57 protein-coding genes, 1 tRNA gene, 1 pseudogene and 1 riboswitch (2 of these 60 cut by a window edge) are annotated in these 57,671 nt (G+C 42.9%); of the genes and pseudogenes, 18 read left to right on the forward strand and 41 right to left on the reverse strand.

The window, feature by feature from the left end; translation table 11 throughout:
* Positions 1-1,367, forward strand: partial view of a phospholipase D family protein gene (locus AC503W_RS20030; protein WP_494915561.1) — the 3' portion only. Its footprint begins 67 nt before the window's first position; the window shows 1,367 of its 1,434 coding nt (coding positions 68-1,434); its start codon lies beyond the left edge, outside the window; it ends in the stop codon at positions 1,365-1,367.
* A 135-nt stretch (positions 1,368-1,502) separates the two neighbouring features.
* A complete protein-coding gene (locus AC503W_RS20035; protein ID WP_402870203.1) occupies positions 1,503-1,850 on the forward strand; it encodes a YflT domain-containing protein in 348 nt (115 codons plus the stop codon).
* A gap of 81 nt (positions 1,851-1,931) precedes the next feature.
* Here the strand turns inward: AC503W_RS20035 and AC503W_RS20040 are convergent, their stop codons facing one another.
* Genes AC503W_RS20040 through mobA form a run of 4 tightly spaced genes read right to left on the reverse strand, consistent with a single transcriptional unit; the run spans position 1,932 to position 4,288 of the window.
* Positions 1,932-2,951, reverse strand: coding sequence for a MoeB/ThiF family adenylyltransferase (locus AC503W_RS20040; RefSeq protein ID WP_402870201.1), 1,020 nt, complete (start codon positions 2,949-2,951; stop codon positions 1,932-1,934).
* A 20-nt stretch (positions 2,952-2,971) separates the two neighbouring features.
* Positions 2,972-3,205, reverse strand: coding sequence for a molybdopterin converting factor subunit 1 (moaD, locus tag AC503W_RS20045; protein WP_402870199.1), 234 nt, complete (start codon positions 3,203-3,205; stop codon positions 2,972-2,974).
* Positions 3,198-3,662 carry a molybdenum cofactor biosynthesis protein MoaE gene (locus AC503W_RS20050; RefSeq protein WP_402870194.1) on the reverse strand — a complete coding sequence of 155 codons (465 nt, stop codon included), beginning with the start codon at positions 3,660-3,662 and terminating at the stop codon, positions 3,198-3,200. The genes moaD and AC503W_RS20050 overlap by 8 nt, the downstream gene beginning before the upstream one ends.
* Positions 3,659-4,288 (reverse strand): molybdenum cofactor guanylyltransferase, encoded by a 630-nt coding sequence (gene mobA, locus AC503W_RS20055; RefSeq protein ID WP_494915567.1) that lies wholly within the window; start codon positions 4,286-4,288, stop codon positions 3,659-3,661. The genes AC503W_RS20050 and mobA overlap by 4 nt, the downstream gene beginning before the upstream one ends.
* 436 nt (positions 4,289-4,724) lie before the next feature.
* Between mobA and pdxK the strand changes: the two genes are divergently transcribed.
* The 3 genes from pdxK (at position 4,725) to bshB2 (ending at position 6,785) form a co-directional block, all read left to right on the forward strand.
* On the forward strand, positions 4,725-5,543 hold the full coding sequence (pdxK, locus tag AC503W_RS20060; RefSeq protein WP_402870188.1) for a pyridoxine/pyridoxal/pyridoxamine kinase: 819 nt from the start codon (positions 4,725-4,727) through the stop codon (positions 5,541-5,543).
* Positions 5,544-5,669: 126 nt separating this feature from the next.
* Entirely contained in the window at positions 5,670-6,017 is a 348-nt protein-coding gene (locus AC503W_RS20065; protein WP_402870186.1) for a YojF family protein, read from the forward strand.
* A 102-nt stretch (positions 6,018-6,119) separates the two neighbouring features.
* Positions 6,120-6,785 carry a bacillithiol biosynthesis deacetylase BshB2 gene (gene bshB2 / locus AC503W_RS20070; RefSeq protein ID WP_494915569.1) on the forward strand — a complete coding sequence of 222 codons (666 nt, stop codon included), beginning with the start codon at positions 6,120-6,122 and terminating at the stop codon, positions 6,783-6,785.
* A gap of 144 nt (positions 6,786-6,929) precedes the next feature.
* Here bshB2 and AC503W_RS20075 read toward each other — a convergent pair whose 3' ends face one another.
* The 24 genes from AC503W_RS20075 to AC503W_RS20190 form a co-directional block, all read right to left on the reverse strand.
* A complete protein-coding gene (locus AC503W_RS20075; RefSeq protein WP_402870180.1) occupies positions 6,930-8,138 on the reverse strand; it encodes an MFS transporter in 1,209 nt (402 codons plus the stop codon).
* Positions 8,139-8,153: 15 nt separating this feature from the next.
* Entirely contained in the window at positions 8,154-8,579 is a 426-nt protein-coding gene (locus AC503W_RS20080; RefSeq protein ID WP_402870177.1) for a MarR family winged helix-turn-helix transcriptional regulator, read from the reverse strand.
* A gap of 160 nt (positions 8,580-8,739) precedes the next feature.
* On the reverse strand, positions 8,740-9,816 hold the full coding sequence (locus AC503W_RS20085; protein ID WP_427685967.1) for a PQQ-dependent sugar dehydrogenase: 1,077 nt from the start codon (positions 9,814-9,816) through the stop codon (positions 8,740-8,742).
* A gap of 27 nt (positions 9,817-9,843) precedes the next feature.
* A complete protein-coding gene (locus tag AC503W_RS20090; RefSeq protein ID WP_427685969.1) occupies positions 9,844-10,713 on the reverse strand; it encodes a Cof-type HAD-IIB family hydrolase in 870 nt (289 codons plus the stop codon).
* A gap of 139 nt (positions 10,714-10,852) precedes the next feature.
* Entirely contained in the window at positions 10,853-11,971 is a 1,119-nt protein-coding gene (locus AC503W_RS20095) for a PRK06851 family protein (protein WP_427650486.1), read from the reverse strand.
* 120 nt (positions 11,972-12,091) lie between these two features.
* Entirely contained in the window at positions 12,092-12,568 is a 477-nt protein-coding gene (ybaK, locus tag AC503W_RS20100) for a Cys-tRNA(Pro) deacylase (protein ID WP_403124191.1), read from the reverse strand.
* A 95-nt stretch (positions 12,569-12,663) separates the two neighbouring features.
* Positions 12,664-14,208, reverse strand: a complete 1,545-nt coding sequence (gene gntK, locus AC503W_RS20105) for a gluconokinase (RefSeq protein WP_402990554.1) — start codon at positions 14,206-14,208, stop codon at positions 12,664-12,666.
* Positions 14,209-14,695: 487 nt separating this feature from the next.
* On the reverse strand, positions 14,696-15,388 hold the full coding sequence (locus AC503W_RS20110; protein WP_427685972.1) for an AIR synthase related protein: 693 nt from the start codon (positions 15,386-15,388) through the stop codon (positions 14,696-14,698).
* Entirely contained in the window at positions 15,385-15,879 is a 495-nt protein-coding gene (locus tag AC503W_RS20115; protein ID WP_402954969.1) for an ECF transporter S component, read from the reverse strand. Before AC503W_RS20115 ends, AC503W_RS20110 begins: the two co-directional genes overlap by 4 nt.
* 2 nt (positions 15,880-15,881) lie before the next feature.
* The gene (locus AC503W_RS20120; RefSeq protein ID WP_402954972.1) at positions 15,882-16,466 is read right to left on the reverse strand and encodes a cob(I)yrinic acid a,c-diamide adenosyltransferase; all 585 of its coding nucleotides are present in this window, start codon (positions 16,464-16,466) and stop codon (positions 15,882-15,884) included.
* Between the two features lie 13 nt (positions 16,467-16,479).
* The gene (locus AC503W_RS20125) at positions 16,480-16,908 is read right to left on the reverse strand and encodes a bifunctional adenosylcobinamide kinase/adenosylcobinamide-phosphate guanylyltransferase (protein ID WP_427685974.1); all 429 of its coding nucleotides are present in this window, start codon (positions 16,906-16,908) and stop codon (positions 16,480-16,482) included.
* Entirely contained in the window at positions 16,842-17,480 is a 639-nt protein-coding gene (locus AC503W_RS20130) for a histidine phosphatase family protein (protein WP_427685976.1), read from the reverse strand. Before AC503W_RS20130 ends, AC503W_RS20125 begins: the two co-directional genes overlap by 67 nt.
* Positions 17,438-18,229, reverse strand: coding sequence for an adenosylcobinamide-GDP ribazoletransferase (gene cobS / locus AC503W_RS20135; protein ID WP_427685978.1), 792 nt, complete (start codon positions 18,227-18,229; stop codon positions 17,438-17,440). Before cobS ends, AC503W_RS20130 begins: the two co-directional genes overlap by 43 nt.
* A complete protein-coding gene (locus AC503W_RS20140) occupies positions 18,226-18,801 on the reverse strand; it encodes a bifunctional adenosylcobinamide kinase/adenosylcobinamide-phosphate guanylyltransferase (RefSeq protein WP_427685979.1) in 576 nt (191 codons plus the stop codon). The genes cobS and AC503W_RS20140 overlap by 4 nt, the downstream gene beginning before the upstream one ends.
* Complete coding sequence (gene cobD, locus AC503W_RS20145) at positions 18,774-19,847, reverse strand: threonine-phosphate decarboxylase CobD (RefSeq protein WP_494915573.1); 1,074 nt, start codon at positions 19,845-19,847, stop codon at positions 18,774-18,776. The genes AC503W_RS20140 and cobD overlap by 28 nt, the downstream gene beginning before the upstream one ends.
* Positions 19,822-20,787 (reverse strand): adenosylcobinamide-phosphate synthase CbiB, encoded by a 966-nt coding sequence (gene cbiB / locus AC503W_RS20150; protein ID WP_402870140.1) that lies wholly within the window; start codon positions 20,785-20,787, stop codon positions 19,822-19,824. The genes cobD and cbiB overlap by 26 nt, the downstream gene beginning before the upstream one ends.
* Entirely contained in the window at positions 20,784-22,256 is a 1,473-nt protein-coding gene (locus AC503W_RS20155) for a heme ABC transporter ATP-binding protein (protein ID WP_494915575.1), read from the reverse strand. The genes cbiB and AC503W_RS20155 overlap by 4 nt, the downstream gene beginning before the upstream one ends.
* Positions 22,257-22,262: 6 nt before the next feature.
* Positions 22,263-23,318: a FecCD family ABC transporter permease gene (locus AC503W_RS20160; protein ID WP_494915577.1), complete on the reverse strand. Its 1,056-nt coding sequence runs from the start codon at positions 23,316-23,318 to the stop codon at positions 22,263-22,265.
* Complete coding sequence (locus AC503W_RS20165; RefSeq protein WP_494915579.1) at positions 23,281-24,246, reverse strand: helical backbone metal receptor; 966 nt, start codon at positions 24,244-24,246, stop codon at positions 23,281-23,283. The genes AC503W_RS20160 and AC503W_RS20165 overlap by 38 nt, the downstream gene beginning before the upstream one ends.
* Before the next feature lie 166 nt (positions 24,247-24,412).
* A riboswitch (cobalamin riboswitch) is annotated at positions 24,413-24,590 on the reverse strand.
* Positions 24,591-24,711: 121 nt separating this feature from the next.
* On the reverse strand, positions 24,712-25,560 hold the full coding sequence (locus AC503W_RS20170; protein ID WP_402955000.1) for an ABC transporter ATP-binding protein: 849 nt from the start codon (positions 25,558-25,560) through the stop codon (positions 24,712-24,714).
* On the reverse strand, positions 25,557-26,555 hold the full coding sequence (locus AC503W_RS20175; protein ID WP_402955003.1) for a FecCD family ABC transporter permease: 999 nt from the start codon (positions 26,553-26,555) through the stop codon (positions 25,557-25,559). Before AC503W_RS20175 ends, AC503W_RS20170 begins: the two co-directional genes overlap by 4 nt.
* Before the next feature lie 14 nt (positions 26,556-26,569).
* Positions 26,570-27,700 carry an ABC transporter substrate-binding protein gene (locus tag AC503W_RS20180; RefSeq protein WP_407407571.1) on the reverse strand — a complete coding sequence of 377 codons (1,131 nt, stop codon included), beginning with the start codon at positions 27,698-27,700 and terminating at the stop codon, positions 26,570-26,572.
* 12 nt (positions 27,701-27,712) lie between these two features.
* Positions 27,713-28,309, reverse strand: a complete 597-nt coding sequence (locus tag AC503W_RS20185) for a hypothetical protein (protein ID WP_402870120.1) — start codon at positions 28,307-28,309, stop codon at positions 27,713-27,715.
* Positions 28,306-28,926 carry a hypothetical protein gene (locus AC503W_RS20190; protein ID WP_402990581.1) on the reverse strand — a complete coding sequence of 207 codons (621 nt, stop codon included), beginning with the start codon at positions 28,924-28,926 and terminating at the stop codon, positions 28,306-28,308. The genes AC503W_RS20185 and AC503W_RS20190 overlap by 4 nt, the downstream gene beginning before the upstream one ends.
* A gap of 406 nt (positions 28,927-29,332) precedes the next feature.
* Here AC503W_RS20190 and AC503W_RS20195 point away from each other — a divergent pair.
* Positions 29,333-29,406, forward strand: a tRNA-Arg gene (locus tag AC503W_RS20195).
* A gap of 143 nt (positions 29,407-29,549) precedes the next feature.
* Here AC503W_RS20195 and AC503W_RS20200 read toward each other — a convergent pair.
* On the reverse strand, positions 29,550-30,239 hold the full coding sequence (locus tag AC503W_RS20200; RefSeq protein ID WP_494917417.1) for a DUF421 domain-containing protein: 690 nt from the start codon (positions 30,237-30,239) through the stop codon (positions 29,550-29,552).
* A 513-nt stretch (positions 30,240-30,752) separates the two neighbouring features.
* On the opposite strand from AC503W_RS20200, the gene AC503W_RS20205 reads away from it, so the two are divergent.
* Positions 30,753-30,899 carry a hypothetical protein gene (locus tag AC503W_RS20205; RefSeq protein ID WP_494915581.1) on the forward strand — a complete coding sequence of 49 codons (147 nt, stop codon included), beginning with the start codon at positions 30,753-30,755 and terminating at the stop codon, positions 30,897-30,899.
* A gap of 59 nt (positions 30,900-30,958) precedes the next feature.
* On the opposite strand, the gene AC503W_RS20210 is transcribed toward AC503W_RS20205, so the two are convergent.
* Together AC503W_RS20210 and AC503W_RS20215 are read right to left on the reverse strand one after the other, a co-directional pair.
* A complete protein-coding gene (locus AC503W_RS20210; protein WP_494917419.1) occupies positions 30,959-31,240 on the reverse strand; it encodes a nitroreductase family protein in 282 nt (93 codons plus the stop codon).
* A complete protein-coding gene (locus tag AC503W_RS20215; protein ID WP_494915583.1) occupies positions 31,237-33,429 on the reverse strand; it encodes a DNA topoisomerase III in 2,193 nt (730 codons plus the stop codon). Before AC503W_RS20215 ends, AC503W_RS20210 begins: the two co-directional genes overlap by 4 nt.
* 257 nt (positions 33,430-33,686) lie before the next feature.
* Between AC503W_RS20215 and abc-f the strand changes: the two genes are divergently transcribed.
* Positions 33,687-35,237, forward strand: coding sequence for a ribosomal protection-like ABC-F family protein (gene abc-f, locus AC503W_RS20220; RefSeq protein ID WP_402870105.1), 1,551 nt, complete (start codon positions 33,687-33,689; stop codon positions 35,235-35,237).
* Between the two features lie 77 nt (positions 35,238-35,314).
* On the opposite strand, the gene AC503W_RS20225 is transcribed toward abc-f, so the two are convergent.
* The 3 genes from AC503W_RS20225 to AC503W_RS20235 are packed head-to-tail and all read right to left on the reverse strand — an operon-like array spanning position 35,315 to position 38,982.
* Positions 35,315-36,514, reverse strand: coding sequence for a class I SAM-dependent methyltransferase (locus tag AC503W_RS20225; RefSeq protein WP_494915585.1), 1,200 nt, complete (start codon positions 36,512-36,514; stop codon positions 35,315-35,317).
* A gap of 33 nt (positions 36,515-36,547) precedes the next feature.
* Complete coding sequence (locus AC503W_RS20230; RefSeq protein ID WP_494915587.1) at positions 36,548-37,456, reverse strand: phosphotransferase; 909 nt, start codon at positions 37,454-37,456, stop codon at positions 36,548-36,550.
* Between the two features lie 14 nt (positions 37,457-37,470).
* Positions 37,471-38,982 carry a DEAD/DEAH box helicase gene (locus AC503W_RS20235; RefSeq protein WP_494915589.1) on the reverse strand — a complete coding sequence of 504 codons (1,512 nt, stop codon included), beginning with the start codon at positions 38,980-38,982 and terminating at the stop codon, positions 37,471-37,473.
* 306 nt (positions 38,983-39,288) lie between these two features.
* Between AC503W_RS20235 and AC503W_RS20240 the strand changes: the two genes are divergently transcribed.
* On the forward strand, positions 39,289-40,581 hold the full coding sequence (locus AC503W_RS20240) for an NCS2 family permease (protein ID WP_402870094.1): 1,293 nt from the start codon (positions 39,289-39,291) through the stop codon (positions 40,579-40,581).
* A gap of 117 nt (positions 40,582-40,698) precedes the next feature.
* On the opposite strand, the gene AC503W_RS20245 is transcribed toward AC503W_RS20240, so the two are convergent.
* Complete coding sequence (locus AC503W_RS20245) at positions 40,699-41,247, reverse strand: hypothetical protein (RefSeq protein ID WP_402870092.1); 549 nt, start codon at positions 41,245-41,247, stop codon at positions 40,699-40,701.
* 8 nt (positions 41,248-41,255) lie between these two features.
* Positions 41,256-42,449, reverse strand: coding sequence for an Alp7A family actin-like protein (locus AC503W_RS20250; protein WP_402870090.1), 1,194 nt, complete (start codon positions 42,447-42,449; stop codon positions 41,256-41,258).
* A gap of 359 nt (positions 42,450-42,808) precedes the next feature.
* Here AC503W_RS20250 and AC503W_RS20255 point away from each other — a divergent pair, with 359 nt between their 5' ends.
* From AC503W_RS20255 to AC503W_RS20265, 3 genes are all read left to right on the forward strand, one after another.
* Complete coding sequence (locus AC503W_RS20255; protein WP_402991171.1) at positions 42,809-44,329, forward strand: FAD-dependent oxidoreductase; 1,521 nt, start codon at positions 42,809-42,811, stop codon at positions 44,327-44,329.
* 112 nt (positions 44,330-44,441) lie between these two features.
* Positions 44,442-44,636 (forward strand): YwbE family protein, encoded by a 195-nt coding sequence (locus tag AC503W_RS20260; RefSeq protein WP_057914066.1) that lies wholly within the window; start codon positions 44,442-44,444, stop codon positions 44,634-44,636.
* 135 nt (positions 44,637-44,771) lie between these two features.
* Positions 44,772-45,428 carry an SIMPL domain-containing protein gene (locus AC503W_RS20265; RefSeq protein ID WP_402991168.1) on the forward strand — a complete coding sequence of 219 codons (657 nt, stop codon included), beginning with the start codon at positions 44,772-44,774 and terminating at the stop codon, positions 45,426-45,428.
* A gap of 65 nt (positions 45,429-45,493) precedes the next feature.
* Here the strand turns inward: AC503W_RS20265 and purU are convergent, their stop codons facing one another.
* A complete protein-coding gene (gene purU, locus AC503W_RS20270) occupies positions 45,494-46,396 on the reverse strand; it encodes a formyltetrahydrofolate deformylase (RefSeq protein WP_402870082.1) in 903 nt (300 codons plus the stop codon).
* A 499-nt stretch (positions 46,397-46,895) separates the two neighbouring features.
* Between purU and AC503W_RS20275 the strand changes: the two genes are divergently transcribed.
* The 4 genes and pseudogenes from AC503W_RS20275 to AC503W_RS20290 all read left to right on the forward strand — a co-directional run bounded on the left by AC503W_RS20275 (position 46,896) and on the right by AC503W_RS20290 (position 51,031).
* Positions 46,896-47,675: a transporter substrate-binding domain-containing protein gene (locus tag AC503W_RS20275; protein WP_402870080.1), complete on the forward strand. Its 780-nt coding sequence runs from the start codon at positions 46,896-46,898 to the stop codon at positions 47,673-47,675.
* A 26-nt stretch (positions 47,676-47,701) separates the two neighbouring features.
* Positions 47,702-48,367, forward strand: a pseudogene (locus AC503W_RS20280) (amino acid ABC transporter permease).
* A 12-nt stretch (positions 48,368-48,379) separates the two neighbouring features.
* On the forward strand, positions 48,380-49,120 hold the full coding sequence (locus AC503W_RS20285) for an amino acid ABC transporter ATP-binding protein (protein ID WP_402870075.1): 741 nt from the start codon (positions 48,380-48,382) through the stop codon (positions 49,118-49,120).
* A 258-nt stretch (positions 49,121-49,378) separates the two neighbouring features.
* Complete coding sequence (locus AC503W_RS20290; protein ID WP_402870072.1) at positions 49,379-51,031, forward strand: glutamine--tRNA ligase/YqeY domain fusion protein; 1,653 nt, start codon at positions 49,379-49,381, stop codon at positions 51,029-51,031.
* Positions 51,032-51,121: 90 nt separating this feature from the next.
* Here AC503W_RS20290 and msrB read toward each other — a convergent pair whose 3' ends face one another.
* From msrB to AC503W_RS20310, 4 genes are all read right to left on the reverse strand, one after another.
* Positions 51,122-52,081, reverse strand: a complete 960-nt coding sequence (gene msrB, locus AC503W_RS20295) for a peptide-methionine (R)-S-oxide reductase MsrB (protein WP_494915594.1) — start codon at positions 52,079-52,081, stop codon at positions 51,122-51,124.
* A 156-nt stretch (positions 52,082-52,237) separates the two neighbouring features.
* Entirely contained in the window at positions 52,238-53,416 is a 1,179-nt protein-coding gene (locus AC503W_RS20300; protein ID WP_402870067.1) for a NupC/NupG family nucleoside CNT transporter, read from the reverse strand.
* Positions 53,417-53,746: 330 nt separating this feature from the next.
* Positions 53,747-54,973: a sensor histidine kinase gene (locus AC503W_RS20305; protein ID WP_402955027.1), complete on the reverse strand. Its 1,227-nt coding sequence runs from the start codon at positions 54,971-54,973 to the stop codon at positions 53,747-53,749.
* A gap of 11 nt (positions 54,974-54,984) precedes the next feature.
* A complete protein-coding gene (locus AC503W_RS20310) occupies positions 54,985-55,656 on the reverse strand; it encodes a response regulator transcription factor (RefSeq protein ID WP_494917421.1) in 672 nt (223 codons plus the stop codon).
* Between the two features lie 355 nt (positions 55,657-56,011).
* Between AC503W_RS20310 and AC503W_RS20315 the strand changes: the two genes are divergently transcribed.
* Together AC503W_RS20315 and AC503W_RS20320 are read left to right on the forward strand one after the other, a co-directional pair.
* A complete protein-coding gene (locus AC503W_RS20315) occupies positions 56,012-56,338 on the forward strand; it encodes a DUF485 domain-containing protein (protein WP_407408680.1) in 327 nt (108 codons plus the stop codon).
* A gap of 7 nt (positions 56,339-56,345) precedes the next feature.
* Positions 56,346-57,671, forward strand: partial view of a solute symporter family protein gene (locus AC503W_RS20320; protein WP_402870058.1) — the 5' portion only. 210 nt of this gene lie beyond the right edge of the window; the window shows 1,326 of its 1,536 coding nt (coding positions 1-1,326); its start codon is at positions 56,346-56,348; its stop codon lies beyond the right edge, outside the window.

A 57,671-nucleotide genomic window follows, 5' to 3' on the forward strand; every position in this document is an offset into this window, starting at 1 on the left:
TCATTGTCTATAACAGCTATAAACCCCTGCCCAAAGGAATATCCTACGAGGGGGAGATACATCATGTCGAGGATATCGATTTCATTTATGATCTCTCTTATCATGATGAACAAGGAAAGGTACAGCATGAACAGCGAATCTTCCAGACCATCTATCATGCAATTGAAGAGGCCGATTCTTTTATCGTAATTGATATGTTCTTGTTTAATAGTTTCTATGATGAGAAAGTAGACTTCCCTAAATTAAGCAAGACTTTAACAGATAAACTGATAGCCCAAAAGAAGAAGAAACCTGAACTTGAGGTTATGTTCATTACCGATGAAGTGAACACCTCCTATAATGCATACGAATTAGACGAGTTAGAAAAGCTGAAACAAAATGACATCGAAGTGGTCGTAACCAACTTGGACCGACTCCGGGATCCCAATCCACTCTATTCCGGACTATATCGAACATTTTTCCAATGGTTTGGGGAAAGCGGGAAAGGCTGGATTGTCAATCCCATGGCTAATAATGCCCCAAAGGTCACGGCACGGTCTTATCTTCGATTAATGAATATCAAAGCCAATCACAGAAAAGTGGTAGCTACTGAAAAGACAGCCATCATCTCATCCGCAAATCCTCACGATGCAAGTGGGTTCCATTCCAATATTGCTTTCCAGATGGATGGCAACATCATCAGTGATTTCGTCAAAGCGGAAGAAGCCGCATCGAGGTTCTCTGACGGTCCGAAGGCATTTCCTGAAGTTAAAGGAACAGCGGAAGAAAATGGCCCCATTTCCGTTCAATTATTGACGGAAGGAAAAATCAACAAACATGTCCTAAAAGCCATTAGGGAAACAAAGAAAGGCGATCGAATCCAGCTCGCCATGTTCTATATCGCTGACCGACACGTCGTCGAGGCATTGACCGATGCGGCCAGGAGAGGTGTCCGGATCCACATGATATTGGACCCGAATCAAAATGCATTTGGCAGTCAAAAAATGGGGCTTCCCAATCTGCCGGTTGCAGCCGAATTCGAAAAGCTAGATGAAGGGAATATCAACATACGTTGGTACAAAACCGATAAAGAACAGTTCCATACGAAACTGATGACGATTCAAAAAGAAGAGGAAACCGTCATAATTGGAGGATCAGCCAATTACACAGCCCGAAACCTAGACGATTATAATCTAGAAGCCAATGTTGAAATCCATGCCCCTAAAGACACCGAAGTCGCACAGGAAGTGGATGCCTATTTCCAGCGGCTTTGGAAAAATGAAAAGGGCGAATATACTTCAGACTATAGCGAATACCAGGATAAATTACCGTTCTTAAAATATGTTACCTATCGATTGCAAAAGCTGTTCCGTTTCACCACCTATTAATAATTAATAAGGTAAATGTTTAGCAATGGCTAAATAAGGTTATATACTACTATAGCTAATAACAAGCTGAGATATGCAAGATTCCATTTACCCAATTTAAGAAAGTCTTACACTAAAATTGAAGGAGGAGTTTATATGTATCAAGTACATGTTGTAGAAAACGGTTTACAAGCTAAGGAAAAAATCGATGAGTTAGTTACAACCGGCTATACGAAGGATGATGTATATTTATTTGCTCACGATAAGGATCGCTCTAAGCACCTTACCGAAAATACAAATACTGAAGATGTCGGCATGAAGGAACAAGGTTTCCTCGATACAGTTGGAAACCTCTTCAAATCACGTGGGGACGAACTACGTAACCGAATGAGCAATCTTGGACTTACCAAAACAGAAGCGGAACGTTATGAAGAAGTGTTAGATGAAGGAAAAGTCGTCATCATTGCATCCAAACAAGACAACAAAGACGGAGTTACTCATTAATTCCCGTTAACTCATTACCCATTTACCCTATATCACATCCTATATAAAATGAGGCCCCATTCGGGAGCCTCATTTTTTGTGTTATCCAAGAATTCTTTGATACAACGCCTTTGCATGGACCATATCCTTCGTGCCATGAATTAACGCTCGGCCATCCTGAAAAATGACCATACGCTCCCCGTCTTTTTCACAAGAAAGAAGGAAAGGATTAACCTTGACTAAATAGTCACTTCCCTTTAAATCTTTGGCCAGCTTCTCTAGTTGGAGTTTCAATGGCTTTGATGGCCTGACCTGTACCGTATCCCTTCCACAAAGGACAGCGGTTTTGGTCATATTATCCGCATTTAAAAACGGATACGTCCGTTGCTCCCCACATGAAAGACAGTCCGTTCTCTTTGCTTTCGTTAATTTAATCGTTTGATATTGGTTTCGCCATAAATCGAATGTAACAAGCGTTGGTCGAACTGCTTCCCAATCTTCGACTAAAATCTTCAAGGCTTCAGCCGTTTGATGAGCCACTACCATGGTTACGGCTGGAGAGATGATTCCACCGGTATCACAGGTCATCCCTTGTACCGGAATGGTTTTCATCAGGCAGTTCATACACGGTGTTTTATCTGGAAGAATCGTCATGGTCATGCCAACACTGCCTACGCATGCCCCATATATCCAAGGTATTTGAAGCTTTTGTGATAAATCATTGATTATCATCCGAGTCTCGAAGTTATCTGTAGCATCTATTATCAAATCCACATGACCCAATAATGGTTCAAGCGTGCGTGCAGTGGCATCCATGATGACCGCCGCTACATCTACTTCGTGATTAATAGCATGCAAGTGCCGCTTTGCCGCTTCGGCCTTTGGCAGTTTATCCTCGACATCCTGTTCCGTATATAACTGTTGACGTTGTAAATTACTGGACTCGACGTAATCCCGGTCCACAATGGTCAACTTTCCCACACCTGCACGAGTCAAGGCTTCTGCATTAGCGGAACCAAGCGCTCCAGCTCCCAGAAGCAAGACATGCTTTTGACGAATGTGGGCCTGTCCTCCTTCACCGATCGGAGAAAACAAGGTTTGTCTTGAATATCGCTCATTCACTATGATTCCCCCCTATCTAATTAGCCTCCGCTGACAGGTGGTATGAAGGCGATGGTATCTCCATCAGCCACTATCACTTCGTCTCCGGCAAACTCTTCATTGACCGCTGTCATTACCGTATCCAGACCTTCCAAATGGAACTCGGCCCTAATCTTTTCCTTTAGCTGAGCCACGCTCAACCCATTTCCTTCTATAGAAATAGTCTCTTTTCCCATTTCATCTTTTAGTTGAGCAAACAAAAGTACTTTAATCATCGAGATCCCCCTCTTCTGGCTTTCCATTAGGATAAGGTACGGTTTCTAGTTGATTGCCAACCCATGTCTCCCCATCTTCCCAATGTTCCTTTTTCCAAATCGGAACGATTTCCTTTATTCTTTCTATGGCATATCGATTAGCTTCATACGCGTCGTTACGATGTGGTGTACTTACAGCAATGACCACCGCAATATCCGTGATTTCCAATTGACCGACCCGGTGAGTGATCGCCGTTTCTGCGTCAGGCCAGCGCTCCTTAATCTCCATCCCGATTTGTTCTAACTTCTTGACCGCCATCGGTTCATAAGCCTCATAGATTAAGAATAGAGTCTTCTTCCCCTTCGTCATTTCCCTAACTGTACCAATGAAGGTCGTGACTGCACCTGCATCCCGCTTAACTACTTTATCTACCACTTCTTGAATGACGATCGGTTCCTTCGAAATTTCAAAATTCATGGGGTACCTTCCTTTCTGACAATTTCAGTTTGGTATATATGTTTTGCTTCTTCATAATCTTCCATTGTATTCATATTAAAAAAGAGAAGACGGAAACGCTCAGGGTCTTCATGATATAACGAAAAGTCGGTTTCCTTGATGACTTTCACCCTGATCTTTTCTAGAAAAAGCTTCATTTTCAATTCCTTCTTCTCCAGACATTCCGTTAACACGGGTAGGCACCTCTTGTGATAGACCGCAAAGAGCGGCTGAAGCCTGCCATTGATTTCCGGAATGATGGCATCATAATCCGATTCATAACATGAAAGCATTTCATTGACCGCCTGATCATTTACAAAAGGCATATCACAGGCACTAAGGACCTGCAGCTCTGTTTCGGAAGAGGACATTCCAGCATGGAGTCCTCCAAGCGGACCTTGACCTATATATATATCAGGAATGAAAGGTAATTCAAGAAAGTGATATTCTTCAGGTGAATTCGTAACAACCAGAATGTTTACCGTAACCTTTTTAAAGACGTTCGCCACTCTTTGGATGTTCACCACCTCGCCTATTTTCAGCAAGGCTTTATTCATACCCATTCGGCTTGATTGGCCACCGGCTAAAAGCAAGATCGTACAATTCAACTGAAACACCTCCTATTATTTGATTGAACCCTTTACCATTTGGAAACGTTATAATGAATAAGTCCTTTTTAAACGAATTCGGTCGTACCTCAATAGTTTAAATCAACTTTTAAAATATTAACACTTTCACACCCTTATCAAAAGATTGAATATAGCATATTTCTCCGGTGTTTTACATTTTCAAATGGATTTTACGCATTATATCCCTTTTTCATTGAATAATTCACCATTTCAATACAAAATTTGGCTGTACTCCCATAAAAATTACCAGATGAGATTTGTTCATCCTATGTCATGTCCCGCCCCATTTTAAAGCCTGTATTTCCAGATATCTTCTTAGTTTTACATAATATAAATTTTGGTATATTCTAAAAATAAGATATTACGGTACACTGATAATATCCATATCATTCAATACTCCTGAGGAGGTCACATAATGACCATGAATAGAGCTATGACTGTTGCTGGTTCAGATTCCAGCGGCGGTGCAGGTCTTCAAGCTGATTTAAAGACATTTCAAGAATTCGGGATTTACGGAATGTCCGCTTTAACGACAATTGTCACCATGGATCCTAAAAACGGTTGGTCTCACAATGTTTTCCCTACACCGGTCGAAATTTTAGAAGCCCAATTAGAAACGATTCTTTCTATCGGGATAGATGCCATGAAAACAGGCATGCTTGGTTCTGTTGAAATCATTGAGCTTGTTGCTCGTAAAATAGACGAATTGAAACTGGATAAGGTCGTAATCGACCCGGTTATGGTATGTAAAGGGGAAGATGAAGTTTTACATCCGGAAACTGCTGTCGCACTTCGTGAGTTGCTTGTTCCACGTGCAACAGTCGTTACTCCAAACCTTTTCGAGGCTGCACAATTGGCTGGGACTGCCCCGATCAAAACGATTGATGATATGAAAAAGGCTGCCGAGAAAATCCATGCCCTTGGTGCCAAATATGTTCTGATCAAAGGTGGTAATAAGCTGGATCATGACAAAGCCATCGACCTTTTATACGATGGAAAAGAGTTTGAAATCCTGGAATCCGAAAAAATCGAAACGACCAATACACACGGGGCCGGCTGCTCATCTTCAGCTGCAATTACGGCACAGTTAGCTGAAGGAAAGAGCCCTCGTGAAGCCATTTATGTCGCAAAAGACTTCATTACCGAAGCCGTCCGTCATTCTTGGAAAATGAATGATTATGTAGGTCCGGTCAATCATGGTGCATACCATAAATATGGGACGCCTAAAAAATAAAAAATACTATTAATTAAGAGGGTTGCTCAAATACTCGAGCGGCCCTCTTCGCTTTTTCCGCTTAACTTTAGTAAAATAGAAAGATGGAAAATGCTTATAGTTACCCAGTAAAGGAGGAATTGTCGAATGAAACCTATAGACCGTTCAGAGGTGCAGAAAGCCATCGATTCATTTGCAGGAAAAGATGTATACCTTCACCTTGAAACGACTAACGGTGCCTATGCCACCCATGTGGATGAAGCTTTTTTTTCTGCAGGCGCTTATATTCGTAATGCACAAATTCAATATGAACACGGTAAGATTATTGGGGACGGACCTTTTCGCGTCGGCTTAAAACTCATGATTGGCTGGGTATATGCTGAAGGCGTAAACCACTTCGAGATCGATGATCAAGGAAGATTATTGTTGGCAGGACTTGATTTCACGGGAAAACTTGCCGTTTCCCTTCAGATCAGTTCTACTCCCTTTGAATAACCAAAAGATATTTACACCATTTCTATTCATCCCGCACGTACGTTTCTCTTCGGCGGAACTCTTTTATAATTATTGTAAGTAGAACGAAAGGAGACGAGTATTATGGAAAAAGAACAGCATATTTTAGTGATTTTCCCGCACCCCGATGATGAAGCCTTTTCTGTTTCAGGGATGCTTGCCTTACATAGTGAAGCCGGCACACCGATTACCTACCTCTGCTTGACTCTAGGGGAAATGGGTAGAAATTTAGGAAATCCTCCTTTCGCAACTAGAGAGTCCCTTCCTAAAATTCGCAAAAGAGAATTAATCGAAGCAGCGAATGCCATTGGTATCCAAGACTTGCGCATGCTTGGTTTACGAGATAAAACGATTGAGTTTGAAGATGATGAAAAATTGACCTCCCTGTTCACAGAGGCCATCAATGAACTTAATCCTTCATTGGTCATAACGTTTTATCCAGGATACAGTGTCCACCCCGACCATGAAGCGACAGCACGTGCCGTCGTTCGCGCTGTAGAAAGAATCGAAGAAAAAGACCGTCCAAAGCTCCATTGTGTCGCCTTTTCCAATAATTGCATCGATGAATTGGGACAACCCGATATCATCCATGACATCACCGCAGCTGAAGATAAAAAGGTAGCGGCCATAACCGCGCACCGATCGCAAACACAAGCAATGGTGGTTGATTGGAAGGAAAAATTCGAAAACCAAGATGTTGATTTCCTCGACTGGATTCGAAAAGAGCGATTATGGACCTACAAATTTTAAAAACCGCCATTTGGCGGTTTTTTTATTTATTTCCATAAAAAAACGCCTGTTTGTAACAGACGTAGAAAAAGGGGGATTACTTAGAAAAGTAAATCATACAATAAGTATCCCCTTTTTCCATATTTTTAAACAAATAAGGGATAATCAAGAAATCATTTGATCGCCCGTATTCTGCCTGGATGCCCTTGCTGATGCCTTTTTACCATGAACAAAATAGTAAATGACTATCAACAAGACTGACAGAACAGCCATGCAGATAAACAACCCTTTAAAACCAGTATAAGGAACGAGGAACCCTAGCATAAACGGTCCTAAACCAATTCCAAAGTCATAAAAGGTAAAGAATGTGGAGGTTGCCAATCCCATACGATTTGATGGAGATTCCTTGATGGATATAGCCTGTGCGCTTGACTGAAACGTACCATATCCTACACCGATGAAAGCACCTGCAATCAAGAGCGTCAAGGCATGTTGCGATTGACTTAGTACGACCATCCCAATTACAAATAAGACAAGGGAAGGGTAAATTACAGCATTTTCACCTTTCACATCGAACATACGCCCTGTAAATGGACGGGTAACTAAAAGGAATATAGCGAACACGACAAAGAAAAAGCTCGCGGCATCCAGTAGGTTTATTTCCTTTGCAAAAGAAGTTAAATAGGACAAGATGCTCGAATAGGCTAAACCTGCAAACATCACAAGTATGGATATCGGTAAAGCACGTTTTTCAAAGTAGTCTTTGATGTTGAACCCCCGTGGTCGAGGCGCTTGATCTTTTGTTGCCTCAGGTACAAATAAAAATAAAGAAGCCGCTAAAGAGAATGCAGCGAATAGTGACGCGGCATAGAAAATAAAGGAGTAGCTAAAATGCTGGGTAATGAACAATCCGATAAATGGACCAAATGCCATGGCCAGGTTTGTACTCATGGCAAAGTATCCCGTACCTTCACCACGTCTTTCATTCGGTATGATATCAGCAACAATTGTTCCAGTGGCCGTTGTAGCGAGACCAAATGAGATACCATGAACCAACCGATCAATAAATAAAAGCGGCAAACTATCCACTTGCAGATAGAAAACGGAGGCTATAAAAAATAATACCAACGAACCAATAAGCATTTTCTTCCGACCTAATTGATCAATCTTTTTTCCGGCGATTGGTCGTACAAGTACTGCTCCCAAGACAAAAATACTCGACGCCAGTCCGGCTTGAGCTTGAGAAGAATGGAAATTATCCATCGTATAAAGGGTCAAAGTGACCATCAAGACATAAAACGTTAAAAAGAGAAAAAAGTTTGCGGACGAAACAATAATAAAGTCTTTCGTCCACAATTTTGTTTTTTGATTCATTTCAATCCTTCTTCCTTACGATTGTTGTAACTTTTCCTTTAAGAATTTTAAGGTCCGCAATGTTGCTTCCCAGTCCTCTTCAGACAAACCATCTATTAATTGAAGTTCGAATTCATCTACTGCCTTTCTAGCTTTTAGGTATGTTTTTTCACCTAAATCAGTTAACTGAATTCTCCGTTCCCGTTTATCTTTTCCCGGTATTTGTTCGATTAATTTTCGTTCTTCCAATCGATTCACCGTCCGGGTTACTGTCGGTTTCTCGACATCTAAGTAATTGCTGATTTCAACCAACGTGGTACTACCATATTCCTTCAGATAATAGATAATCATCCATTGAGAATGAAAAAGATCGACCTTTGCCAGCTGCTCATTTAACTTCTTGGTGAACGTTCTTGAGAATTGCAGGTTATGGTGAAAAAATAAACCATCACGTAAAAACAAAGGTATTCCCCCTGAAAATTAGTTACCTAGGTAACTATACTATGATTCATCTGAATTGTCCAGCCAATCCCTATTGATTTATCCAGATACTACTCACACATTATCAGTATTCCCACTCCTCCTTGGAAGCATAAAAAAAATGCCCTTTACAGCACATCTCTTAATGGGACTTAGCTAAGGGCAAACGATAAAGTTTATCATCATTACGATCGGCCTTTCCACGCCCATCTGTATTATTGCTAATAAAATATAGGAATCCCCCGTCTACTAACACATCTCGTATCCGGCCAGAATCGGTAACTAAATCCGTCATTTCCCCAATTTTTATATCATACCTCTTAAGTGCTTCTCCCCTTAAGGCAGCAACAAAAAGCTTGCCATCTGAATACGCAATCCCAGAAGGTGCCCATGTATCATTTCCGGAATGAATCATAGGAGCTTCCATATTTGATTGTGCCTCACTTCCCTCTATTTCCGGCCAGCCATAATTCTTTCCAGGGAGAATCGCGTTTAATTCATCATGTGCAGATTCACCATGTTCACTTTCGAACAGTTGTCCCGTTTCATCCCAAGCGAGGCCTTGCGGATTGCGATGTCCGTAAGAAAAAATATAGGAATTCTCGAAAGGATTATCGTCGGGGATGGTTCCGTCAAGATTCAAACGCAAAAGCTTGCCACCTAAAGAATCAAGATCCTGGGCAATCATTGGTTCCCTTGCATCTCCTGTTGTGGCAAATAGTTTTCCATCGGGGCCAATCTTTAAGCGTCCTCCATGATGATAGTCACCACTTGGAATCTTGTCGATTAGAATTTCCTTCTCTCTCCATGTATCATCCACCTGTTGGAGCGTGATGATCCGATTGGATGGTTTTCCGTTTTCCTCGTAGGTGTAATAGGCAAAAGCTTGATGGTTCTTCGAAAAGTCAGGGTCGAGCACAAATCCAAGCAATCCAGCTTCTGCCTTTGAGGACAACTTCTTTTCCAGCTGAACCTTCTGCCTCTCCATATGCTCATTCTTCCATTGCACGATGGTGCCTGACCGTTCTGAAACATACAAAGTCTCTCCATCTTTCTGAATCGACCATGGAGAAGCCAGGTTCGTTACCAGTACCTCAGGGCCATCTATCGCCGTTTCTGTTGAGTCTTCCTCAGGCTGTGCTCCGTTATTTCCCTCTCCCCCTGAACATCCCGTCAAGGCCAACGTAATCATGAGGATCAATGAACACCATCTTTTCAAATAAATTCCCTCCCTCGGTTTGCCGAGTTATTCGATTGTCTTCTTAAGAACCTTTAAAATGGCCTTCGCTACTCCATGTTCTTCATTTGTCCCTGTCACTTCATCACAAAGGTTTTGAATGTCGGTCGGGGCATTTCCCATTGCGACGGATAAACCCACTCTTTCAAACATGGATATATCATTATAATTATCTCCAATGGCCATCGTCTCCTGCATAGAGCCTTCTTTTTCGTTCACATACTTTTCGAGTACGATTCCTTTTTGGGCATGTTTGCTCGTGATTTCCACATTCTCACGACCCGAAGAGGTGACAGCAGTCCCTTCATCCATTTTGAACCGCGAGGCAGCTTGGTCCAATACCTGCAAATCCGTGGAGAAACCAAGGATTTTATATAGTTCCAACTCAGCTTGGTCGAAAAGCTCAGTATAATCCGCAATGGATGTAACATGTCCCAATTGTAGACGAGCCTCTGCATACTTTCTAATTTGGGACGGGTCAATATCCTGATTTGCCGTAACCATTACATCCACAAGGGCATCGATTGCGGTCTCGTAGTTTTTAGAGAAAATTCCTTTGCTCGTATAAATTTCGAAATAGATTCCCCGTTCTTCAAGCCACTCCGCTGCATTCTTTACGGAAGCTATCTGCATTGGATGGGAAGCCGCTACCTTCCCTTCTTGCGTGAAGAGGGCAGCGCCATTCACGCAGATGATCGGACATTCAAGGCCCACTTTATCTAAAGCATATCTGGCTTCCTCAAACGATCTTCCAGTAGCAATGATGACTTCGATCCCTTCTTCTTGAGCCTTATGAATCGCTGATTTATTTTCTTCACTCACCGTTTGCATTTTATTCAGTAATGTTCCGTCCATATCAATCGCAATCGTTTTAATCATTTAACCACTCCCTTTTCTTTTTACCCTTATTTTACCCTAATAAGAAATGATTAACATCCTCGTGCATGTAAGATGATCCAAATGATTGTCCCTTCTATGTAAAACTGCACCTCATTTTTAAAAAAGGTGCAGTCTCTTTTCAATGTAATATTGTTGGGTTATCCATTGCCTTTACCCGCTCACCAATCTGTTCCTGAATATCTTTCATCATGTCATCGACAGCCGTAAAATCCATGGCCTTCACATAGATTGTTTCAAGTTCGTCATGCTGCTCTTTCGCCTTCGCCAGACACGCTGTCGCTTCATTCATTTTCTCCCGGTACCTCAAAGAGACAGCCTTGATTTGATCGGCATATATCTCATCGGTTCCCGGAAGGATGGCCGTCTTATAGATATCGATGATTTCATCCCCTTCAAGGCTTGGGAAGTATTCATGAGGGGCGGTGCTATCAAAAATGGCGATGCCCACTTCACGCACTATCACCATATCCAAGCTGTCAGGGTCAAATCCACAATGATACATTTCCACATCAAAGCCCCGTTGCTCTGCAGATTTGGCAATTTTCTTCAGCATCGTCGATTTACCTGAACCCGGACGCCCTTTCAAAAAGTATCGTTTATGCACACCTTTTGTAATATTCGGAACATAGTCAACAGCACCCTTTGGAGTGGCTGCACCTAAGAACCTGTGGCGAACATCCGCTTTTTTGTTCAAGAATATATCTCTATAAAAACCCTGAATCAATTTATTCGTCAATCCATTTAATTTGGCGAAATCGATGTTTGCTTTATAGATTTCTTCCCATTCGTCATGTATCTCCAACGCTTTGGCAAAGTGGCCATAAGCCGCCTCATAGCTCTTGCTTCTGGCATTCGTCAATCGAATGATGTTTGCCCTTTCAGCCGCCAGCTGCTGGGAATACCAGGCGGCCCCAAGATTAACGTATTCCTCTATAGCCCCTGGCGCTTTCGGTTCAATTACATGCGGTGCCGTCCCATCCACAAGACCTACTTTCAATGCAGGGATGATCACCCCATCAATGGAATCATTATCGGAGGAACAGTGCAAAAACTCTATGTCGTAGCCTTTATCCAGCCATTCCTGGCCAATCTTTTTCATGATCGTTGATTTCCCTGACCCAGGTCCTCCCTTTAGGATGAATAATTTCTCCAATCCCGTAAGGTTTGAATCATATAAGCTATAAAAACCTTTGGCCGTATTACCTCCGGCAAAATAATGCATCGCATTTCCTGACACTTCCACACTCTCCTTTACCATACAGATGTATCTTCAAGACAGCGTATGCCATGAAGCACAGGTAGGTGAATGCCTAAAAGTTCAAAGTGACTAAAAACCTTATATGGGAGCTTTTTAGATTCACTTTAAAAGGGCCGCAGTTTCAGCCTCTGCCCCCATCAAGAATCCCGATGGTTCCAGGACAATTTGTGTACCGATCTTCCCACCGCTCACGATGATTTCGGACAGGTCTAATGCGCTTTCATCAATAAAGGTCGGATACTGCTTTTTCATTCCTATAGGTGAACAGCCTCCGCGGATATACCCGGTGTACTTTTGCAGATCTTTAACGGCAAGCATTTCGATTTTTTTCACACCTGCTGCTTTGGCCGCTTTTTTCAAATCCAGCTCAGCAGCCACAGGGATTACAAACACATAAAGCTGTTGAGGACCATTATGGGTAACAAGCGTTTTAAAGACCGTTTCCGGTGCTTTACCGATTTTATTAGCCACTGTAATCCCGTCAATTTTCCCATCATTCGCATCGTAACTCATCTTCTCATACTTTATTTTCATTTTATCGAGAATACGCATGGCATTTGTTTTACTGGCTCCCATCTCTTAAATCCCCTTACCTTTTTCCTCTATCTTACCATTTTTGAAAATAAGCCAAAAGAAAAGCACAAGCTTTTAACAGCTGTGCTTTTGTCGCATCACTCTAAATGTCGACGTTGGAAGTCGGCAATTCGCTTGTAATCTCCTTCTAATTTTCGGCAAACGGACAGGTAAATCGACATGAGTTCTTGGTATATTTCCACATTTGCCTCAATGGGCTCGAGCTCATGGGTGTTACCGACCATATCCTCCACCGCATCCAAACTTTCGATTTCCCCTAAAGCGTAGAGACCAAGAATGGCAGCCCCTAGACTCGAACTTTCAAAGCTTTCAGGAATCTTCACATGCTGGTTAAATATATCAGCCATAATTTGACGCCAAAGCTTGGAACGGACAAAGCCGCCACTCGCATGGATTTTTTTGGGGGCCCCGGTCAATTCCCCTACAGTGAGCAGCACACTATATAAGTTATACATCACGCCTTCAAGTACAGATCGGACCATATGATCACGGGTATGATGAAGAGCCAATCCAAAGAAGGAGCCTCTAGCATCAGCACTCCATAACGGCGCCCTTTCCCCAGCCATATATGGGTGGAAAATCAACCCATCGGAACCAGGGGCGATATGCGTTGCCATTTCGGTCAGGATTTCGTAAGGGTCCTGGCCCAATACTTTCGCTCTCGCAATTTCCTCCCGACCAAGTTGGTCCTTGGCCCATCGGAAGGTAATCCCGCCATTATTGACCGGTCCGCCAATGACCCAATGCCTTTCAGTAAGGGCGTAACAAAACGTTCTCCCTTTTGGATCCGTAAGCGGATGGTCACTGACGGTACGGACCGCTCCACTTGTGCCAATCGTTACCGCAAATATACCCGGTTTGATGGCATTTTGCCCCAAGTTAGCTAGTACCCCGTCACTGGCACCAATGACCATTGGTGTATCAGGGGAAATATTCATGTTCGCAGCCAATCCCTCACTCAAGTTGGAAAGGATATGGGTCGTCGGCACAAGCCTTGGTAGTTTGTCCGAACCGATTCCGGCAATCACCAATGCTTCCTCATCCCACTCCATCGTTTTCAAGTTGAACAGGCCTGTTGCTGAAGCCATAGAATAGTCCATCACATATTCATTGAAAAATTTATAAATGATATATTCTTTAATTCCTAGAAATTTATCCGTTTTGTTAAAAATTACTGGGTGTTCATTTCTAAGCCACATGATTTTCGTGATGGGTGACATCGGATGAATCGGTGTCCCCGTCCTATGGTATAATGCCTCTCCCTGACTTGATGCCTTCAGTTCCTCGGCATAGGCAGCACTTCGATTATCAGCCCATGTAATGCTGTTGGTTAGTGGGTTTCCGCCTGTATCCATGGCAATCAAACTATGCATGGCCGAGCTAAACGAAATAAACCCCAACTCTTCTTTTTCAATCCCACTTGCAATCATGACCTCACCGACTGTCAGCAAGACCGCCTTATAGATTTCTTCAGGGTCCTGTTCTGCAACGGACGGTGTGGGACTGTTCAATGGATATCCCTTAGAACATGTTTGCACTACCTTACCGTCTTTCGTAAAAAGAACCACTTTTGTACTTGTTGTCCCAATATCGATTCCCATCATATAATTAGAATGTTTCATGCTATTACATCGTGCTCCTTTCTCTTAAACAATTGTATCCAATAGTAAGATTAGGATAAGCGAAACGACTGAAATGCCGTCCCCATTTTCGATTCATACATGTATCATCAATTACTAGATACAGGTCGGGCCAAATAGAATACGCTGCTATGTTCTTCTTTATTAAAACCCTTTGCGTAGACCCATGTAAAGGAAGAAACAAAGCCTAATCCGGTAAAAAGCGGGTTTCGTAAAATCAGGTCCCCCAATAGAGTCATAGGGTGCAGGGATGTAAAATGGCCTTTGAATTAGAATCACTCAACCATTCCAGTAGCTTAGCCATATGAACGGATCTTTAACAAACAGCTCCGTAATATTATGAGTGTTTCCCTAATTACTCCAACTCATAAGATGAATTATAGGATCATCAAGGGCGCTTACTAGACGAAAAAGGGAGGGACCCTACTCGGCGCAAATCAGGTCTCTCCCTTTATATACATATGTACCATCACACGAGAATAAGCGGACCGCAACGTTGGAAAATGTCCGCTTCTAGGCTTTCAGGATAGTTGATCAAAAAACTGGTAGATGGACCCGATGATTTCTCGATATCTACACGACTCTTTATCCGTTCGGGTATTCCCCCACCTTGAGGATCCAGCTGCTCCCATTCATAGGCAATGCCTTTCGAACCTACAGGAAGGAGGCGGACCCCTTCAAGTTCGGAGCACCATTTAAAGAGGGATAAAGGTGCAACCCACTGCTGTTGTTCCATAACCTCGTCGCCAACCAACGGCCTGCCGACAATGGCCATTTTCCGATTGGAAGTTTCCTTCGAACCCAACCCTTTTTCCCGTTTTCCAATGACCATCAACCCTAATGCGGATTGTTGGAGGGGCATGTTACTCTCTGTACTGCCAGTAATGGACAGGTCTAACCCTATTTCATCCATTCCCTTCCTCACACCCTTCGTCAAACTTCCCCAGGCCTCATCGCCACAGAAGTTTTGAAGGACGACAGCGATTGGGCTCCCACCGGAGGCCAAACATTCCATGACCGCTACCCGAAAAGAGTAATAGCCGACCACCTCATATGGGACATGAACAAGATCTTTTTCCTTCAGCCCGATTCCACCACTATTATCTGTTGAGATAACCAAGGACTGGGAATCATTGAACGGCAAGATCAGTGAATCCATCATCCAATCATTCCTTCTCGTATGAACACCTTTTTCAAGACTGGCACGAGACGAGGAATCAAAAGAATGCTCAAGAATACATTCAATGCTGTAGCCGCCGTTAAGGAAGGTACCAACATCATGTAAAACTCAGTGCTAACCAAGAATGCGAAAGGTAATCCTACGATGAAGGCATTACCTAAAAAGAAAAAGGAAAAAGCGCTTATTTTCTTATCGTGGTCATATAGGACACCAAACATCCAAGCAAGGACTGCCATTTCCAACATGATTAAGAAATGAAACGGACCAAGTGGCGTGCCGCCAATCAAGGCAGATAAGATATGGCCTAAACCAGCCACGATTCCTCCCGTAATCGGGCCTAATGCAACAGCCGCCAATAGTGCCGGAAAGCTATCGAAAGCTATACTTCCAATTGGGGAAGGAATCTTGATCATCGCCCCGACCAACGATAAGGCGATGAACATGGAACTCATGGTGATTTTTCTTGCGTTCATGTTTATTCCTTTTCCTTTCTTTTTCCTCCGCGGAATACGTTAGCACTACGGGCATATTCGACATCCTTCACACCAAGGCGGAAGTTGATCACTCGTGCGACCGCAAAGAAATAATCCGATAACCGATTTAAATATTGCAGGGAAAGAGGAGACACCGCTGCACCCGATTTGATCAAGGAAACCACCAATCGTTCAGCCCTTCTTGTAACGGTACGTGCTATATGGATTGTTGCAGCCGCTTTTGTACCACCTGGCAATATGAACTTTTCCAATTCAGGGGCTTCGACGATGAAGGCATCGATTCGTTCTTCTAAGTATGTAATCGCCTCATCCGTCAACTTTTGAGGGGCTTTATCAGAAACGGTCGCCAAATCACCACCGCAGTCAAATAGCTCATGTTGGATCTTTTCCAAATCTACTAGTATATCTTCAAAAACCGCCGAATCCAATTCAGTTACGGCAAGCCCAATATAGCTATTCACTTCATCCACAGTCCCGTAAGATTCAACACGGATATCATCCTTATCCAAACGGCCCCCGATTACGCTTGTTTGCCCTTTATCACCTGTACGTGTATATATTTTCATCTCTATTCCTCCTCTATTTAATTCGTTGATTGATTCCATACCAAATGATATCCACGCGTGTAGAAATGGAGGCCACATCTTGAAAGATCCATCCGCATGCATCACGCCATTGACGGTTCTTTTTTTCGATTGGAACGATGCCTTTTGATAGATCCGAACCGATGACAACACATGTGCGACCACTTTCTTCTTTCTCCCATATTCGCCAGCCGTCCAGGATTTCCTTCCACTTCTTTTGGATTGACTCCACATCCATGATATTCACATCCTGCCCAATCCACGCATCGATTCCCTGTAGCACGACAATATCCTTTTGAAAATCTCTGAAATCCGGTTGGTCGTTTTGATAGCCTGATAGCCATAGACCCTCAGTATTCAACCCGTAAAATTGCTTGACCCATTTAGTTTTCCCATTATAGGCACCGCCTGTAACAAAGTGCAACGTTCACCCCTCCTCAACCTTTCCTTGTTTTCCCAAATCAGCTCATACCCCTTCGCATGGGGTATCGACCAATCCCAAAAGGGCTTTTCCACCGGTGCATAACGGGCAAGAAGCTCACGTATCACACCTCCATGAGTCATCACCGCATACGTGGAGCTATCCTCATCCGCGATCAACCGGGCCCAGCCATTATGAACCCGCCTGGAAAAATCAGGATAACTCTCCCCTTTAGGAACAGCTGCCACCATGGGATCCTCCAGCCATTTTTGATAATCAGCATTCGTCTTCAGTTCTTCATAAGTTCGGCCTTCCCACCTGCCGAAATTCATTTCACGGAAAGCAGGCCATCCCACTGGATCAACCTCCGGGAACAGATGCCTTGATGTTTCCATGCACCTAAGTAAGTCGCTTGAATGAATCCTTTCATATCTTGGATAGTATTGCTTCCATTCCTCGATATCCCTTTTTCCTTTTATGCTTAAGGGAGAATCCGTCCACCCTAAATAGGCTTTTCGCTCATTGGCTTCCGTCAACCCATGGCGAAGTAGTGTAATAGCCACAGAATCAGCCATAACCACACCTCCACTCCTTCAACTGACGCGCCCAGCACATCACCCGTTATTCCACCGAACCAACGGATGATTTTCCGTTTTATATAAAGGAGAAAGAGTAGTGCGGCGATCCCCATGATCGCGAATAAAGCCATGAGGTTGATATCGATTAAATAAGCTATCGCAAAACTTAAAAGCAGGTAAATCCAATATATGTGCAAGCTGTTTTTCCTGACTGCACTTTGGAAAAAGGCGCCCAGTCCCTCTTTTTTAGCCAACTGCATCCGGCTAAGTAAATAGCCCATCACGCATTTACTTAGAAAGGGAACCATGATAATCAAAAAATAAGTCCATTCATTGATCCGTTCGATGATTTCATACATCCATATAAAGCGGGCAGCTAACAGCACAATGACAGAAATGACACCAAATGCACCGGTCCTGGAGTCCTTCATGATCTCCAGTCGTCGTTCTTTATCTTGGTACGAAAAGAAGGCGTCACTTGCATCAATCCAACCATCAAGGTGCAACCCACCTGTTAGGGCAATCGTCAATGTCCATAGCACAAACGCAATGGCTAGGGGGGAAAATGGTGTCCATTCCACAAGTCCGTATAGCACTCCCCCTAATATCAGACCTAGAAACAACCCGACCAAAGGAAACGTTTGGATCGCCCGGTGAATATACTTCTTATCCATTGGAAGTTGTTTCTTTATGGGAAACACCGTAAAAAATTGCAAGTTAATTAAGAATCCAATCCAGCTATTCATTCAGAGGTACCCGCTTTCATTCTTAGAGGGACACCTGATTCGACAAGATAGGCCTCATCTGCCCTTTCAACGATCGCTTGATGAAGCAATCCGAGCACTTTTCCGTATGTATGTAGAAATTCATCTTGAAAAATGGGCTCCTGTACCACTTCATTGCTTACGATAATCAGACTTTGAGCTTCCTTCCTGATTTCACCGATGCCCTTGATTATTTTGGTGAATACTTTATGTAAAAAATCCTCTGTAAGGGGCACATTAGGCAGGAATAATTCATTATCGAGCAACGTCGTCAGGCAATCAAGCAAGACGATTGATTTTGCATCCAGGTCCTTCCCTATTCGGGTAACATCCGTTGCATATTCCGATGTCCTCCATGCAAGCGGACTTCTATGCCTGTCCTGACGGTGCCTATTAATCCGCTCTTCCATTTCGGCATCAGAACTCCGGCCACAAGCAAGATAATGTAGGTTGCCGCCCGATTGAATGGCAAGCTCCACCGCCTTTTTTTCTGCAAAGCTGCTTTTACCACTTCGAACGCCCCCCGTTATAAAATAGAGCCTAGAGTTTTCCACTGTTTTACCGCCTCCATCAATGCCTTATTATCCTGCTCACTTTTCACTGCAAACCGGAGCCACCTGCCATCCAAACCAGGAAAATTATAAGTATGGCGCGGCACGATGCCCTTTTTCAATAAAAAGGGAAACAGGGAAAGAGACTCGTCCCTCACTAAGTAAAAATTCACCGTACTTTCAGAGACCTCGATATCCAGTTCCTTATAAAAGCGGAATAAATCCCTTTTTTGCCTTTGAATATATGCTCTTGTTCTACTCATATATGCTTCTTCTGCCAAACAGAGTTTGCCTACCTCCAGGGCGATATGATTGACGCTCCAATGTGGTTTGAAGGTCTTCGCCCGTATAATAATGGTCGGGTCAGCCAATAGGTAACCCAGCCTCAATCCAGGTATCGCGAAAATTTTCGTCATTGATCGTAAAATGAGCAAATGAGGAAACTCTTTAATAAGAGGTGCATAGGAAAAGGCATTATCCGTAAAATCATAAAAGGCCTCATCCAGCACCATCATGCATTGGGCTTTTTGGCATGCTTCGATTAGTTCCCGTACTGTCTCCTCCTTATAAGAAATGCCAGTCGGATTATTGGGCGTACATAAAAAGATGGCAGCATACTCAGGCAAAAGCGGACGTAATCGATCCAAGTCCAGTTCCCACCTGGGCGCTTCCAGTTGAAAAAAGTCGACCTCGCAACCTGCTGCCAAACAAGATTCGGCATATTCGGCAAAGGCTGGTTGAATGATTAACACTCGTTTATTCGCCAGTTCTTTCGCCACAAGCGTTATGATTTCCGCTCCCCCGTTTCCAACAAGTACAGAATCTTCAGGAAGTGCTTCTTTTTTTGCTATCATATGTGTCAGCTCTACGGCATGTGGATCTGGGTAGTCGAGGATACCCTCAAAAAACCCCGACCATCTCTGTTTTATACTAGAGGGTGGACCCAATGGGTTGATATTGGCACTGAAGTCCACATACGATTGTGGCATTTCGATTCCCAGTGCTTTGTAAAGATAATGCGGATTAGAGCCATGAGTTGGTAATTGCAAATAAAAGTCCTCCTAACCAAAGCATCAACAGGAATAAAAAAGAAGTCCGATGCATGATGGTAATCGTTTTTTTTATATGAATCGCTTCTAGCGGAACAATTGGAAGGCCCATTCTAGCTCGATTGGACACCACACCTTTGTACATATTCCTTCCGCCCAGTTGAACGCCCAGGATGGCTGCAACACCCGCTTCGCACCACCCACTGTTCGGACTTGGGTGCTTATGGGCATCCTTGAATAATATAGCCCACCGCCCCTTCCAGCCGTTATGGACTGACTTTGATCCAATCAGCATCAAAAAACCGGTTAAACGGCTCGGAATCCAGTTCACTAGATCGTCAAGCTTGGCAGAAGCCCATCCGAAGTCAGCATATTTATCATTTTGGTATCCGACTATGGAGTCGCATGTATTGATTGCCCTATACATCATGGCAAGTGGCGCGCCTCCGATGGCAGCCCAAAACAGGGGAGCCGTAATACCGTCACTCGTGTTTTCCGCTACCGTTTCAACGGTACCCCGAACAATTTCCGGTTCATCTAGATCTGCCGTATCACGGCCCACAATATAAGAAAGCTTCCGCCTCGCCTTGGCCATATCCCGTGTATTCAATGGTCGATAAACATCCATTCCCGCCCGTCTTAAACTCTTTTGAGCGATCGTGGTGGAAATGAGTAGCGCTTCCCAGATGATACCGGCAGCAGGATGGATTCTATACGCTAAATAGACGGTGATGCCTGTGGCCGCCAACACGAGCAGCAAGATGAGCAGTAGCATGAACAGTCCATTCCGCTTCTTTCTTGTCCCTTTGTTGAGAGCTTCATCAAGTTTATTGATAAGCGAACCTATCCATTTAACCGGGTGTGGCCAATCAGGAGGGTCGCCAATGACCAAATCTAGGATAAATGCCAATGTGATTGCATAAAGATGGTGAAAAATCATAAGCTTTCAATCCGTTTCCTACTATTTTCAATCGCTTCCACCGTACAGTCATAAACGCCACGGCTAATTAACTTCCCGAGAGGCGTGATGGTACCCGCATAACGGAGGGTGGTTCCTCTTTGTGTGGCTGCAATCAAGATGCTATCCGTCGATGTTCCAGTCGCCCATGTGTTTGTCACCTGATCTAAGACATGTAGGTCATGAAGCGCTTTAACCTTCGCCTCGGTAGCTGTCACGATACAGTGAATGAACGCTTCTTCCGCCAAATGGCCATTCACGAAAACCCAGGTATTGATCGTACCCGGCGATGAAGTCCATGAATGCCTGTCTGCCAAAGAGGCATCGATGGCATTCCCTACCCCCGCTGTTACCATGATGAATATCGAAAAACCCTCATCTCTTAGAAGTCGATATGACACTGTATCCAAAAACACGGCCGTCATCATTCCGACGGTTTCCTGCGGTTCAAATCCGTATGTCTTCAAATAGTCAGCCATTTCAGCAATATGGTCATCACAATTGTAATCGTAGTGGACATGTCGATTAACAAAGTGCTGATGCCACCCCGTTCCCGAACCAGTTACGCCGGATGACATGGTTCTAAGCGGAATGGGTGAACTTAAATGAAGGAACTCCGGAGCCTGGTTCAGATAACTTTCATTGATCTCCAAAGGGTCCAGCTCTCCTGTATGCTTCTCGGGTACAATGAACATTTGCGGCTTAGGTAAGGCAGGATGAGGATGTTTTTCGATTTTTGTCCTATATACCTCCTGAATCCGCTCCTGCTGAAGCACTTCATTCGGCACGTCAATCACTTGGACTCGCCCTTTTTCAAGCAACATCAGGCGATCGCAATATAAGCCAGCCAAGTTCAAGTCGTGAAAAATTGAAATGATCGTCAATTGTTGTTCCTTAGCCATTTTCCTCATCAAATCAAGAAGTTCTTTTTGATAAGACAGATCCAGGTGGTTCGTCGGTTCGTCGAGAAAAAGGATTTCCGGTTCTTGTGCAAGAGCTTGTGCCAACAAAACACGTTGTCTTTCCCCGCCTGACAAACGTTCAAAATGCATTTCCTGAAAGACTGCCACTCCCGTTTGCATCATCACGCGTTGAACGATTTCTTCGTCTTCAGACGTCCAACTATGAAACCACCCTGTTTGATGGGCATATCGCCCAAGGACAACGGTCTCTTTTACTGTATAGGAAAAAGCCAATGAGGAATGCTGCGGCAAAACGGCGATGACCTGTGCCAGTTGTTTGGACGAATATCCCTTCAGGTCTTTCCCCTTAATATCGATGGTTCCCGCCTGATACGGCAGGATACCGCTAAGCATCCCCAATAGCGTCGTTTTCCCACTTCCATTCGGACCAAGAATACCGAATAATTCTCCTTTTTTCACATCAAATGAGACGGAGTCCAAAACCGTTTTATTATCATATCCTCCTGTTAACCCTTTAACTTCAAGCATACACTTCTACCCTTCTCTCCGTCTCTTTAATAAAATAAATGCGAATGCCGGCGCACCGATAAGCGAAGTAATAACACCTATCGGCAATTCTGTCGGTGCGATGATCGTTCGTGCCACCAGATCAGCCAATATTAAAAATCCGCTTCCCACAATCAATGATAATGGCAACAGATGCGTATGGTCTGGCCCCCAAATCCTGCGGACCAAATGGGGGATGACCAGCCCTACAAAGCCAATCGTACCTGATACGGCAACGGCAGCCCCTGTCAGTATCGAGCCGGCGACCAGAATCAGCATCTTCCTCCGCTGAACATTCACGCCTAGGTGCCTCGCACGGTCTTCCCCAAATGTCATGGCATTCAATTCGTGGGTATTCATCATCAAAACGAGAGAACCAAGGAGGAAAAATGGCAAAATGATCGTGACATGACTCCAACCACGCATCGAGACACTTCCCATCAGCCAGCTGATGATTTGCCTTAACTCCTCACCCGTCAATGCAATCATCAATGAGATGAAAGCACTTAAAAACGAGCTGAAAATGATACCGGTTAAAATAATCGTTTCTACCTTCATGGAACGATCCATTTTTCTTGCAAAGGTCAATACGCAAAAAATCGTCAACAATGAAAAAAGAACGCTTAATGTAGGCAGTGTATATAGGCCAAAAAACGGCAGTGACAAATTCAAAAACAACGTTAATACTGCACCAAGCGAAGCCCCTGAGGATATTCCCAGGGTATAGGGGTCAGCTAGGGGATTCCTGAGCAATCCCTGAAATGCTGCCCCTGCTATTGCAAGGGATGCCCCAACCAAACCTGCAAGCACGACCCTCGGCAGGCGGATGTTCATCACGATATTCGTCAGTGTCCCATCCGGTTCCATGGCCAGGGGCAAATGAAGGACTTCCTTGCCAATGATTTGCAAAAGCACTGGTATCGGAACGGAAACCGATCCTAAGGAAATACCGATCAATATCGAAATAACCAAAAATGATAGGGCAAATACATAGGCCAATGCCCGTTTAGTTTTTAAATACGTTCGGATAGACTGATTTGGCAAGTTCCTCTACTCCCTCTATAAGCCTAGGACCGGAACGAGTGACAATATCTGAATGGACATCGAAAACCTCACCATTCTTAACTGCCTGAATGTCGGCCCATCCATTTCTTCCCGTTACCTCTTTGACTGGATCTCCTGTGTAATAACCATAGGTTGTAATGATGACATCCGGGTTGGCCGCTATCATCGACTCTTCATCGAGTTTTACCCAGCCATCCAATTCACCTGCGACATTATCCGCTGAAATGATGTCCAGCATTTCATCCATGAAAGTATTTTTTCCCGTTGTATAGATTTCAGGTGACGGTGAAACCTCTACAAAAACACTTTTTCTATCCTCACTCTTGATTGCCTTAGCCTTTTCTTTGATCTTTTCCAGCTTGGTCTGCATCGTCTTGACGATTTCCTTTGCCTTATCCAGTTCCCCTATTGCCGTTCCAATCATCTCAATAGACGTATACACTTCTTTAAAGCTTTTGGCATCATTCACGATTAGAACTGGAATACCCGCATCCTTAAGCTGTTGGATTCCTTCTTTGGAATTATGGGCACTCTCATGAGCAAGAACGATATCAGGCTGCAAGGCTAAAATCATCTCTGTATCTATTTCCATTCCACCTATCTTCTGAATATCTTTCGTTTCTTCCGGGTAATTGTCATTTTCAGACACTCCAATCACTTTCTCACCCGAACCTAGCGCAAAGACCGCTTCTGTATTACTTGGGATTAATGAAACAATTTTTTCTGGTTTCTGCTCGATGGTGACTTGGTTACCCACTGCATCTTGTAACGAAAGCGGGAAGCCCTGGTTAACAGCTTGTTTTGTCGACTGGTTTTCTCCTGTTCTATCCTGGGAGGCATCGCTACAGCCAACCAGTGTACCGACCATCAATCCCATCACAAGCATGAAACTATATATCTTCCTCATCTTAAAACCTCCATCATTTTTGAGTTCATTTCTGGACCTTCACACATGTGTTGCGAATATCAAAAGACATACAAAAAAGCATCCCCCATCAAAACGGAGGATGCATGTATGGCAACGGAACAAAAAAGGGACATAGCTCTGCCACACACCTCCCCATCCGCGTGGTTACCGGTGTACAATTTTGGCAGGTCTCCTGGCTCATGGTCATTGCTAACGGCACCTTCCCATATTATTCATACAGTGGTATACATCCGTTAACTCCCATTTACAGTGGCGCGACCGCGTTGGCATTTCACCAACTTCCCTTTCAAGTCCTTACAGACACCAAATTGTTCATATGTATATAATTTCACTGCCTTTCATTATACACCATTTAGGAAATCGTATTATATGATATTTCAGATTACTTTAAATTAAGATTTGGAACGCAAAAAGGCAACCATCACATGGCTGCCTTCTATAGCTTTAGATGTCACTATTAAAACGGCATGTACTTTGATCACGTAAAAGACCTAGATCTTTCGGCACCATCGTTTCAATCAAAAAGTCATCCTCTTCCTCATAAATGATTTTCTTCATTTCGATTCCGAAGTACTCTTTCATCCGGGCTTCCGTCATCACTTCGCGGACTTCGCCATACACCACACGCTTTTCCTTGGCAGTCATTAAAACATGGTCAGCCAAGTAGAATGCGTGGTTCGGATAATGCGTGTTTATGATACAAGAAATGTTCTTCTCTTTCGATAACCGCTTTAGTGTCTGTAAAATCACGATTTGCTTTTGAATATCAAGATGCGATTCTGGCTCATCAAGAATCAATACATCCGGGTCCGATACAAGCGTCCGGGCAATCAAGGCCAGCTGCAATTCCCCACCACTGACGGAATTACAGGACTTTTTGGCAAGGTGAGCAATGCCAACCATTTCAAGAGCAGCGATGGCAGCCTCCCGGTCCTTTGCAGAAGGCTGGGACAGCGTACTGATATAAGGCGCCCTTCCCATAATGACAAGCTCTTCCAAAGTAAATCCGAAAACCATTTTATGTGCCTGAGGAACATAACCGATTCGTTTCCAGATCGTTTTGCGTGATAGCGCAGTAAGCGGCTTTCCGTCGATGAGCGTTTGACCCTTTTTCCAATCAAGAAGGCCGGTAATACACTTCAGCATCGTGGTTTTACCGGCACCGTTCGGGCCAAGGATCGCCATGATTTCTCCGTCATTCAACGAAAAGTCAATGTCGGTCTGGTAAAGAAAAGGAGCTTTCTCTCTTTTTTTAGCATAGAAAAAATTCCCTCCCTGCACCTCGATTTTCATGACCAACCACCTCCTGTCTTTCTAAGTAGAATCGCAAAAAATGGTGCGCCGATAATGGCTGTCAATATCGATAGCGGAATTTCCGTAGCCGTTACAGAACGTGCCAGGTTATCGATCAGGAGTAAATAGGCACCACCAATCGATAGGGATACCGGTAAGACAAGTTGATTGTTGTTCCCGACGAGCATTCTTGCCACATGAGGGATAATCAGTCCTACCCAGCCGATGATACCGGCTATCGCTACAGATGAAGCCGTAATTAACGTCGCACCAAGAATGACCGTCCACTTCAATCTAGTGACCGGGATACCTAGCGATTTTGCTTCATCCTCAGGTAAGGTCAGTAAATTGATTCTCCAGCGTAGTGAATATAAAATCAAGATGCCGACAAGGATGATTGGTCCACCCACATATAAATCCTTGTATGTGGCCGTTCCAAGGCTTCCCATTAACCAGTATGTGATGGCTGGCAGCTTTTCTTCAGGGTCGGCGACAAACTTAATTAACGAGATCAACGCTTGGAAAAGGGCGGAGGTGACAACCCCAGCCAAAACAAGCATGAAGACCGGTGAATCTTTTTTGCCGCTGATTATGAACGTGAAAACGATGGCGGCTAAACCACAGCCAAGTGCCAAGACTTGAGATGCAAAACCATGTCCCAATAATAAAATCCCAAGGGAAGCACCGAACCCAGCACCTGCAGACACTCCTAGGATATCGGGACTGACCAAGGGGTTGCCGAACATCCCTTGGAAAGAGGCGCCTGCAATCGATAGGCCCGCACCGATTAACAAGGCCAGTAAAATTCGTGGCAGACGTATTTGAAGGACCACTGTTTCTTCCATCTGTGTCCATGTTGGCTCGATTGGAAACACGGTTGAAAGCAATATTTTAATTTGAGTCCCTAAGTCCATTCCAAAGCGTCCGATGCTCAATGATAGGAGAACCATCGCAATGGGCAATATCCAGAAGAGGACCGTTTTCCATTTTTTCATTTTCATTCCCTACTTTACTGTTTTGCGGCTTCGGAAGATGGGTGAAGAATGTTCTCTACTTGTTCTTCCGTTACATCATAATCATAGAACTCTGAGTAGTAATCCGTGATTTCATCCTTCATATCATAATCAAATAGCTCGGGATGATTTTTCTGAGCCATCCATTTTAACATAAGAGGTGCATCACCGCTTGGAGGGAACCATCTATAGATGCCCAGCGGAATTTTATATACATTTCCTTCTTGTACAGCACTGACCTGACTCCAATCTTGTCCGTTCACTGTATTGTTCGTTAGGTCTTCAGGCTGAGTTGTCGAAAAGTTCGTAATGTAGATGATATCCGGGTTCCATTTGTAGATTTGTTCCATATTGACTTCTTTTGTTCCTGTAACTTCTTCTGCTGCTATATCATAGGCCCCTGTAGCATTTAACCATTGGTTACTAAAGAAGTTCTTCCCACCGACCATGATGCTTTTATCACTGTGCTGATAGAGGATCAATGCTCTAGGCTTGTCTTTATCCTTAATGCCATCTAATTTCTTATCCAATTCGGCTTGAACGGCTTGGCCTTTTTCCAAGAACTTGTCCGTTCTTTCGGTAGTGCCCGTAATTTCCCCAGTCAGTTCCAACCAACTGTTGAAGGTAGCCAATGGCTCCGCAGCTGCTGCATCCATAGGGTTGAGTGCCACAACCGAAACACCTGCATCTTCTAATTTGTTTATGGACTTTTGGTCCTGTGCTTTTTCAAAGTAAAGTTGCGGATTGACTTTCATCAATTCTTCCACGTTCACTTCGCCATTTTTAATGAATGATGTATCTGCCTTTAAAATATCGGGTGATATTTCAGAAAGAATCGAGTTTTCCGCGGCATTATACGCATTAGGATGCAAGCCGACAACTTCCTTCGTCGAATTTGTCGCTACATACCAAGTCGAGAAGTACGGAAGAATGCCACCGACCGCAATACGTTCCACTTTACCTGGTACCGTTACATCACGGCCAAGTTGATCTTGAATCACTTTTTCCTCTGCAGTCGTCTGTTTTTCTGAAGTATTGCCTTTCGAATCATCCCCAGAGTTTCCACAGCCCGTAATCAAAGCGGCCATCGCAGTGGTTGCCGCTAACATTGTCCATTTCTTCTTCATAAAACTTCCTCCTTATCCTTCTCTAAGCCACTTAGCCATCCCATGTAAGAATGGTTTAGATTGGTCGATGAATCCAAGTCCAATGTGGAATATTGGATCAAGGGTGGTAATGATCAATTCGCCTTTATAAGACACATCATCGGTGTAGATGATCGAGCGACCGTCGGGAGTATTCACAAGTGATTTTGCCCCTTCCGGAACTTTGAACGTCCCGTGGTAATGCCACTTCATATCTGATAGGGATACATGCTGATATAAAGGATGATCTGTATTTTCAGCCATTAAAGGTAAATCTCCATGCTCCTTCACCCACCAACTGAAATTCACTTCAGATTCCTCCCAGTCTATTCCAGGAAGCCAGTTATCCAACACTTCACCGAAAACGACTAGACGTTTTCCCTCTTGAAGGAACTTCACGAAAAGCGACTGGTACCGTTTTAAAAGCATTAGGGACATCCGATCATTAACAATTAGCGTGTCATATTGACTTAAATCATATGTATGGAGCTGACGAAGTTGAAGCACATCATCATACATATAAGCAAACTCGTCCATTTGAAAGAAACGATGATGGAAACTATAACCATTATCTAAGATTGCCACTTTCATTGCTTTGTTTCCCCCTTGTTTGCTTCATACTCTTCGCGTATCCAGTCCAAAATTTGTTGACGTAGCACACGCGAACTATTTTCTTGGATTCCAAAGCGGTACAGATCCGTTCCTGCACCCGCGACAATCGTGCCACCAGTCGTTTTTCGGTCAATGTAAATGATTGCTTTTCCTTCTTGGTCTTCAACGATTACTTCCGAATGTTCTGGAGCCTCAAGATACCCTCTTGAGAAAAAGCCACGAACCCCTTTTTTATAATTCAAATCATAAGGGTCAATTCCTGCGAACATAGGATGTACAGGCTCAGTCAAGCGGATTTCACGGTCCTTCAAAGAAATCGGAGAACGCAACCAATTTCCGCAACCAGGTAACCAAGGTAGGAAATTTTCGGTTTGTGAAAGAATGACGCCGCCATCATTCAAATAATTTTCGATGATTTCTTTATGTTCAAGTAAAAAGGCCTCTTCCACGAAATTTGTCACGATGACCCCAGCATATGCCGAGAAATCAGCAAATGGAATATCATACAATTGCAAAGAAACCAAACCATTTTCATGATCGATGTCTTTAAGTCTTGTGAATTGAATATCAGTACTTATATAGGCTATAGGTTTCATAATCAACCATCTTTCTTATATTAATATAATATTTTTTCGATTGTAAATATTGTCAAATGTTGATTTAACGGGATATAACCACTTTTATTTATTACTTCAAGATAGAATATTTATGTTTATCAGTATAAGTGATAATGATTATCATCGTCAACAAAAACTTTTATCCAATTGGTTTTATCAAAAAACTAGTGGGGTAACTGATGGACTCCACCGTAATTAGCCTTTCTCTGTCGAACGAAAAAGCATGGCGCGAAAGGCATTTATCGCCTTCTTCACACTGCCATTCAGACACTACAAGGCATTCAATATAGATAATTGCCCATGAATATTTTCGCAACAAGAGGCTATAACCTTGAAATGTTTACTAATAACAAATATAATAAGAAAGTCGTCGTTACCTTTATATGTCCCAGTAGCTCAGTAGGATAGAGCGACAGCCTCCTAAGCTGTAGGTCGTAGGTTCGATTCCTATCTGGGACGCTAAATTGAAAACAGCCAAAACCTTGTAATATGGAGGTTTTGGCTGTTTTTTTATTGGAACAATGATAAAAGTAGAAATATTGATGTATGTTGTTTATTAAAAGAGGGATATGACATCCAGCCTGTCCAATTATTCATACCATTTAATGAAGGCTGCCTTCCTTTATGTCCATATAAAGTGTTCGGTCTGATTGAACTTCAGCATAAAAGACATCAGAGATTGATGTAATACCAGCTTTAGCTAATTGACCATTCAACCACTTCATATCAAGGTTTAACTGATCCAGGTTATCCATGTTGACTACCCCATCCGAAATAACGCCTGTTATGATGGGCGAAGGGTTCTTTTGAAGATTTCCAATATTCATGTCGCCTCTTACGATAGGCTGCTTATGTTCTTTCTTCATAACCGAAAGCTTACCCGTAATTTCAAAAATGGCATATTCCACTTCAGTGATTGAGAATATACTTTTTTGCCTAAGCAATGCCATTAACGTATCTGCATCCAAGTTAACCTTGCGAAGTGGTTTTTCCATCATTTTACCGTTTTTGATAATGATAAGGGGTTCCCCATCAATTACTCTTCGTGCTTTTTTAGACTTAATGACAATTCGTCCAGATAAGATCGTAAGTAAACTCCATATCATTAAGGCGACTATACCATTTTGAATGCTTAAACGATGGTTGAAAGAAAGATTTCCCGCTATTGAACCGATGGAAATGGCAGAAGCAAAGTTGAAGAATGTCATCTTTGAGATTTCTTTTCTTTCCATCACCCTTGTTAGAGTCAAAAGAATAACAAAGGACAATGATGATCTAATGATTATTTCGATAACCCCAAATCAATTCCCCCTTTTCTACAACATTATTTCCACAATTGATAAAAATATCGTAAAAAGGTTATTTTTCTCGAAGGCGAAATAATACAAGACTCTAAATAATAATTACTCGTATATTTTTTACTTTTTTTGAAAAAATTGTTTAAGCTTGTCCCAATCGGGTAGATAAATAGTGTAAGACATTCTCACCAAAGGAGATGATGTGCAAGATGAGTACTATCAGAAGCCAATGGAACAAAGAGAATGACGCAGCGGTGTTTAGTCCCGGTGATCAGCGTTAGAAGCTAGTGAAGCTTTCATGAAAACCCCGAGGAAAATACAAATCTTCTCATCCAAAGGAGGATACCAACATGAGTATTTACAGCCAATGGAATCCAGAGAATGACGAAAGCAATTTTCAGTCCAGGTGATCAGTGTTAGAAACTAGTAAAGCATTCGATGAAAACTATGAAGGAAAATGACAAATCTTCTCACCAAAGGAGGATACCAACATGAGTATTCACAGCAATGGAAAATCCAGAGAATGATGAAGCAATTTTCAGTCCAGGTGATCAGTTGCCCTTCAGTGCGCTCACACCATTAGAAACGGTCAAACAGACGACCGATAAAACACCTGAATTTGATTTACAAGGTACCGTACTGAATAAAATCTAATTGATATTGATGAATGATAGAAAAAGGATGGAGCAAATCTGCTCCATCCTTTTTCATATTTAGATGAACTTCGCTACTTCATTTAACGACAATCTTGTAATTTGGAAAGAAGGTGAAGCTGCCTTCCCTATTGCAATTAAGACAATCGGAACATAACGTTCAGGCACATCGAATCTTTCAATGAATTGTTGTTTATTATACCCACCCATTGTAAGTGTGTCGTATCCCTTAGATTTCGCTATTAGCATAAGCTGCATCGAAACAAGTCCAGCATCAAAATTAGCCATACTCTCCCTGGTTTCTCTTGAAGCATCATTCCGATACTGGACTTTTCCTATTATTTATCGAATTTCAGTTTCGCCAATGCATCCGCTAATGCTGTATTGATTGGCTCCTCTTTGTTTTGCTTTTTCATATAATTCGAGACTTCATTTTTAGACACTTTCTTATTCTTGTTTTGACCTTTTCGTTTGTTATATGAAGAAAGCTTTTCATGAAAGCCACATTTACATGTGAACGTCTGTGCTTCTCCTTGCCCTCTCATTTCCATTTTCTTATGGCATTGTGGGCATCTTGCATTTGTTACACGTGAAACACCTTTTTTATGCCCGCATTCTCGGTCTTGGCAAACGAGCATTTTCCCTTTTTTACTGTTTACTTCAAGCATCAACTTGCCGCAATCCGGGCATTTTGTGCCGGAAATGTTATCATGCTTGAATTTTTGATCACTCGTCTTGATTTCGTGAACGATGTTTTTCGCATAGGTGCGCATATCCCCAATGAATGTACGCTTATCAAGCGTTCCGTTAGCAATGGCGGTTAGCTTCTGTTCCCATTGTGCGGTCAACGCTGGCGAACGTAGATCTTCGGGAGCCAACTCGAGGAGCTGTTTACCTTTTGAGGTAACATGAAGACCTTTTCCACGTTTTTCAATCAGGAAACTATTGAACAATTTTTCAATAACATCGGCCCGGGTCGCAACGGTGCCGATTCCCCCGGTTTCCCCCAACGTCTTAATGAGTTCCTTGCTTTCCCCAGCCATGAAACGAGCGGGATTTTCCATTGCAGATAACAAGGTTCCCTCATTGAACGGCTCCGGTGGTCTTGTTTCTCCCTCTGTTTGTTTCACTTCCGTGATGTCTAAGATGTCACCATTCTCGAGTGTCGGAAGCAATTGCTCTGTAAGGCCATCACTTGCCTCTTCTTCCTCGAACTGATGATCATAGACTTCCTTCCAACCTGATTTCAAGATGACTTTTCCTTTAGCGACGAATGTTTCACTGCCCACTTTTGCGGTAACGGTCGTTTGCTCATATTCAAATGGTGGCATCAGAACCGCAAGGAACCGTTTGACGACAAGGTCGTAAATTTTCGATTCCTTGTCACTCAATTTACCCGGTAGTGGCGTTTGCTCAGTAGGTATGATGGCATGATGATCACTAACCTTGCTGTCATCCACGAATGATTTATTAGCCTTGATCGGGCTACGCAAGATTCTCGATGCATATTGGGCATATGGCTTGATGCTGACTGCCTGTAATCTTTCTTTCAGCGTCTCGACCAAATCCGAGGTTAAGAAACGCGAGTCCGTTCTTGGATAGGTCAGGACTTTATGTCCTTCATATAAACGTTGCATGATGGAAAGTGTCTCTTTCGCCGAATAACCGAATTTCTTATTGGCATCCCTTTGTAGCTCAGTTAGGTCATATAACTGGGGCGCAAAATTCTTCTTATGGGCTTTTTTCACTTCCACCACTTCAGCCTTTTTGTTTTTCACATCAGCAAGGACTTTGTCTGCCTTTGCCTTTTCGAATGTGCGTATATCTTTCGAATGGACGTCTTGCCAGACAAGGCGTAGTTGAGATTCTGCCGTTGCCGTAACGCCATAAAATTTCCTCGGCTGAAATTGTTTGATTTCCTTTTCCTTGGCAGCTATCATCGCTAGTGTAGGCGTTTGAACCCTTCCGCACGATAACTGGGCATTATGCTTCGTTGTCAGTGCCCTTGTAGCATTCATACCGACAAACCAATCCGCCTCGGCCCGAGCAACTGCAGAGGCAAATAGATTCTCGTACTCTTTCCCATCCTTCAGCTTGTTAAATCCATCCTTAATCGCCTTATCAGTTACCGATGATATCCAGAGCCGCTTGATTGGTTTTTTAACATTCGCTTTTTCCAGAATCCAACGTGCAACGAGCTCCCCTTCCCGTCCTGCATCGGTTGCGATAATGACGTCCTTGACATCACTGCGGTTCAATTGCGTTTTTACCGCTTGAAACTGCTTTCCGGATTGCTTGATTACGACCAATTTCAAGGATGGAGGCAACATAGGGAGGTCTTCGAGCCGCCATGTTTTGTATATTTCGTCATACGTTTCCGGATCTGCATGGGTAACTAAATGACCAAGCGCCCAGGTGACGATATACTGACTTCCTTCCAAATAACCGTTGCCTTTTTTTTCGCAATTCAGCACTTTTGCTATATCTCTTCCGACCGATGGTTTCTCGGCCAGTACGACTGTTTTACTCATAAAAATACATCCTTTCCCTTTTAAACTGATTCTCTCATTATCTCATATATTTTTAGTCAGGGCGATAAAGGACTAGGGACTAACAACTAATGTCGAAGTGACTTAGGCAGACCGTCTAGTTGGTGAACCATTTATCGGTGGACCCCACCTTATTCATGCACAATATGTAAATTACTAGATTAGATAGCAATCTAGTACAGATTTTAGTATGATGAAACGTAGAGATTTTTTCAAAATAATTGGGAGGTTCAACATAAATGAGCTTACTTTCTATAGATAATTTGGCACACAGCTTTGGTGATCGGACATTATTCAGAGATGTTACGTTCCGATTGATGGCTGGGGAACATGTAGGCCTCGTCGGCGCTAACGGCGTAGGTAAATCAACAATGATGAACATTATTACCGGGCAACTGATTCACGATGAAGGCCGAGTTGATTGGACACCTGGTGTTGAATATGGCTACCTTGACCAGCACACCGTCCTGACTAAAGGCAAAACGATACGCGATGTGTTAAGAGATGCCTACTTACCTTTATTCGAGCAGGAAAAAGCTTTGAATGAAGTGACCGAGAAAATGGGTTCAGCGACACCAGAGGAACTTGAAGAACTTTTGGAACAAATGGGGGAAATCCAAGATAAACTCGAAGCTGGGGATTTTTATAATTTAGATATGAAAATCGAAGATGCGGCACGTGGGTTGGGCTTGGATGCGATTGGCCTTGAGCGTGACGTTTCTGCTCTGAGTGGTGGACAGCGGACAAAAGTATTGCTGGCGAAACTACTATTGGAACAACCCCAAGTACTACTGTTGGATGAGCCGACAAACTACTTGGATGTGGAGCATATCCGTTGGTTGAGCAGCTACTTAAAGGAATATCCTAACGCATTCCTATTGATTTCACATGATACCGAGTTCATGAACGGCGTAGTTGATGTCATCTTCCATCTAGAATTCTCGAAATTGACCCGTTATACGGCGACATACGAAAAATTCCTTGAACTTGCTGAACTGAATAAGAACCAACATATTAATGCATACGAAAAACAGCGGGACTTCATTAAAAAGCAGGAAGACTTCATCGCAAAAAATAAAGCCCGTTATTCAACTTCTGGCCGGGCAAAAAGTCGGGAGAAGCAATTGAATCGCATAGAACGTATCGACCGTCCGGAAACGGCGATGAAACCGACTTTCGATTTCAAAGAGTCACGTGCGAGCAGCCGATATGTATTTGAAGGGGAAGATATTGAAATCGGCTATGACCGTCCATTACTTCCAAAACTTTCAATGAACATAGAGCGTGGGGAGAAAATTGCCATTGTGGGATGTAACGGAGTGGGGAAATCCACACTGTTAAAAACGATTCTTGGTAAAATCGAGCCACTAAGCGGGAAAAGATCACTTGGTGATTTCCTCTTCCCTTCTTATTTTGAACAAGAGGTACAAGCAGGCAACACGACACCGATCGATGAAGTGTGGAACGCATTCCCTCATCTCGATCAACCTCAAGTACGGGCTATCCTCGCGCGGGTTGGCTTAAAAAATGAACATATCACTCGTCCGATGGCCCATTTAAGTGGTGGGGAACAGTCCAAGGTCCGCTTGTGTAAGTTGATGCTTACAGAAAGCAACTGGCTTCTGTTCGATGAACCAACAAACCATTTAGACGTGGTGGCCAAGGAAGAATTGAAACGTGCATTGAAAGAATATAAAGGAACGGTTCTGATTGTCTGCCATGAACCCGATTTCTACGAAGATTGGGTCACGAAAGTATGGGACGTCGAAGAATGGTCGAACAACAACTAAATGAACGGTCAAAGAGGGTGCCGCATACGTTGTGGGCACCCTCTTTATTTTTGAACGGGAGTGGTCATGCTCAATGATTAATGCATGCCCCCACTACGTTCAGCTACTAACGTATACGTTTTAGGTATCCCAATGTCATGGATTTTGTGGTTTGGTTCTTCTTCAAGGACTTTGATGATCAAACCGGATTCTCCAACTGCCGTTATGAGTTCACCCATGGTCCATTTGCGTTGGACCACTTTCGAAAGGCTTTGCTTATCTTCATCAGGCATATGTTTGGAGAAAGCCACCTCGTTATTTTCAATGGCAGGAGCAAAATAATTGCCTGTCACCTTATGTTTTTTGCCAGAAGAGGTTATGAGTTTCGTCGAAATTGGATGGAACTCATGCAGCACGAATCTTCCCCCCGGCTTCAACATCCTTTTTACCGTTTCGAATAATGGCTGCAGATCTATGAGGTAGTGAAGGACACCCAGTTCCATCAAGACCAAGTCCTGATCTCCTAATGCATGTTCGGGCGGCAAGGACATCACATCCGAGACAATATATTCAATGCTGACGTCGGATGATTCAGCCAGTTCGTTCGCGAAAGTAGCATTTTCCCGAGAGAAATCCACGACCTTAACGTCAGCTCCCAACATCGCCATGGCGACTGCCTTGACCCCATTCGATCCCATTAAATGTGTGACTTTCCGACCCACTATGTCTCCCATATATTTATAAAATGGATGCAATCTCCAGCGCGGGTTGTGCTTGATCTTCCCTGCCAATTCATCTGGTTTCCCGTAACGGTTCACAAGGGCTAGATAATTATTTTGATTCCAGGCCTGTTCATTTTCAGCTGTAAAGCCTTTTTGTGCCGATAATAGATACGCATGGATTTCATCACGATTACTCTGCATTTCAGCATTGTAAAGGTAGCTGTATAGGGATTGGCACCAAAGCTCGGTTTCCCCTACTGGTATGAGTAATCGGTAAGGGTCCGTTTTAATTGTCCTATTGAATAAACAGCGGACCGTAATCAGTATTCCATCCTTTTCAACCTGGAAAAAGGCTGTTTCAGGATTCTTTTCGGGCTGTGAAGGAGCATGATCTATGAAAAGGGAGAATGTTTCATCAAAAACATCCCACTGCACGTCGACCGAGACATTTATAGTATCCTTTATTTCAACCCCTTGTATAAATAAAGCGGAGGGTCCCGTAAATTGATAGGGAATGTTTCCATCCTCAAGCAATTCCCCTATCCATGTAATTGTATGTAAATAGTTTCCGTTCATGCGAACCTCCTAGATCAGTAAAAATCAGTAGAATCAATCTTCCATAGCCAACGACAAACCTGTGCGCGTGAGGGAGATCAGTTCTTTGTCACCTCGATCGATTCCATACACAAGCAGCCTGACGAGCATGTAAATCGCCCTAAATCTTGCCAGGTTTTTGACTTCGGTTTCAATTTCACCATAGATTTCAAAAAAGGACCGTCTCGCCTCTTTTGGAAAGTAGCTGTATAAAAAAGAAAAATCGATAGCTGGATGCCCGATATGAACGTCCCCCCAGTCAATGATGCCCATTAGTACACCCTGGGCATCGAGCAAGACGTTCCGGACATGAATATCACCATGGACAAGGGTGTCGCATGTCCCCTCATACGATGCATCCAGGTCTTTTAAAAACATCGAAACGGCATGGGCCTGTTCAGAATAGCCTAGTGCCACTAATGCTAAGAGTTGCTCATCAAGGCTGTCCTGCCGGAAAGAAACATCAAGTCTCCGCATTTCATCAGGCTGTACACCCAATTGTTTCGCCGTTGGCACAGGAAACCTGTGAAGCACTGTCAGGAAGTGGGCAAACTTTATTGCCGAGGAAATCTTACTTTCCATGGTTTCCTTCACAGGTAAGTGTCCCTTCACCATTTTGTAGCCAGTAAAGGGATATGGATAACTACTGCTCGGCTCTCCAAAAAAGACCGGTTCAGGTATGGCTAGCGGAAGATTTCCGGCCAATGAAGGCAAAAGCTTGTTTTCCACTTGGATTAAGGTAACAGCAATGGGTCTTCGGGGAAATCTGAATACATACTCCTCATTCAACTGAATGACCGTATTGTCAAACCCTTCCCCAATTTGCCTCACCTTTTCCAAACCCACATCGGGAAACTGCTTCTTTATCAAATTCTCTGCAAGTTCTAAGGAAACTGGATATTCTGCCAACCATGGTTTGTCCAATTCTCCTTCCCCCTTTATCGGTTTCTGCCCCTGCTAGATGAACCTCCTGAATCATTGCGACGGTTCCCATTCGGACTATGGGTATTCCCCCTTCTGCCTTGACTCCCTCCTTGTCGTTCTCCTCGGGCATTGTCGCGACTACGTCCCCGACTTTCATCCCTTTGATCTCCTCGTGTGTTCTCTCGTTTAGGACCTCGGTTTGCAAAGCCCTCACGTGTATTCTCTAGACTCAACTCACGATTGTCGGCCTGATTAGCGGAGCGGTGACTTCCTCGGTTCGGACCTCGCGTATCGATTCTTTCTCTATGACGGCGTCCACCACCCGAACGTGGATGACGTGCTTCCCCTTCAGATAAGTCGCGGTCATGACGCTTCCGTTTATTCTCGACTTCGCCCGGCTGGAACATCTTAACCCCTTCGATCTTTCTCCGTTCAATTTTCATGGAGATACCTTTTTCAATATCACTCAAAAGCTGAAGATCCTTCGTAGCAATAAAGGTTACGGCTAATCCATGCTCACCGGCCCTTCCTGTACGTCCTATCCTATGGATATAGCTTTCGGCATCTTCAGGAACATCGTAGTTAAAAACATGTGTCACGCCTTCAACATCCAGCCCACGCGCAGCAACATCCGTGGCCACTAAATATTGAAGCTTCGCATCCCGGAAGTTTTTCATGACACGCTCTCGTTTTGCCTGCGACAGATCTCCATGAAGTTCATCCGAGTTGAAACCAGCCGCCTTTAAAGCATCGTTCAAAACAGAAACACGGCGCTTTGTCCGGCAAAAAACAATCGCCAGATATGGCTGTTCTTCCTTTATGATGCTGATCAGTGAGGACTGTTTGGCCCTATCCGTCGTTTCAATGACAAGTTGACGGATCTGCTCGACCGTCACTTGCTCAGCTTTAACAGCAGCTGTCAATGGTCTATCCATATAACGCTTCGCCAACTGATGGACTTGTTCTGGCATCGTCGCGGAAAAGAGCAGCGTTTGTCTTGTCTCTGGCAATTGTCCCATGATTTCTTCCACTTCCGGTAAAAATCCAATATGGAGCATTTGGTCCGCTTCATCCAAAACAAGCGTTTCGGTTTGGGATAAATCAATGGTTCCCCTTCGTAAATGGTCTAATAATCGGCCCGGTGTAGCTACCACGACAGAAATATTCCGTGTCAGCTTTTTCATTTGCTGCTCCACATCTTGTCCACCATACACGGCTAGCACTTGCAATTCCTCGATCTCATTGGCGAACTTTTTCAGCTCCGCCGTTATCTGTAACGCTAACTCCCTAGTCGGTGTGACGATTAATGATTGAACGTGGGAAGCTTTTGGGTCGACTTTTTCTAATATTGGAAGCAAAAATGCCAATGTCTTCCCTGTTCCTGTCTGTGCTTTCGCGATGACATCCCGGCCCGCCATTATGTCAGGTATCGATTTTTCCTGTATCGGGGTTGGGCTGGTTATGCCGGTTTGCTTCAATATCGTGTTAATTTCTGGGCTTATGCCAAGCTCGATGAAATTTGTCATGTATCGGCCTACTCTCTATATTTGTGATATCTTATTTAAATCATCATTACATCCATTGTTTATTACTGATTCTACACTAAGGCAATTTCCTTTACTCCAAGTTCTTTGTTAGTATATCATTATCTATTTTTGAGAGAAAATTTTTCATGGTATTGTGCTTTAGATGTTTTTCTAATATAATTTATAAGATTTTAAATTTCTGACTAACTATACTATTTGAGCTACTTGCCTGGAAAAAGGTGGGCGTCTCCTCCTTGTAAATGTCTGTACAAGGAGTTTTTGTATATAAAAAGAAGGAGTGGCCGCATGTTTAAATTAAAAGAACGGAAAACGAATATTAAGACAGAAGTCCTTGCAGGGCTTACAACCTTTTTAACATTAGCTTATATCATCGTTGTAAACCCCAAAATTCTTTCTGATGCTGGTGTTCCCTTTGAACAGGCTTTTACAGCAACCATCATCGCTACCTTAGTCGGTACTCTTTTCATGGCTTTTCTAGCCAATTATCCTATTGTCATTGCTCCTGCGATGGGATTGAATGCCTATTTCGCGTACTCTGTCCTAGGTACGCATGATATCTCGTACACGGTTGCCTTTTCGGCAGTCTTTGTTACAGGGATTATCTTCGTCATATTATCGCTTACTTCTTTCCGGTCTAAACTGATTGAAGCGATCCCCAATAATCTGAAACATGCTATCAGCGCCGGGATTGGTCTATTCATCACCTTTATCGGGCTTCGTTTATCTGGGGTCGTAACGAGTCATGAATCGAACCTGGTGACCCTAGGGAGCTTCAGAGACCCAGGAGTGGCACTTACCTTAATCGGTTTGGTAATAACCATCATTTTAATGGTCCGTAAGATTCAGGGTTCCATTTTCATCGGGATGATCATTACAGCGATCATTGCCCTATTTACTGGACAACTTAAAATTGAACATTTTGTTTCGGTGCCATCGTTACCCGAGGGCATCATTGTTGCTAATCCAATCACTTCTTTTGCGGATGTTGTAAACTACGGCCTATATGGTGTAGTGTTTTCCATCCTTCTCGTTATGCTATTCGACACCACCGGAGCCCTAATCGGGATTGTGCGCCAAGCAGGGTTATTGAAAGACGGAAAGTTGGAGAAAGCAGGAAGTGCTTTCTTCGCGGATTCCGTTGGGACAACAATCGGAGCCATGTTCGGTACAAGCCCTACTGCCGCCTCCGTGGAGTCCTCGGCCGGTGTAGGTTCAGGTGGTAAAACAGGGTTAACCGCTCTTGTCGTAGCCATTCTTTTCTTGGTCACTGCTTTCTTCAGCCCACTTATCGGGGCAGTATCAGATATTGCGGCCATCACTGCACCTAGCTTGATCATAGTTGGTAGCATGATGATCAAAAGCATCAATGAGATTGAATGGACCCATTTCGACGAATCTTTCCCAGCCTTTTTGGTCATTGTTACGATGCCTCTTACTTCAAGTATCGCCAATGGTATAGCACTTGGATTCATCTCATATCCAATACTAAAAATCGCAAGAGGGAAATTCAAAGAAGTCCATCCGTTAGTATACATCTTTGCCGTTCTTTTTCTTTACCAACTCATTTTCTTAGCATAAAAGAGAGGAACCGTGACATCACGGTTCCTCTTTTCATGTCTTATCCTCGCCTTTAACCCCCTTCGAATCCTATCAAAAAAAAGGATATCCAACATGTTGTCAGATACCCTTCCTCTTTTACTGATTCATTTGATCAAGAAAGTCGCCAAGAAGATCATCCAGATTTTCCTCTTCTGGTTCCGGTTGCTCTGACTGTTCTGAAGTCTCATCGAAACTCCAATCAAAATCATCCAGATCCATTTCGGGTAATTCCTTCGGTTCTTCTTCCAAACTCCTCTCCACCAATTCTTCCTCTTCCTTTACATAGACATCCTCATTGATTCCATTGCTGTTTAGTGAGGCCAACAAGGCCGTAGCCCGTAAAGGATCGGATAAAAGATGGTACAAAATCGTTCCAAGCATTGCTTCTGAGTGGGAATGCTTTAGCCAGTCACGCTGAGATTTACTAAGCTTATTCGGCATGGGCAAGGCAACCATCTCCCGTTCCTGATGAGAGGATTGCCCAACGCCATCAAGAACATACTCAGCAATTTTACTGGAAAAATTTCTTCTTTCCGTTTCCTTTAATTTCTGCAGCTGCCTTAACGTATAATCGGATACATCTGAAGGGATACGAAAAGTGATGGCCTGTCCTCTTTTGATTTCAGAAGAAGCTGTTTTTTTCATTTTCTCACCTATTTAACTGAACCTGTACGTTGTTCTTTCTTCTTATGTTGAGATTGTTGCTCTTCCTTTGAATTCCGGCGTTTAAAGTCGGAAATCAGCTTGTAATAGGCGTTGGCCATCATCCAAACGCTTTCTCTTTCATCTTCAAAAAAGTCGATATTGTACCCATCAAAGTTTTGATTGAGTGTTTTCAAGTAATCCTTCAGTACAATTGAACCCCCACCTACGAAGTAGCAAATCTCCGTCTGTGAATTCTTTTTCCAAACGTTGCGAAGATGACGATATTGTTTTTTTGCAAGCTCCCCTAAAATGCGGTCGACAATATCATGCACACTTGTCCGACTTCCACGGACCATTATATGGTTCCGGTCGTTTTTTTTCGTGATAATCTCCACCACGTCACGTCTGCTGTCCAATTCGACACCATGTTTCTTCCTGATTTCCTCACGAATTGATTCGAGTGCTTCAGCCACACCAAGGTTAAACCCTTGTGCTTTATCATCATCCACTTTACGGTTCTTAATGACCGCGATATCTGTCGAAAGTCCGCCGATATCTTGAATAAGAATTCTTTTGTCGATCAGCTCACGGTTAATGATGTTCAAATCATTGTCCATTACTAGATTGATATAAGCTGCAAACCCTTCAGGATAGACCTTCACTTCATCAAATTTAATATTCACTTTCAATCCCTGATATTTAGGCGTGATTAAAAATTCCACTTGGTGAACCGAACCCACTAATTTCGAGCGATATCCGACATCTTTCCCTTCCTTCACTTCACGGAGCGGAAGGCCCGTACCCAACGTATAGTTCGCTTCGACGACATTATTAACCTTTTTGAAGCGATCATTGTTCCCCTGTTTAGCCGCATCCAATGCCAGTGCCGCAAAAAGCATGATCAACGTTTGGTCTTCTTCCGATTTACTGCTGCCTAAATCCAATTCTGTAGGGTTATCACTTTTTGTCGCTAAATTCCCAACACGGTAAATAGCATTATTATCTTGAAGTGCTGGTGAGTGAACTCTTATATGAATTCCATCCAATGGGTTATTCTCATCCAGTTCCTCTATCCCGATGACCGGCCGGTCCTCAATATCTTTTGCAATGACATTCGGTATATATAGTTCAGACTCTAGTTTTCCAAAAATAGCTTTGATAGCATCATTACCTACATCTACTGCTGCGATTCTAGAACTCATCTTAAAACATCCCCTTTTTTTAAAAAATGCCAGACAGTGTACTTTAATAAGAATAGAAAAAAATACCATAATAGTCAATGATTCGATAGATATACCTTTTCCTAAAATATGTATTCATTTTGTATACATTAGTAACAAGTGTGTACACACCTTGTATATAGCCATGTATACGTGTTTGTAAACATATTTACTATATTGTTTACAAACTATCTTATTTTGTTTACATGTATACATTTTTGTATACAATGCAAACCATTTCCTTTTTATAACATCCATCTACCAAAAAGAGGATAAAAAGCTAGGTGAAAGGGAATGGTAATAAACGGAAACCATTCCTAAACGTCTGGAGGAATTTAAAAATGACTGAAAAAAATACAGAACTCCCACAGTATCCTGAACCCTTCTGGAGAAGTACATTGACTTTTCCTTCATTCCCCAAGGTAGAAGAAGATATTAAAACAGATGTCTTGATTGTTGGGGGCGGGATCACAGGCATAACTTCCGCTTATCTATTAGCCAAGCAAGGAGTTCAAGTCACACTCATTGAGGCGAGCGAGATCCTAAACGGAACCACAGGACATACAACAGCCAAGATTACCGCCCAGCATGGACTGGTTTATGACAAGCTAATTGCAGCGCATGGCGAGGAAAAGGCAAAACTATACTATGAAGCAAATACTGAAGCAATGAATTTAATCAAGGAATTGGTCGAGGAACATTCTATAGAATGTAATTTATCTAAACAAGATGCTTATGTGTATGCAAATACTGAAGAATATGTTAGTAAGATTCAAAAAGAATTGAGGGCCTATCGTAAACTCGGTATTCCCGGTGATTATACCGACACTATACCCTTCTCCATTCCATGCAAAGCCGCGGTAATCATGAAGGACCAGGCACAGTTCCATCCATTGAAATATTTACTGGGACTTACCTCCCCCATTCTGGATGGTGGCGGGAAAATCTTTGAACATACGACAGCCATGAAGATTGAAGATGGAGAGAATCCGACCGTTCTGACTGAGGATGGTCATAAAATTAAATGCAACCATGTCATCGTCGCTTCTCATTTTCCTTTTAATGATGAGATGGGTTTATACTTTGCACGGGTCCATGTAAAAAGATCCTATGTCCTTGGCATTAGGATGAAACAGGAATATCCGGGAGGCATGTTTTATAGCGCGGATAGCCCTTCCCGTTCCCTTCGCTATACGGAAAACGACAATGGTGAAAAGCTGATTCTTGTAGGCGGAGAAGGGCATAAAACCGGACAAGGTATATCCACAATAAACCATTATGAGGCTTTACAGGATTTTGGCTCCCACTATTTCAAAGTGGAGGACATCCCTTACCGTTGGTCGGCTCAGGATATCGTGACGCCTGATGACCTGCCATTCGTTGGCCCGGCAACCCCCAATCATCCCCGGGTGCTCATTGCAACCGGTTATGCAAAATGGGGCATGACAAATGGAACCATTGCCGCAAAAATCTTGACTGACCGCATTTTACAAAAGGATAACCGATATGCGGACTTGTATGATCCCGCCAGATTAGATGGAATGAAAAACATGGTGAAAGATAATGCGGATGTCGCGAAGCATATGATTCAGGGCAAGCTTTCCATCCTTCATAAAAAGCCAGACGACCTAGGATTGGATGAAGGGGCCATTGTCAAAGTGAATGGGGATAAGGCTGGGTGTTACCGAGATAAAGAAGGTCAACTATTCATCGTGGACTCGACATGTACCCATATGGGATGTGAAGTCGCGTGGAACAGTGGGGATAGGACTTGGGATTGTCCGTGCCATGGCTCACGTTACTCTATTACTGGAGAAGTTATGGAAGGTCCTGCAGTCGAGCCCCTCAAGAAAATTCGGTAATAACGGATACCTAGCGTACATTGCCCTATTATTCTCGACTATAACAACTGTTTTCCTTATACTGAAGGGACTGCAGTAACTTGCAAATACCTCTAAAAGGGATTGAAGTAAAATGAACGGTAAAAACCGAAAAGATATCACTCCAGGAACCTCTGTAGACATTGTACTGAAAGCAGATCAACGAAGCGGAAAACTAACAAGTGGTACAGTAAAGGACATCTTAACAAACTCTAGCAGTCACCCACATGGAATAAAAGTACGGTTGACAGACGGCCAAGTTGGCAGGGTCCAGGTCATTCATAAATAACATGCACTCGGTTTGAAACCGAGTGTTTTTTTATATCCTTATTCTTTCGATCAATCCTTCAACAAAAGGGAGCATGTTTTCCCTTACGGTCCCGTACAATAGGATAAACTCACTTTTATAAAAGGTTGGTGTCTTATGAATCAGGAATTTAGCACCCCCAATCGAAATTATCTTGATAACCCTCACGCTTTAAAGGTGTCCGGCTCTGAGACGCTTCAGGCTGCCCCTGATCAGGCGACCATTACCCTGGGGGTCATAACAGAGGATGAGGACCCCCGGAAGGCTCAACAAGCCAATTCACAAAGCATTGCACGAGTCATTGCTGGACTGAAGTCCATTGGCATTTCCGAAGATCAATTGAAAACGAGTGAATATAGGATTGACCCGCAATATGATTATGTTGGTGGAAAAGAACAGTTTAAAAATTATAAGGTCCATTATATAATCCAAGTCCAAACAACTGAGATTGAGGCCATTGGCATCATAATTGACACGGCTGTCAGCAATGGGGCCAATTCCATCTCCAATATCCGTTTTTCCTTGTCCACTCCAGAGGTCTATTACAATCAAGCCCTTTCACTAGCTTTAAAGAATGCTTATGAAAAAGCACTCTCCATGGCGAGAACGATAGGAGTTACCTTGAACCCCATTCCCACTCTCGTTGAAGAAATGTCGGAAACGACTCCTCCTGTTCTTTTCCAAACCAGTTCCTACACCAAAGCAGCCACTACCCCCATCCAACCTGGTGAATTGAACATTACCGCTACAGTAAGAGTGGAATATACTTACTAAGTTGCCGGTTTCCAAAGTAAAACCCTCTATTGGCAAGGCTACTTGCCAATAGAGGGTTTTTGTTTTTAAAAGACGACTGTTTTGTTTTCATGAACAAGAACGCGGTCTTCCAAATGCCACTTCACAGCATGAGCAAGTACCCTGCGTTCTGCAGAACGACCAATTTTCTTCATCTCTTCTGCAGAGTCACGGTGATCGACACGTTCTATGTCCTGCTCGATGATGGGACCTTCATCTAAATCATTTGTCACATAGTGGGATGTTGCCCCTATCAACTTAACACCGCGGGTATATGCGCGTTCATAAGGTCGAGCCCCTATGAATGCAGGTAGGAATGAATGATGGATGTTGATGATTTTATTCGGATGGGCTGCCACGAAATCGGGTGTCAAAATCTGCATATATCGAGCCAATACGATTAAATCAATTTTAAAGTCCTCCAGCAATTTAAGCTGCTGCGCTTCCACTTCTTTACGAATCTCTTTATTTGCCGGAATATAATAAAAAGGAATATTCATGGATTCGACAATTTCCCTAGTATCTTCATGATTACTGATGACCATCGCTATATCTGCCAGTAGATTGCCGCTTTGCCACTCCCATAACAACTCAAGTAGACAATGTGGTTCTTTCGAAACGAAAATCGCCGTCCTCTTTAAATCACTAACGTAATTGAACGTCCATTGCATGGAAAACTTTTCTGAAATTTCTTGAAAATCTTTTTCCATGTCTCCTGATTTCGCTTTTAAGTTGGGGCAATCAAATTCAATTCTAGTAAAAAAAGTCCCGCCATTTGGATTCATGGAATACTGACTCAATTCAACAATATTCGCTTCATATTCTTTTAAAAAAGCCGTTACCGTTGCGACTATGCCTGGTTGATCCGGACATTTTATTATCAAACGTCCTCTATCTTCATTTTTTTCACGGTATGCCTGTAATTGCTCTTGCACAAAGTTGTTCACCATTATCCCAACTGCCCTTCGTCTTTTTGGCTCTATTATACTTTATTTCGTCAGCAATGTTAAAGTCAGTCCATTACTCCCCGATTAATAAGCACGATAATCCTTGTCTGAAACCTGCACTGATTTCAACACCCACTCCGGATTGGAAGGTAATACATCCCCGTATACCGGTTTTTTTATTATTTCTTCGGCGGTTTCCACTTGCGTACCGTTTTAATAAGGGGGATTTTTTTCGATTGGATTTTCAATGACTTGATAGACGCCCAGCTATCCAGTGACTTGAACATAACGGGAAATGTAGAAGAAGTAAATGCAAAGTCCCAGAACCTTTAAGAATTGCATAGTAAAAGAGATTAAAAGAGAAGAGTCGGCCTGATTAAGGACGATTTTTTTTGATATTTGGACATTTTGGGACGTTCTTCCCAAAATTGGAGGTTATGACAGAAGACATGTTGGGTATAAAACACTTTATCAGTACCTAAAAGGGGGATTAGAAATAATCATGAAATTATCAGTAAAATTCATTCTTGCATTATTGGTCATTCTTGGTCTCATGTCCGGCTGTGCTGAGAAGGATCAGCTTGAAGATGGTAGTAAGCTGATTAATGAGGATCAGTTTATCTTCGCTTCCTCAGGTGAATTCAAACCATTCAGCTATGTCAATGATGACATGACTGTAACTGGATTTGATGTCGAGGTGGGAACGGCCATTGCCAAAGAATTAGGACTTGAAGCAGTTCCTAAGCGAATAAAATTCAAAGGAATTGTTGAAGGGGTCAAGACTGGTCGGGCAGATGCAGCTGTTGCCAGTCATACCATCAATGAACAGCGTAGTAAACACGTTTCCTTCTCTACTCCCTATTACTACTCTGGTCCTCAAATCTTTGTGCGCCCTGATAGTGATATCGAGACAATCGAGGATTTAAAAGGAAAAGAGGTAGCCGCGTCTAAAGGTTCTACATACGCAAACACCGCTGAAGAATATACAACCAATGTAAAAACCTATGATAGCGACATCACGGCCCTTAAAGCGTTGAGCGGGGGGCGTCATGATGCTGTCATAACGGATTTTGTCACCGGAAAAGAAGCCGTGAAAGAAGGCTTTGAAATTGAAGGACGACAATTGATTGAACGGAGTGAGCAGGCGATTGTACTGCCACAAGATAACCCTGAGTTGCTCGCACGTGTCAATGCAGCACTCGACAATCTCCGTGAAGACGGAACGCTTGCTGAAATCAGCAAAAAGTACTTTGGTGAAGATATCACGACCAAACCTGAATAAAGATAGATAGAAAGGGAGTTGTTCCATTGCCAAGTTTTTCACATTTCTTTGATACATTATTTAGCTCTTCGGATGTGTTCATCCGAGCCATGCTCCTCACCTTGGAGCTTACTGTCGTATCCATTTTAGTGGGGACCGTCATCGGATTACTTTTTGCACTCTTAAAAATTTCTAATATTAAGATCCTCGCATAGATTTCAGATGCTTATGTATTCCTAGTCCGGGGTACACCATTGATCGTACAAATATTCATCCTTTACTTTGGTATTAGTAACATCTTCCTGCTTCCTGATTTTTGGGCAGCATCTCTTGCACTCGCCTTCCATAACGGTGCTTATATTTCGGAAATACTTCGTGGAACGATTCAATCCATCGACAAAGGACAGGTGGAAGCTGGTCGCTCGCTAGGAATGAGCAAGTCTCTCACATTAAGAAGAATCATCCTGCCACAGGCTTTCCGCCGTGCACTGCCACCACTAGGCAATCAATTCATCATCGGCCTTAAGGATTCCTCATTAGCCGCATTCATCTCAATGAATGAGCTCTTTAACGTTGCCACTACGTTAGGATCTAATAACTTTGATGAAATGACTTACCTTCTGATTGTAGCCGTCTATTACTTGATACTTGTAGCAATCTTAACCATAGCCGTCAATGCATTCGAAAAGAAACTGTCCATTAGCGATCGATAGGGGGAAATGAACATGGAACAAAAAGAAATGATTCGCATAAGAAACTTGAATAAATCATATGGAGATCTTCATGTGCTTAAGGATATCGATATGAAGGTGCTGGATAGCGATGTAGTCTGCCTGATAGGCCCTAGTGGCTCTGGTAAAAGTACATTGCTCCGTTGCTTGAACTATTTAGAGAAAAAGGACAGTGGACAGATCCTGATCGAGGGAACAGAGATTCAGCCTGGAAAACATGATATTAATAAGATTCGGGAAAAAGTGGGCATGGTTTTTCAGCATTTTTACCTTTTCCCACATATGACAGTGCTTGAGAATATTATAGAAGCACCTACTCACGTCAAGAAGGTCCCTAAGGCCCAAGCCATTAAGGAAGCAAAAGAGTTATTGGTTAAAGTGGGACTCTCGGATAAAGCGGATGTCTACCCAAGCAAACTATCGGGTGGGCAAAAACAACGGGTTGCCATAGCTCGGGCACTAGCCATGAAACCGGATATCCTACTCTTTGACGAACCCACTTCCGCTCTCGACCCGGAACTTGTCGGTGAAGTATTAGCGACAATGAAGGAACTGGCCATTGAAGGCATGACAATGGTCGTCGTGACCCATGAGATGAGCTTTGCCCGTGAAGTAGGAGACTGGATTGTCTTCATGCACAACGGACGTGTGATAGAAAGCGGCCCACCTACGGAATTTTTCTCCAATCCAAAAGAAGAACGGACGAAGGAATTTTTACAAACGACTGTATTTTAAATGACATCATCCGAAGCAATGCAGAGAACTCTGCATTGCTTCTTTTCTGAACAATACTAGATATATAGATTTATCAGTTGCCACCAAAGTTTCAGGGATATATTCTTCCCAAATGTGCAAACTAAATACTAGATGAATTGTTTCAGAATATATCCTCACTCCCCCCATTCCGGCTCGAACATGGAAAAATGTCTGTATTTATGGTATATATACAGGTAAAATTAAAAGAAGTATATAAATGAAAGAGGTCGAATTCTGTTGGAACATAACTCTTCAAATTTTATTAAAAATATTATAAACGATGATCTAGAGTCCGGAAAACATAATCATATCGTCACCCGTTTCCCTCCTGAGCCAAATGGTTACTTACACATCGGGCACGCAAAATCCATCATACTGAATTTTGGTGTGGCTGATGAATTCAATGGGAAAACGAACCTGCGTTTCGATGACACGAATCCATTGAAGGAAGATATTGAGTATGTCAATTCCATCAAGGAAGATGTCAAATGGCTTGGTTATGACTGGGATAACCTTTTCTTTGCTTCCGATTACTTTGATAAGATGTATCAAAAGGCTGTATTGCTAATCACTAAAGGTCTAGCCTATGTGGATGACCTAAATGCAGACCAAATCCGTGAATATCGTGGAACATTAACGGAACCTGGAAAAGATAGCCCTTACCGCAATAGAACGGTTGAGGAAAACCTTGAGCTATTTGAAAAGATGCGTAACGGCGAATTTGAGAATGGCCAAAAGGTATTGCGTGCAAAAATCGATATGAGCTCGCCAAATATTAACCTGCGGGATCCTGTTATTTACCGTATTTCCCATACGGAACACCACAATACAGGAGATAAATGGTGCATCTATCCGATGTATGCATTTGCTCACCCAATTGAGGATGCCATTGAAGGCGTCACTCATTCCATCTGTACGTTGGAGTTTGAAGATCAACGTCCGCTTTATGACTGGATCGTTGATAATTGTGAAATGGAAAGCAAACCACAACAATATGAATTTGGCCGTTTAAACCTGACGAATACGGTGATGAGCAAGCGTAAATTGAAACAGCTTGTCGATGAGAAATTTGTCGACGGCTGGGATGATCCACGTATGCCTACCATCTCCGGTTTACGGAGACGGGGATATACACCGGAAGCGATTCGTGCTTTCTGCCAGGAAATAGGTGTTGCTAAAACGAGTGGTGTCGTCGATTCCCAAATGCTTGATCACTTTGTCCGTGAGGATTTGAAGCTGAAGGCTCCACGTACCATGGGTGTTTTAAAGCCACTTAAAGTCGTCATCACCAACTATCCAGAAGGTGAAGTTGAAATGCTTGAAGCTGAAATCAATCCCGAAGTACCTGAGATGGGTACTCGACAAATTCCATTTTCACGTGAAATATACATCGAGCAAGATGATTTCATGGAGAATCCACCGAAAAAGTACTTCCGTCTTTTCCCGGGTAATGAAGTCCGTTTGAAACACGCTTATTTCATTAAATGCGAAGACGTGATAAAAGATGAGGCTGGAAATGTCATTGAGCTTCATTGCACATATGATGTTGAAACAAAGAGCGGATCTGGTTTCACCGGCCGTAAGGTGAAAGGGACACTTCACTGGGTCGAAGCTACACAAGCTATTTCAGCAGAATTCCGTAACTTCCAACCTTTAATCTTGGATAATGAGCAAAATGAAGAAGAAGAAAAATCATTTTTAGAGCGGGTTAACCCTGATTCCATAGAAGTCTTACAAGGATTTGTTGAGCCTAATATGAAAGACGTCAAGCCACAGGATAAATTCCAGTTTTTCAGACATGGCTATTACAATGTCGATCCTAAACTTACGTCATCCGATCAGCTCGTCTTCAATCAAATCGTTAGCTTGAAGAGTTCATTTAAATTATAAAAACTAATGATAAGGACCAAATTCCATAATGGAGTTTGGTCCTTTTCATATGCTTATGAATTATCTTGCATCTTCCATCCCTCAACAACATCACTTCATTTGAAATAGCAATAATAGGTCGCCGTATCCTTCCTCTTCCATTTCATTTCTAGGGATGAACCGAAGTGCAGCCGAATTGATGCAATAACGAGTTCCCTTGGGGGCAGGACCATCCGAAAACACATGTCCTAGATGGGAATCGCCTTCCCTGCTCCGCACCTCAGTACGGGTAGATCGATAGCTTACGTCAATCTTTTCATGAACACTGGCAGACATGATCGGCTTTGTAAAGCTTGGCCATCCACATCCACTATCATACTTATTCCTGGAGCTGAATAGGGGCTCTCCAGAAACGACATCCACATAGATGCCTTCTTTAAAATGATCCCAGTACTCATTGTCAAAAGGTGGCTCTGTCCCATTTTCCTGTGTAACGAAAAATTGCCTCTCAGTCAAGATTTCCTTAAGGTGGGATTGATCCTTAGGCCAGTTTTCTTTTAAGAAAGCATCGCGGCCTGAACCCTTACGATACAAGGCGTACCTAAATTGATTCTTTTTATGGAAACCCTGGTGATATTCCTCGGCAGGATGAAACTCCATGGCCGGTAAAATATCCGTTACGATGGGGTCATCGAACAGATTATTCTCCATTAATTCTTTCTTAGACTCCTCGGCTTCTAATCGTTGACGATCATTATGATAAAATATCGCAGATTTATATTGATTACCCCTATCAGAAAATTGTCCACCAACATCGGTAGGGTCAATCTGCTGCCAGAATATCCGAAGTAAATCTTTATAAGAAATGAGGCGAGGATCAAACACAAGCTGAACCGCTTCTACATGATCGGTCTGACCTGAAATCACCTGCTTGTAACGGGGGTTGGGAACCTTCCCGCCCGTATAACCCGAAGTCACTTCAATCATTCCATCCATTTCATCAAAGGGAGCTACCATACACCAAAAGCATCCCCCTGCAAAGGTCGCGATCTCTCTATCATTCACTGTCACACATGGCACCCTTTCCTACTATTTACTTTGTTATATTATTACAGACCCAAACAACAAACTAACTCTTTCATTTCATGCCATTCTATAAAAAGAGGCACTTAGGAATCAACCTAAGTGCCTTACATGATCATTAATTAATTATTGCCATGGAATCCATTAAAGGATGACACTTACAATGATGGCTGATAGAATGCTGACAAGCGTCGCACCATAAAGTAACTTCAAGCCAAATCGTGCCACAACGTTCCCTTGCTTTTCATTTAGTCCTTTAACTGCACCAGCGATAATCCCGATTGATGAGAAGTTTGCAAAAGATACCAAGAACACCGATACAATACCTAAAGTTCTCTCACTGAATCCAGCATCCGCTAAGCTCAACATGGCAACGAATTCATTCGTCACTAATTTAGTGGCCATGATTCCACCAGCAGATACAATTTCAGATGCCGGAACACCCATGATGAAGGCAAATGGAGCAAAGATATATCCTAGGATTTCTTGGAAGCTAATACCTAGAATCAAGTCGAATAAGCTGTTTATACCAGCGATTAATGCGACAAAACCAATTAACATGGCAGCAACAGTTATCGCCACTTTGAATCCATCCATGATATATTCTCCGAGCATCTCGAAGAAGGATTGCTTTTCTGCCCCTTCTTCAACAGCGAGAATATCTTCTTCCTCGGAAACTGTATATGGATTGATGATAGAAGCGATAATAAATCCACCAAACATGTTAATAACAATGGCTGTCACCACATACCTTGGCTCAACCATAGTCATGTAAGCTCCTACAATCGACATGGATACAGTGGACATGGCCGATGCACAAAGCGTGTACATACGTGAAGGCGGTATGGCACCCAGCTGTTTCTTCAAAGTAATGAATACTTCTGATTGACCAACGATAGCCGAAGCAACCGCATTATAGGATTCAAGCTTACCCATCCCATTTATTTTACTGATTAGTAAACCAATCCACTTCATAATGAATGGAAGGATTCTTAAATACTGTAAAATACCAATTAAGGCGGATATAAAGACAATCGGAAGAAGAACATTTAAAAAGAACGGTGATGCGCCTTCATTGACGATTCCGCCGAAGACGAATGTTACCCCTTCATTGGCCCATTTCAAAAGCATTCCAAATGCGTCAGCAATAGCATTGATGATGACAAGACCAAACTTCGTATTTAATAATATATACGTCAAGATAAGCTGAATCAGGATCATTATGATGATTGGTTTAACTTTGATTTTCTTACGGTCACTGCTCACTAATACAGCAAGTCCAAAAACGACGATCAGCCCTAAAATTGCTATCAGAAATTTCATTATGCGGCCTCCACTTAGGTGAATTTAATTTATTTTAACTGGTACCTTAAAAGAATTATGCAAGCGTTTTCTCTTTTAGCCAAAATACCTTGTCCGTACCTCTTCAATTTTATATACTATACTAATATTTTTTGTAGTGCAATTAATTTTTTTCTATAAGCACAATACAATATTTGGTAACTGACAAACCCATTTTATTAAAAGTTTCCCCAACTGGTTTCTCTATATCCACATCTAACGAAACAGCAACGATCAAAAAAAACTTAGGGTTAAAAAAGACCCTTAACTTTCCCTTAAGATAAAAGGGGAAATTAGAGCCTATCTTTTTATTTATATCTTTGGTTTTTTGGGAAAGGTAATTTCGAAACGCGTGCGTTTTCTCTCTTCACTCGTCACTTTAATAATCCCTTGATGCATTTGGACAATCCACTTGGCAATAGAGAGACCAAGCCCTGACCCTTCGTTTAAGGAACGGGATTGTTCCACTTGATAAAATCGATCAAAGATTTTCGATAGTTCCTCTTGAGGAATCCCCTTCCCATCATCTTCTACAGATAGAATGATGGACGAAGCGCTCTTGACGCAGGTTATCGAAATCTTCCCGCCTTTTTCCGTAAACTTCAATGCATTATCCACTAATATCACCAATAATTGATGAATTCTTTCTTTGTCACCAAAAAACTCAACCTGCTCCGGTACTAAGCTAACCATTGTTTTATTCTGAAAAGAAGCTATATCAATATACTGTTCAACAACTTCGCTAATGACTTCATCTAAGAAAAACTTTCCTTTTGTAACCTCCACTTGATTGGAATCCGTTCGTGTCAAGGTTAAAAGGTTTGTAACTAACTTATTCAAACGTCGCACTTCTTTGGAAATGATCGATATATCAACCGCTTTTTCCTCGATTGTCGCGGAAGGTGATTGAAACAACAAATCAGCTTTCGATTGAATGACAGCAAGAGGTGTCCTGATTTCATGGGAAGCATCGGAAACGAACTGCTGCTGTTGCTCCCATGATTTTTTTATCGGGATGAGGGCCCTCCCCGCTAAAAGGTACCCAGCTCCAATGGCCAAAAGGCTTCCAATCCCTCCACCCATGAGCAATATGAGCAATAAGCGATTGAGCATAGCTTTTTCCGAATCTACATTCCGAATGAATTGCCACGTCATTTTTCCGTATTCTGTTTCTACCTGTGTGGAAACCGCCCGGTATGTAGCACCATCGACGGAAATTTCTTCAATCTCATCAAACGTTTTCGGGAAAAACTCTGGTTCATTGACCTTGAAGAAACTGTTTTCGTTTAACCTTGGCTCAATGATTGTTTCATTCGGACCCCAAACGATCACACTCGGACCTGGGCCTAACTGAAATTCACCTGGGGGACGAATTCCCCCCGGCATTCCCCCAATCCTTTGCTCACGTAAGGAGTCATTCACTTCTTTATAAATCTGATTTTCCGTATAGAAATAAATCGTTCTGCTTAATATCGCAATAAGAACTATGAAGACGATTGAATTCAATAATGTCAACTGAAGCCTCGTTTTTTGAAACATACTATTCTCCCTTAAGGTTGTTTTAACATATAGCCAATTCCTCGGATAGTCTGTATGTCCTTATGGTATTGAAAGGGTTCCAATTTCTTTCTTAAATGGTGCACAAACACTTCAACGATTGCGATCGTCGTATCGGAGTCAAACCCCCAGATGCGGTCAAAAATCTGTTCACGGGTAAGGATTTTTCCTTTGTTTTGAATGAGGTATTCGAGCAATTCATATTGCTTCAGCGTTAGTCTTACCGCCTCACCCTCTACCAAAATACCCTTTTCCTTCTCCAACAATTGAATTCCTCGGTACTTCCAACCTTGCTCAAGCGAAAGAATTCCACTCCTACGCAGAAGAGCCCGTATTCTTGCCTTAAGCTCGGCTGCCTGAAATGGTTTGACCAAGTAATCATCCCCTCCAAGTTCCAGGCCCTTTACCCGATCCTCCAGGGAATCTTTTGCGGTTAAAAATAAAACACTCGTATCAATTTTGGCATTCCTCATGTGGCGGATAATCTCGAATCCATCCATACCTGGAAGCATTACATCCAAAAGAATGATATCGTATATACGTTGCTGGGCCAAAAAAAGCCCATCTTCCCCGTTATCAGCTGTATCCACTTCATATTCATCCTCTAAAATTTGCCTCATTGACTCTAATAATGAAGCATTATCCTCTACCACTAATACCTTCATCAAAAGGCTCCCTCCCGACAAAATTCTCCTGTAAATATATTGTAATCCTACCCCTTTATATATATAAAAGAAAACCTGACAACATCAGCCTGCTTTTTTAAAGATGTATGATGAAATCAGTATTACGAAAGAAGCTTAACTTTTCCTTAATGATGGCTGCCTTTATATGTAACAAATGAACGAAGATTTCTTTTCTACGCTTTACTAAATTCTATGTCGAACAAAAAAAGGGGATTTTTTTAAAATTAAATTTACAAAATATTCTAATGAATATATACTGAGAGTGTTATCGGGCTCCACTAGGTAAATTATCTTGATTTATAAAGGGGGAACCACATTGCCATCAAATGAATCAATGGCTGAAGATCAAAAAGTAAGCGCTTCCACAAATTACACCGAAATTGTCCAATCACCATCATTTCAAGATCTCCTTAGAAAAAAACGTAAGTTCATCGTTCCACTTTCCATCTTTTTCATGGTCTTTTATTTCTCCTTACCCATTCTCACTTCCTATTCTACAGTCCTGAATTCAAATGCTTTCGGCGCTATCAGTTGGGCCTGGGTGCTTGCCTTCGCACAATTCATCATGACATGGACCCTATGTGTGCTTTACTCCAAAAAGGCTGCAACTTTCGACAAGCTTGTCGAACATATTATAAAAGAAGCGAAAGGAAGGGGGTGAAGAGGGCATGAATGTACTTGCTTTTGTCTTATTTCTTCTCATAGTCGGTCTAACCTTGGTCATAACCTTCTTTGCCTCACGCCGCACCAAAACGACAGCTGACTTCTATACGGCGGATAGCAGTCTAACCGGTTGGCAAAATGGCTGGGCAATAGCCGGGGACTATATGTCCGCCGCTTCATTTCTGGGAATTGCGGGGATGGTCGCACTCTCTGGATTCGATGGGTTCTTCTATAGCATCGGTTTTCTAGTCGCTTACCTCGTCGTACTCTATATTGTAGCCGAGCCCCTTCGTAATCTTGGGAAATACACTCTTGCCGACATGATTGCTGCACGCTTCAACGAAAAGAAGGTACGCGGCGTGGCTGCTTTAAATACGATTTCCATTTCTACCTTTTATATGATTGCCCAACTTGTCGGTGCAGGCGCCCTCATAAAATTATTACTTGGAATCGATTACTTATACTCCGTTATCATTGTTGGGGTTTTAATGACCGTATACGTCGTATTTGGTGGGATGACCGCAACTAGCTGGGTGCAAATCGTCAAAGCCGTTTTATTGATGGCCGGGACATTCATCATCTCCATTATCGTACTGGCAAAATTCGACTTCAGTGTGTTGGAGATGTTCCGGCAGATGAAAACAGCCACTCCTCTCGGAGGTGATTTCCTGAACCCAGGAAACAAGTTTAAAGATCCATTGGACACTTTATCACTCAATCTGGCCCTCGTGCTAGGAACGGCTGGACTTCCGCATATACTCATTCGATTCTTTACAGTGAAAGATGCCATCACTGCGCGAAAGTCCGTGGTCTATGCTACATGGATCATTGGAATTTTCTATATCATGACCATATTCCTTGGATTCGGGGCAGCAGCCTTCGTAGGGTATGACAAAATCGTTGGAGCGAATTCTGCTGGCAATATGGCTGCTCCCTTGCTTGCTGAAGCCCTAGGCGGAGATTTCCTTTTCGCCTTTGTATCAGCCGTTGCTTTTGCTACCATCTTAGCGGTTGTGGCCGGTCTTGTTCTATCTGCCGCCTCCGCCTTTGCCCATGATTTTTATGGTCATATCATTCGTAAAGGTGAAGCCACTGATAAAGAACAAGTCGTAGCCGCTCGTTGGGCATCCATCGGGGTGTCCATCCTTTCCATCATCCTTGCTCTATTTGCCCAAAATATGAATGTTGCCTTCCTTGTATCCCTTGCCTTTGCCGTTGCCGCTAGCGCCAATCTTCCCATCATTCTCTTTACGGTATTCTGGAAACGCTTCAACACAGCCGGAGCAGTCACAGGCATGCTTGTCGGCCTAATCAGCTCCCTGTTGCTCGTG

The sequence above is a fragment of the Peribacillus suis genome (genome assembly GCF_059384845.1).

Coding starts and splice junctions, on each gene's coding strand:
- AC503W_RS20035 (WP_402870203.1), top strand. CDS start 1,503: ATGTATCAAGTACATGTTGTAGAAAACGGTTTACAAGCTAAGGAAAAA.
- moaD (WP_402870199.1), bottom strand. CDS start 3,205: ATGATTAAAGTACTTTTGTTTGCTCAACTAAAAGATGAAATGGGAAAA.
- AC503W_RS20050 (WP_402870194.1), bottom strand. CDS start 3,662: ATGAATTTTGAAATTTCGAAGGAACCGATCGTCATTCAAGAAGTGGTA.
- pdxK (WP_402870188.1), top strand. CDS start 4,725: ATGACCATGAATAGAGCTATGACTGTTGCTGGTTCAGATTCCAGCGGC.
- AC503W_RS20065 (WP_402870186.1), top strand. CDS start 5,670: ATGAAACCTATAGACCGTTCAGAGGTGCAGAAAGCCATCGATTCATTT.
- bshB2 (WP_494915569.1), top strand. CDS start 6,120: ATGGAAAAAGAACAGCATATTTTAGTGATTTTCCCGCACCCCGATGAT.
- AC503W_RS20075 (WP_402870180.1), bottom strand. CDS start 8,138: ATGAATCAAAAAACAAAATTGTGGACGAAAGACTTTATTATTGTTTCG.
- AC503W_RS20090 (WP_427685969.1), bottom strand. CDS start 10,713: ATGATTAAAACGATTGCGATTGATATGGACGGAACATTACTGAATAAA.
- ybaK (WP_403124191.1), bottom strand. CDS start 12,568: ATGGGAGCCAGTAAAACAAATGCCATGCGTATTCTCGATAAAATGAAA.
- gntK (WP_402990554.1), bottom strand. CDS start 14,208: ATGAAACATTCTAATTATATGATGGGAATCGATATTGGGACAACAAGT.
- AC503W_RS20110 (WP_427685972.1), bottom strand. CDS start 15,388: ATGATGGATTCACTGATCTTGCCGTTCAATGATTCCCAGTCCTTGGTT.
- AC503W_RS20115 (WP_402954969.1), bottom strand. CDS start 15,879: ATGAACGCAAGAAAAATCACCATGAGTTCCATGTTCATCGCCTTATCG.
- AC503W_RS20120 (WP_402954972.1), bottom strand. CDS start 16,466: ATGAAAATATATACACGTACAGGTGATAAAGGGCAAACAAGCGTAATC.
- AC503W_RS20130 (WP_427685976.1), bottom strand. CDS start 17,480: ATGGCTGATTCTGTGGCTATTACACTACTTCGCCATGGGTTGACGGAA.
- cobS (WP_427685978.1), bottom strand. CDS start 18,229: ATGAATAGCTGGATTGGATTCTTAATTAACTTGCAATTTTTTACGGTG.
- cbiB (WP_402870140.1), bottom strand. CDS start 20,787: ATGATTTTTCACCATCTTTATGCAATCACATTGGCATTTATCCTAGAT.
- AC503W_RS20155 (WP_494915575.1), bottom strand. CDS start 22,256: ATGCTTGAAGTTAAAGGGTTAACAGGAGGATATGATAATAAAACGGTT.
- AC503W_RS20165 (WP_494915579.1), bottom strand. CDS start 24,246: ATGAGGAAGATATATAGTTTCATGCTTGTGATGGGATTGATGGTCGGT.
- AC503W_RS20170 (WP_402955000.1), bottom strand. CDS start 25,560: ATGAAAATCGAGGTGCAGGGAGGGAATTTTTTCTATGCTAAAAAAAGA.
- AC503W_RS20175 (WP_402955003.1), bottom strand. CDS start 26,555: ATGAAAAAATGGAAAACGGTCCTCTTCTGGATATTGCCCATTGCGATG.
- AC503W_RS20180 (WP_407407571.1), bottom strand. CDS start 27,700: ATGAAGAAGAAATGGACAATGTTAGCGGCAACCACTGCGATGGCCGCT.
- AC503W_RS20185 (WP_402870120.1), bottom strand. CDS start 28,309: ATGAAAGTGGCAATCTTAGATAATGGTTATAGTTTCCATCATCGTTTC.
- AC503W_RS20190 (WP_402990581.1), bottom strand. CDS start 28,926: ATGAAACCTATAGCCTATATAAGTACTGATATTCAATTCACAAGACTT.
- AC503W_RS20205 (WP_494915581.1), top strand. CDS start 30,753: ATGGAAAATCCAGAGAATGATGAAGCAATTTTCAGTCCAGGTGATCAG.
- AC503W_RS20215 (WP_494915583.1), bottom strand. CDS start 33,429: ATGAGTAAAACAGTCGTACTGGCCGAGAAACCATCGGTCGGAAGAGAT.
- abc-f (WP_402870105.1), top strand. CDS start 33,687: ATGAGCTTACTTTCTATAGATAATTTGGCACACAGCTTTGGTGATCGG.
- AC503W_RS20225 (WP_494915585.1), bottom strand. CDS start 36,514: ATGAACGGAAACTATTTACATACAATTACATGGATAGGGGAATTGCTT.
- AC503W_RS20235 (WP_494915589.1), bottom strand. CDS start 38,982: ATGACAAATTTCATCGAGCTTGGCATAAGCCCAGAAATTAACACGATA.
- AC503W_RS20240 (WP_402870094.1), top strand. CDS start 39,289: ATGTTTAAATTAAAAGAACGGAAAACGAATATTAAGACAGAAGTCCTT.
- AC503W_RS20245 (WP_402870092.1), bottom strand. CDS start 41,247: ATGAAAAAAACAGCTTCTTCTGAAATCAAAAGAGGACAGGCCATCACT.
- AC503W_RS20250 (WP_402870090.1), bottom strand. CDS start 42,449: ATGAGTTCTAGAATCGCAGCAGTAGATGTAGGTAATGATGCTATCAAA.
- AC503W_RS20255 (WP_402991171.1), top strand. CDS start 42,809: ATGACTGAAAAAAATACAGAACTCCCACAGTATCCTGAACCCTTCTGG.
- AC503W_RS20260 (WP_057914066.1), top strand. CDS start 44,442: ATGAACGGTAAAAACCGAAAAGATATCACTCCAGGAACCTCTGTAGAC.
- AC503W_RS20265 (WP_402991168.1), top strand. CDS start 44,772: ATGAATCAGGAATTTAGCACCCCCAATCGAAATTATCTTGATAACCCT.
- purU (WP_402870082.1), bottom strand. CDS start 46,396: ATGGTGAACAACTTTGTGCAAGAGCAATTACAGGCATACCGTGAAAAA.
- AC503W_RS20275 (WP_402870080.1), top strand. CDS start 46,896: ATGAAATTATCAGTAAAATTCATTCTTGCATTATTGGTCATTCTTGGT.
- AC503W_RS20285 (WP_402870075.1), top strand. CDS start 48,380: ATGGAACAAAAAGAAATGATTCGCATAAGAAACTTGAATAAATCATAT.
- AC503W_RS20300 (WP_402870067.1), bottom strand. CDS start 53,416: ATGAAATTTCTGATAGCAATTTTAGGGCTGATCGTCGTTTTTGGACTT.
- AC503W_RS20305 (WP_402955027.1), bottom strand. CDS start 54,973: ATGTTTCAAAAAACGAGGCTTCAGTTGACATTATTGAATTCAATCGTC.
- AC503W_RS20310 (WP_494917421.1), bottom strand. CDS start 55,656: ATGAAGGTATTAGTGGTAGAGGATAATGCTTCATTATTAGAGTCAATG.
- AC503W_RS20315 (WP_407408680.1), top strand. CDS start 56,012: ATGGCTGAAGATCAAAAAGTAAGCGCTTCCACAAATTACACCGAAATT.